Annotated in this window: 36 protein-coding genes and 2 pseudogenes; 21 read left to right on the top strand and 17 right to left on the bottom strand. The window is 72.9% G+C overall.

All coding sequences use genetic code 11. The features are described 5' to 3' along the window. The coding region (locus tag ACFVYK_RS21365) for a serine/threonine-protein kinase (protein WP_389776226.1) at positions 1 to 1053 on the bottom strand (1053 nt) is incomplete at its 3' end. A gap of 114 nt (positions 1054 to 1167) precedes the next feature. Further along, positions 1168 to 2850 carry a protein kinase gene (locus ACFVYK_RS21360; RefSeq protein ID WP_389776224.1) on the bottom strand — a complete coding sequence of 561 codons (1683 nt, stop codon included), beginning with the start codon at positions 2848 to 2850 and terminating at the stop codon, positions 1168 to 1170. Between the two features lie 367 nt (positions 2851 to 3217). Here ACFVYK_RS21360 and ACFVYK_RS21355 point away from each other — a divergent pair, with 367 nt between their 5' ends. From ACFVYK_RS21355 to ACFVYK_RS21325, 7 genes are all read left to right on the top strand, one after another. After that, positions 3218 to 6799 (top strand): FHA domain-containing protein, encoded by a 3582-nt coding sequence (locus ACFVYK_RS21355; protein WP_389776256.1) that lies wholly within the window; start codon positions 3218 to 3220, stop codon positions 6797 to 6799. A 152-nt stretch (positions 6800 to 6951) separates the two neighbouring features. After that, a complete protein-coding gene (locus ACFVYK_RS21350) occupies positions 6952 to 8337 on the top strand; it encodes an ABC transporter substrate-binding protein (protein ID WP_389776222.1) in 1386 nt (461 codons plus the stop codon). A 70-nt stretch (positions 8338 to 8407) separates the two neighbouring features. Next, positions 8408 to 9688 carry a carbohydrate ABC transporter permease gene (locus ACFVYK_RS21345; RefSeq protein WP_389776254.1) on the top strand — a complete coding sequence of 427 codons (1281 nt, stop codon included), beginning with the start codon at positions 8408 to 8410 and terminating at the stop codon, positions 9686 to 9688. A 20-nt stretch (positions 9689 to 9708) separates the two neighbouring features. Then, positions 9709 to 10536 (top strand): carbohydrate ABC transporter permease, encoded by an 828-nt coding sequence (locus ACFVYK_RS21340; protein ID WP_389776252.1) that lies wholly within the window; start codon positions 9709 to 9711, stop codon positions 10534 to 10536. Between the two features lie 161 nt (positions 10537 to 10697). Continuing rightward, complete coding sequence (locus ACFVYK_RS21335; RefSeq protein WP_389776219.1) at positions 10698 to 13055, top strand: CDP-glycerol glycerophosphotransferase family protein; 2358 nt, start codon at positions 10698 to 10700, stop codon at positions 13053 to 13055. Positions 13056 to 13213: 158 nt separating this feature from the next. Continuing rightward, on the top strand, positions 13214 to 15457 hold the full coding sequence (locus tag ACFVYK_RS21330; RefSeq protein ID WP_389776216.1) for a bifunctional glycosyltransferase family 2 protein/CDP-glycerol:glycerophosphate glycerophosphotransferase: 2244 nt from the start codon (positions 13214 to 13216) through the stop codon (positions 15455 to 15457). A 5-nt stretch (positions 15458 to 15462) separates the two neighbouring features. Next, the gene (locus ACFVYK_RS21325) at positions 15463 to 17715 is read left to right on the top strand and encodes a CDP-glycerol glycerophosphotransferase family protein (RefSeq protein WP_389776213.1); all 2253 of its coding nucleotides are present in this window, start codon (positions 15463 to 15465) and stop codon (positions 17713 to 17715) included. A gap of 7 nt (positions 17716 to 17722) precedes the next feature. Here the strand turns inward: ACFVYK_RS21325 and ACFVYK_RS21320 are convergent, their stop codons facing one another. Beyond that, positions 17723 to 19084 carry a hypothetical protein gene (locus tag ACFVYK_RS21320; protein ID WP_389776210.1) on the bottom strand — a complete coding sequence of 454 codons (1362 nt, stop codon included), beginning with the start codon at positions 19082 to 19084 and terminating at the stop codon, positions 17723 to 17725. Between the two features lie 113 nt (positions 19085 to 19197). Here ACFVYK_RS21320 and ACFVYK_RS21315 point away from each other — a divergent pair, with 113 nt between their 5' ends. After that, the gene (locus tag ACFVYK_RS21315; protein WP_389776208.1) at positions 19198 to 19956 is read left to right on the top strand and encodes a hypothetical protein; all 759 of its coding nucleotides are present in this window, start codon (positions 19198 to 19200) and stop codon (positions 19954 to 19956) included. Between the two features lie 170 nt (positions 19957 to 20126). On the opposite strand, the gene ACFVYK_RS21310 is transcribed toward ACFVYK_RS21315, so the two are convergent. Continuing rightward, the gene (locus ACFVYK_RS21310; RefSeq protein WP_389776205.1) at positions 20127 to 20540 is read right to left on the bottom strand and encodes an organic hydroperoxide resistance protein; all 414 of its coding nucleotides are present in this window, start codon (positions 20538 to 20540) and stop codon (positions 20127 to 20129) included. A gap of 119 nt (positions 20541 to 20659) precedes the next feature. Between ACFVYK_RS21310 and ACFVYK_RS21305 the strand changes: the two genes are divergently transcribed. Continuing rightward, positions 20660 to 21157, top strand: a complete 498-nt coding sequence (locus ACFVYK_RS21305; protein ID WP_389776202.1) for a MarR family winged helix-turn-helix transcriptional regulator — start codon at positions 20660 to 20662, stop codon at positions 21155 to 21157. On the opposite strand, the gene ACFVYK_RS21300 is transcribed toward ACFVYK_RS21305, so the two are convergent. Next, positions 21105 to 22712 (bottom strand): hypothetical protein, encoded by a 1608-nt coding sequence (locus ACFVYK_RS21300; protein ID WP_389776200.1) that lies wholly within the window; start codon positions 22710 to 22712, stop codon positions 21105 to 21107. The two genes, ACFVYK_RS21305 and ACFVYK_RS21300, sit on opposite strands and share 53 nt — an antisense overlap. A 103-nt stretch (positions 22713 to 22815) precedes the next feature. Here ACFVYK_RS21300 and ACFVYK_RS21295 point away from each other — a divergent pair, with 103 nt between their 5' ends. Beyond that, positions 22816 to 24069, top strand: coding sequence for a glycosyltransferase 87 family protein (locus tag ACFVYK_RS21295; RefSeq protein ID WP_389776197.1), 1254 nt, complete (start codon positions 22816 to 22818; stop codon positions 24067 to 24069). 308 nt (positions 24070 to 24377) lie between these two features. Here the strand turns inward: ACFVYK_RS21295 and ACFVYK_RS21290 are convergent, their stop codons facing one another. Continuing rightward, on the bottom strand, positions 24378 to 25025 hold the full coding sequence (locus tag ACFVYK_RS21290; RefSeq protein ID WP_389776194.1) for a TetR/AcrR family transcriptional regulator: 648 nt from the start codon (positions 25023 to 25025) through the stop codon (positions 24378 to 24380). 169 nt (positions 25026 to 25194) lie between these two features. Here ACFVYK_RS21290 and ACFVYK_RS21285 point away from each other — a divergent pair, with 169 nt between their 5' ends. Both ACFVYK_RS21285 and ACFVYK_RS21280 read left to right on the top strand, forming a co-directional pair. Beyond that, a complete protein-coding gene (locus ACFVYK_RS21285; RefSeq protein ID WP_389776191.1) occupies positions 25195 to 26112 on the top strand; it encodes an ABC transporter permease in 918 nt (305 codons plus the stop codon). Further along, the gene (locus ACFVYK_RS21280; RefSeq protein WP_389776188.1) at positions 26105 to 26950 is read left to right on the top strand and encodes an ABC transporter ATP-binding protein; all 846 of its coding nucleotides are present in this window, start codon (positions 26105 to 26107) and stop codon (positions 26948 to 26950) included. The genes ACFVYK_RS21285 and ACFVYK_RS21280 overlap by 8 nt, the downstream gene beginning before the upstream one ends. A gap of 106 nt (positions 26951 to 27056) precedes the next feature. Here ACFVYK_RS21280 and ACFVYK_RS21275 read toward each other — a convergent pair whose 3' ends face one another. Then, on the bottom strand, positions 27057 to 32003 hold the full coding sequence (locus tag ACFVYK_RS21275) for an NAD-glutamate dehydrogenase (protein ID WP_389776186.1): 4947 nt from the start codon (positions 32001 to 32003) through the stop codon (positions 27057 to 27059). Positions 32004 to 32649: 646 nt separating this feature from the next. Between ACFVYK_RS21275 and ACFVYK_RS21270 the strand changes: the two genes are divergently transcribed. After that, on the top strand, positions 32650 to 33216 hold the full coding sequence (locus tag ACFVYK_RS21270; RefSeq protein WP_389776183.1) for a DJ-1/PfpI family protein: 567 nt from the start codon (positions 32650 to 32652) through the stop codon (positions 33214 to 33216). Positions 33217 to 33230: 14 nt separating this feature from the next. Here the strand turns inward: ACFVYK_RS21270 and ACFVYK_RS21265 are convergent, their stop codons facing one another. Both ACFVYK_RS21265 and ACFVYK_RS21260 read right to left on the bottom strand, forming a co-directional pair. Continuing rightward, complete coding sequence (locus ACFVYK_RS21265) at positions 33231 to 33902, bottom strand: HAD family hydrolase (protein WP_389776180.1); 672 nt, start codon at positions 33900 to 33902, stop codon at positions 33231 to 33233. A gap of 121 nt (positions 33903 to 34023) precedes the next feature. Continuing rightward, positions 34024 to 34539, bottom strand: coding sequence for a DUF6912 family protein (locus ACFVYK_RS21260; protein ID WP_389776177.1), 516 nt, complete (start codon positions 34537 to 34539; stop codon positions 34024 to 34026). Between the two features lie 334 nt (positions 34540 to 34873). Here ACFVYK_RS21260 and ACFVYK_RS21255 point away from each other — a divergent pair, with 334 nt between their 5' ends. Beyond that, on the top strand, positions 34874 to 35473 hold the full coding sequence (locus tag ACFVYK_RS21255) for an Rv3235 family protein (RefSeq protein ID WP_389776174.1): 600 nt from the start codon (positions 34874 to 34876) through the stop codon (positions 35471 to 35473). A gap of 258 nt (positions 35474 to 35731) precedes the next feature. Here the strand turns inward: ACFVYK_RS21255 and secA are convergent, their stop codons facing one another. Then, positions 35732 to 38575: a preprotein translocase subunit SecA gene (gene secA, locus ACFVYK_RS21250; RefSeq protein ID WP_389776172.1), complete on the bottom strand. Its 2844-nt coding sequence runs from the start codon at positions 38573 to 38575 to the stop codon at positions 35732 to 35734. Positions 38576 to 38856: 281 nt separating this feature from the next. Here secA and ACFVYK_RS21245 point away from each other — a divergent pair, with 281 nt between their 5' ends. Next, the gene (locus ACFVYK_RS21245) at positions 38857 to 39453 is read left to right on the top strand and encodes a GNAT family N-acetyltransferase (protein WP_389776169.1); all 597 of its coding nucleotides are present in this window, start codon (positions 38857 to 38859) and stop codon (positions 39451 to 39453) included. A gap of 51 nt (positions 39454 to 39504) precedes the next feature. Next, entirely contained in the window at positions 39505 to 40677 is a 1173-nt protein-coding gene (locus ACFVYK_RS21240) for a winged helix-turn-helix domain-containing protein (RefSeq protein WP_389776166.1), read from the top strand. A 37-nt stretch (positions 40678 to 40714) separates the two neighbouring features. Here ACFVYK_RS21240 and ACFVYK_RS21235 read toward each other — a convergent pair whose 3' ends face one another. The 7 genes and pseudogenes from ACFVYK_RS21235 to mtnA all read right to left on the bottom strand — a co-directional run bounded on the left by ACFVYK_RS21235 (position 40715) and on the right by mtnA (position 51068). Then, positions 40715 to 41461 carry a response regulator gene (locus ACFVYK_RS21235; protein ID WP_389776163.1) on the bottom strand — a complete coding sequence of 249 codons (747 nt, stop codon included), beginning with the start codon at positions 41459 to 41461 and terminating at the stop codon, positions 40715 to 40717. Between the two features lie 203 nt (positions 41462 to 41664). After that, a complete protein-coding gene (hpf, locus tag ACFVYK_RS21230; protein ID WP_389776160.1) occupies positions 41665 to 42357 on the bottom strand; it encodes a ribosome hibernation-promoting factor, HPF/YfiA family in 693 nt (230 codons plus the stop codon). A gap of 597 nt (positions 42358 to 42954) precedes the next feature. Next, positions 42955 to 43971, bottom strand: a pseudogene (locus ACFVYK_RS21225) (ComF family protein); the annotation flags it as partial. 362 nt (positions 43972 to 44333) lie between these two features. Beyond that, complete coding sequence (locus ACFVYK_RS21220) at positions 44334 to 46181, bottom strand: LpqB family beta-propeller domain-containing protein (RefSeq protein WP_389776249.1); 1848 nt, start codon at positions 46179 to 46181, stop codon at positions 44334 to 44336. After that, complete coding sequence (gene mtrB, locus ACFVYK_RS21215) at positions 46171 to 48339, bottom strand: MtrAB system histidine kinase MtrB (RefSeq protein WP_389776157.1); 2169 nt, start codon at positions 48337 to 48339, stop codon at positions 46171 to 46173. The genes ACFVYK_RS21220 and mtrB overlap by 11 nt, the downstream gene beginning before the upstream one ends. A 1-nt stretch (position 48340) precedes the next feature. Continuing rightward, positions 48341 to 49030 carry a two-component system response regulator MtrA gene (gene mtrA, locus ACFVYK_RS21210; RefSeq protein ID WP_187283109.1) on the bottom strand — a complete coding sequence of 230 codons (690 nt, stop codon included), beginning with the start codon at positions 49028 to 49030 and terminating at the stop codon, positions 48341 to 48343. A gap of 892 nt (positions 49031 to 49922) precedes the next feature. Beyond that, positions 49923 to 51068, bottom strand: a complete 1146-nt coding sequence (gene mtnA, locus ACFVYK_RS21205) for an S-methyl-5-thioribose-1-phosphate isomerase (RefSeq protein ID WP_389776155.1) — start codon at positions 51066 to 51068, stop codon at positions 49923 to 49925. 140 nt (positions 51069 to 51208) lie between these two features. Between mtnA and ACFVYK_RS21200 the strand changes: the two genes are divergently transcribed. The 5 genes and pseudogenes from ACFVYK_RS21200 to ACFVYK_RS21180 form a co-directional block, all read left to right on the top strand. Continuing rightward, positions 51209 to 52606, top strand: coding sequence for a glycerophosphoryl diester phosphodiesterase membrane domain-containing protein (locus ACFVYK_RS21200; protein ID WP_389776153.1), 1398 nt, complete (start codon positions 51209 to 51211; stop codon positions 52604 to 52606). 97 nt (positions 52607 to 52703) lie between these two features. Continuing rightward, entirely contained in the window at positions 52704 to 53450 is a 747-nt protein-coding gene (locus ACFVYK_RS21195; protein WP_389776246.1) for a DUF4129 domain-containing protein, read from the top strand. Then, the gene (locus ACFVYK_RS21190) at positions 53447 to 54643 is read left to right on the top strand and encodes a DUF4350 domain-containing protein (protein WP_389776150.1); all 1197 of its coding nucleotides are present in this window, start codon (positions 53447 to 53449) and stop codon (positions 54641 to 54643) included. The genes ACFVYK_RS21195 and ACFVYK_RS21190 overlap by 4 nt, the downstream gene beginning before the upstream one ends. Then, positions 54643 to 55632 carry an AAA family ATPase gene (locus tag ACFVYK_RS21185; RefSeq protein WP_389776244.1) on the top strand — a complete coding sequence of 330 codons (990 nt, stop codon included), beginning with the start codon at positions 54643 to 54645 and terminating at the stop codon, positions 55630 to 55632. The genes ACFVYK_RS21190 and ACFVYK_RS21185 overlap by 1 nt, the downstream gene beginning before the upstream one ends. Further along, a pseudogene (locus ACFVYK_RS21180) lies at positions 55632 to 56026 on the top strand (DUF58 domain-containing protein); the annotation flags it as partial. The gene ACFVYK_RS21185 and the pseudogene ACFVYK_RS21180, both read left to right, overlap by 1 nt.

The following is a 56026-nucleotide window of genomic DNA, read 5'->3' as shown; positions in this document are numbered from 1 at the left end:
CACCCGGGCCGTCCCGTGCGCGCCGCCGGCCAGCTCGTCCGGCGCGGGCACCCGCATCGAGGTGTGGGTGTCCCGGTTGGAGTCCGGCTTCGCGTTCGGCACCAACGGGACCGAGCCCCGCCGCACCCGGCCGGAGGCCCCTTCGGCGGCGGGCGCGGAGGGCGCCGGCTCGGACGGTTCGCCGTCGTCCGGCTCGGTGTCGGGCTCGTCGACGTCCAGCGGGGGCATTCCGGCCAGCGTGGGCAGCTGCTCCCGCAGCCGCGCCGCCAGCTCGGAGGCCCGCAGCCGGGAGGCCGGGGCCTTGGCCAGGCACTGCACGATCAGCTGCCACAGCTCGTCCGGAATGCCGGGCAGGGGGGCGACGGACTCCGTGACATGGCGGCGCAGCACCGCGCCGGGGTGGCCGCCGCCGAACGGGGTGAAGCCCGCGAGCAGCTCGTACAGGACCGTCGCCAGGGCGTAGATGTCCACCGAGGCGCGGGGCGGCAGGCCCTCCACGATCTCGGGGGCCAGGTAGTCCGGCGTGCCGATGATCTTCGTGGCGCGGGTCCGTTTGGGGGTGTCGATCAGTTTGGCGACGCCGAAGTCGGTCAGCAGAGCGCGGTGCGAGCCGCCGGGCCCGAGCGGTCCCTGCATGTCCAGCAGGATGTTCTCGGGTTTCACGTCGCGGTGCACGATCCCGGCGGCGTGCGCGGCGGCCAGTCCCTCGGCGACGTCCGCGACGATCGCCACGGCGGCCTCCGGGGCCAGGCGCCGGTCCCGTTCGAGGCGGGTGCGCAGGTCCGTGCCCCGGACCAGGTCCATGACCAGCGCCAGGTCGTTGCCGTCGACGACCAGGTCCCGCACGGACACCACGTGGGGGTGCTCCAGGCCGAGCAGCGCCGTGCGCTCGTGCACGAAGCGGCCCACGAGCTCCTCGTCGGAGGCGAGGTCCTCGCGCAGCAGCTTGACGGCGACGGGTCCGTCCGGTCCCTCGCCCAGCCACACCGTGCCGGCGCTGCCCCGTCCCAGGATCTGGTGGGCGGTGTACCGGCTGCCGATCTTCCGTGCCAAGGCTGCTCCTACAGACGCGTGTTGCCCATCAAAGTACGCGTCCTGGGAGCCAACCCTCACCGTGGAGACGGAAATCACCCGCCAGATGTCGACAAGTACACAAACCCGTCGGCGTCAGTTCCCGGTTCCGCCGCCGAGGTCGCCGATCCAGCCGGCGACCTGGTCGTACCAGTGGGTGACCTGACCCCAGAAGGTCCTGCCCGAGCCGATCCAGTCCTGCAGCGGGCTGAGCTCCCAGATGAGCCATCCGGCGACGAACAGGATGACGATCGTGAACAGGCAGCCCTTCAGACAGCCGAGCCCGGGGATCCGCATCGGGTTGGCGCTGCGCTGTCTGGGCTCGCGCGGCTGCCGGGGCTCCGGCGCGGGCCGCTGCCGCGGCTGCTGCTGGGGCGCGGGCGCGTGCCGCTGGGGCTGCTGAGGTTGCTGGGGCTGGGGGGCCGCGTACCGCTGCTGGGGCTGCTGCTGTCCCGGATAGCCGTATCCGGACTGCTGCGGCCGCTGCGGCGGCTGCTGGCGGTACGGCTGCTGCGGCTGCGGCGACTGCTGCTGGGGGCGGGAGACCTGCCGCTGGGGGCGGCGGCGCAGCGGGTCGTCGCCGGGGTCGAGGTACTGCTGCACCTGGGTCGGCTCGTTGCGGTCGCGCGCGGCCCGCATCTGGTTCTGCCACGGGTGCGGCTGCTCGGGCTGCTGCGGCCCGCCCTGTCCGTCCGGCTGGTGCGGCGGCACCGGCGGCAGGACGGCCGTCGGGTCGGCGGAGCCGTGCGGACCGCCCGTGTGCGGCAGGACGGCGGTGGGGTCGGCGGCGCCCGCCGGGCCCGCCGTGTGCGGCAGGACGCTGGTCGCGGCGTTCGGGTCGTAGGCACCGCCCGGCACGGTCGCGGGCGTCGGGTCGGGCGCGAGCAGATGGCCCACTCCGTCGGCGGCGGCGATCTGCATCGAGTTGGCGTGCACCCCGATGCCCTCGGCGACGATGCGCAGCCCGCGCGCGAGGTTCTCGGCGCTCGGCCGGTCGTCGGGGTTCTTGCGCAGGCAGCGCTCGATGACCGTCCAGAGCGGGTCGGGGACCGTGGAGGGACGGCGCGGTTCGGCGCTCAGATGCTGGTGCAGGACTTCCAGGGCCGAGCCGCCTGAGAACGGCGGACGGCCCGTGACCAGCTCGTACAGCAGGATGCCGGCGCCGTAGACGTCCACGGCCGAGGTCTGCGGGCGGCCCTCGGCGGACTCCGGGGCGACGTAGGCGGGCGTGCCGACGAACTCGCTGGTCCGGGTCAGGCCCGGGGAGTCGGCGAGGCGGGCGATGCCGAAGTCGGTGAGCAACGGGTGCATCTGGCCGCCGTCCTGCCGCAGCAGGACGTTGGCCGGCTTCAGGTCGCGGTGCACGACGCCGTCGGCGTGGCTGGCGGCGAGCGCGTCGGCGACCTGGGCGGTGAGCAGCGCCGCGGCGACCGGGGTGAAGGGGCCGTTCTCGCGCAGGTAGCGGTGCAGGTCGGGGCCCTCGACGAGGTCCATGACCAGGGCCAGCAGGTCGCCCTCGACGACCAGGTCGCGGACCCGGACGATGTTGGGGTGGGTCAGGCGCAGCAGCACCGAACGCTCGCGCAGGAAGCGCATCACGACGTCGGGGTCGTTCGCGAGCTCCTCCTTGAGGACCTTGATCGCGACGGTCTCCCCGGGCTGACCCGCGACGGCCGCCTCGGCGCCCGCGGTCTCGCGCTGGCGGGCTCGCCAGACGGTGCCCGTGGCGCCGCGTCCGAGCGGCTCCTCGAGCAGGTACTTGCTGCCTACCGGCCGCACGTCATGTGCTCCCTGCTGCTTGCTCGCCAGACGGGCCGACTCTTCGGTCCCGCTCGTCTGTCCCGCCAGTGTTCCGCACCACTGTAGTGCCGCGATGCGGACACGGGGCGGTCGTCCTCGTTCGGAGGAAAGACGCTTCACCCGGTCTTCTTGGTTGCCGGAGCCGGACGTGACCGATCTCAACTGATCGTCGGCGACGTACTCGTCAGGCACTTTTGCGGGCAGAGCCGACCAATCAAGATCACTTGTCCGCGGGAGAGGGGCGCGTTGTCAGTGACAGGTGCGAGGATGCCTGCAGTACTGGCCGCTGTGCTCGTGTGGGGTGGGGGGGAAGCCCGCGCCCGTGCAGAAGGGACCGCTGACGGCGATGCAGATCCGGCTGACCGTCGTAGACCCGACGGGCGCGCCCGCCGATTCCCGGCACCGCGCCGCGAGCTGCGACGTGCTGGTCACGGCGCCCGCCGGCACGGCCCTGGCGGCGGTGTCGTCCGCGCTGGCCGCGGCGGTCTGCGGGGAGGGCGCCGCGCCGTCCTCGTCCGCGGCGGCGGTCGTGCTCTACGCGGGCGTGGAGCGGCTCGACGCCCAGCGCTGCACGCTGGGCGAGCCCCCGCTGATCGACGGCGCGGTGCTGTCGCTGGGCGCCCCGGCCGACCCCGAGCCGCACCCCGAGGTCGACGACGCTCCGGCCCGCCTGCACGTGGTGGCGGGCCCCGACGCGGGCGGGGTCCATCTGCTGCACGGCGGCCAGGTCCGGGTGGGCCGCTCCGCCGACGCGGACGTGCCCCTGGACGACCCGGACGTCTCCCGTCTGCACTGTGCGGTGACGCTGTCCCCCGAGGGCCGTGTCACGGTGGCCGACCTGGGCTCCACCAACGGCACCACGCTGGACGGCGCCCGGGTGCAGACCCGTCCCGTCCGCCTCGCCCCCGGCGCGCTCCTGCGCGTCGGCGAGTCGGCCCTGCGTCTGGCCCCGCCCGGCGGGCCGGGCCCCCGGGTGGCGACCACTCCGGACGGCGAGGGGCACGTGCGCGTGCCCTGCGGGGGGACGGCGGCGCAGAGCGCGGACGCGGCTCCCGCGCGCGTGAACGGCGCCGGCACGGGCGGCCCGGCCGCGGACCGTCCGCACGACCCGTCCGGCCGTTCCGGCTCCGCCCGTCCGGCGGGTCCGACGGCTCACGCCTACGGGACGGTCGACTGGGCCGGCGCGTCGCCGGAGCGCGGCGAGGGCCGGTCCGCTCCCGGCCGGACGCCCCTCGCGCCGCCCATGGTCCCCGGCCAGGGCGTGGCGCCGCGCGTCGAGACCCGCCGCGGCGGCCCGTTCGCGGCGGGCGACGCGTCGCAGGCGACCCACGGGGGCCGCGCGGGGCTCGGCTCCTTCCCGACCGGCGACGGCGACGTCCGCGGACCGCACGGCGCGCACGACGACAGCGCCGCCCCCGACCACCCGTCCCCCGCCGACGGCCCCTACGCCGACCGGGCCGACAGCGGCGGCCACGGTGACGGTCATGGCAGCGGCGGTCATGGCGGTGACGGTCATGGCAGCGGCGGTCACGGCGGCGACGACGATCTCGGCGGTTCCGCCCGCCGCAAGGGCACCCCGCTGCGCGGCCCCGACGTGCCCCCGGGCGGGCGCAGGCGCGGGGGCCTCTCCGCGTGGGCGCGGCGGCTGGCCGGCGGTCGCGGCGCCGAGGCGGACCCGGCCGGCGCCGGAGCCGACGGGGAGCCGACGGCCGACGGCGAGGCGCGGCCGGCGACGGCCCCGACGTCCGCGCCCGAGACCTGGCCGGACCCGGCGGCGCTGCTGCTGACGGCGCTGGGCCCCGGCCCGCGGCTGTGGGAGCGCGCGCCCGGGCACCCGGAGGCGCTCGCGGTGCGGCTCGGCACGGCCGACCGGCCCGCCCCCGACGGCTCGGGTCTGCTGCCGGCCGTCCCGGTGACGGCGGGGCTGCGCGAGGTCGGGGCGCTCGGTCTGGCCGGACCGCGGCCGCGGCTGTCCGGGCTGGCGCGCGCGGTGCTGGCCCAGCTCGCCGCGCTGCACTCCCCCGAGACCCTGGAAGTCGTTCTGATCAGCACGGACCGCGCGCGGTCCGAGGCGCAGCGCACCGCCGAGTGGTCCTGGCTGGGCTGGCTGCCCCACCTGCGCCCGGCCCACGGCCAGGACTGCCGTCTCCTGCTCGCCTACGACCGAGACCAGGCCACGGCCCGCACGGACGAACTCCTGCGCCGGCTGGAGGACCACCTCTTGGACAGCACGGCCGCCGCCCCGCAGGCGTCCCCGCTGAGCGGCGCCGCCCGCCGCCCCTCCTGGGCCGTGGCGGACGACGCGGCCGACGGCGGCTTCCCCGGCCCGTACACGGTGGTCGTGGTGGACGGCGACCCCGGCGGCGCGGACCTGCGCGAGGCGGTGGCGCGGCTCGCGGTGGCCGGTCCGCGCGCCGGAATCCATGTCGTCTGCCTGGCGGAGACCCCCGCCGCCTCGCCCTCCTCACCCGTGACGGAGACCTACGAGGCGGCCTGCGCGGCGGCGCCCACCTTCCGCGCGTGCGGAGCGGTCGCCCTGCTCAGCGGAGACGTGGCGACGGCGCTGCGGCTGCTGCGGGTCGCGCCGACCGGGGCGCGCACGGAGCGGCCCGGCCCGGTGGGCCCCGGCACGGTCGGCGCGGTGGACGCGGTCTCCCTCGCCTGGGCCGAACGCTTCGCAAGGGCTCTCGCACCGCTGCGCCCGGACGGCGCGGGCGGCGGCGGTGAGCGGCACACGCGGGTCTCCACGCCGCTGCCCCCGTCCGCGCGCCTGCTCGACGAGCTGGGCCTGGCCCGCGCCACGCCCGCCTCCCTGATGGCCCGTTGGGCGGACGCGGCCGACGACGCCGACGCGCTCGGCGGCCGGGCCCGGGCCGTGCTCGGCGCCGGTCCGCGCGGCCCGGTGGGCGTGGACCTGGTGGCCGAGGGCCCCCATCTGCTGATCGAGGGCCCGGCCGGCAGCGGGCGCACGGAACTGCTGCGGGCGGTCGTCGCCTCGCTGGCCGCCGCGGAGCGGCCCGACCGGCTGGGCGTCATCCTGCTGGACGGCCGCGACACCGTCGGCAAGGGCGGCGGCGGGCCCGGGGACGGCCTGCGGGTCTGCACCGACCTGCCGCACGTCACCACCCACCTGACGGCCAACGACCCGGTCCGCATGCGCGAGTTCGCGCAGTCGCTGAGCGCCGAGCTGAAGCGGCGGGCCGAGTTGCTGGGCCGCTCCGACTTCGCGGAGTGGCACACGCACCGCGCGGTCTCCGGCCGCATCGTCCCGCAGCGCCGCCCGAAGCCGCAGCGCGCCCCGAGCACGTCGGCCGCCCCGGTCCCGGGCTCCGGGGGCGGCGCCGCCGATCTGGACGCCCCGCCCAGCTCCACCCTGCGGCTGCGGCCGCAGGGGGCCGCCCGTCAGCAGGCCGAGGCGGCGCCGCCGCTGCCCCGCCTGGTCGTGGTGGTCGACGATCTGGACGCGCTGGTCTCCCCCGCCCTCGGCTCCCCGGGCCGGCCCGCCGCCGGCTCGGTGATGCGCGCGCTGGAGGCGGTGGCCCGCGAGGGCGAGCGGCTCGGCGTGCACCTGGTGGCGGCGGCCGGCTCCGGGGGCCGCACCGCGGAGTCGGAGCCGGTCCGACGCTCCACGGTCCGGATCACGCTGGAGGCGCCGGCTTCCGGACCGGACGAGCCGGCGCCGGGCCGCGGTCGGCTCCGGAGCGCGGACGGCCGGCTCACCCCGTTCCAGGGCGGTCGCGTCACGGGCCGCATACCCCGCACGGCGACGCTCCGGCCCACGGTGCTCCCCCTGGAGTGGGCCCGCATGGGCGATCCGCCGGCCCGCAGACCGGTACGGGAACTGGGCAACGGACCCACGGACCTGGCGCTGCTGGCCAGCGCCCTGGAACGAGCGGCACGCCATCCCAGCCCGTCCGGCGTCCACTGAGCACGGCACGCCACGCCGCCCCGTCGATCACGACGGGGTCACGATCCCGCGCTTGACAGGGTGGGCGCTCTTGCCGACCCCTGGCGCCCGGCGTAGACCAGTGCCACGGGACAGCGCTCAACGTTCGACGAGGAACGAAGAACGGGGCAGTGATGCGCAACACGAGCAGCACCATCCGCACACGCAGGACCGGGAAAGCGGCCGCCACGCTTCTGGCGGGAGCCCTCGCCGCCCTCTCGCTCACCGGCTGCGGCGGCGACGACGACAAGAGCACCGACGGCGGCGGAGCAACCGGAACCAAGGAGTCCGGCAGCACCCTCACCCTCCCCAAGCTGAACGGCACCACGCTCGAAGTGGCCGCCGTGTGGACCGGCACCGAACAGGCGAACTTCAAGAAGGTGCTCGCCGAGTTCGAGAAGCGCACCGGCGCGAAGATCACCTTCGTGCCCGCACAGGACCCGATCATCAACTTCCTGGGTTCGAAGATCGCGGGCGGCTCTCCGCCGGACGTGGCCATGCTGCCGCAGCCCGGCGCCATCAAGCAGGCCGCCGACAAGGGCTGGGCCAAACCGCTGGGCGCCGAGGCGCAGGCGCAGCTCACCAAGAACTACTCCCAGGGCTGGCAGGACATCGGCAAGGTGGGCGGCAAGCAGTACGGCGTCTACTACAAGGCCGCCAACAAGTCGCTGATCTGGTACAACGCCAAGGTCTTCGAGAACGCGGGCGCGTCCGAGCCCAAGACGTGGAAGGACCTGCTGACCACCGCGCAGACGGTCTACGACTCCGGCGTCACCCCCTTCTCGATCGGCGGCGCCGACGGCTGGACGCTCACCGACTGGTTCGAGAACGTCTACCTCTCGCAGGCGGGCCCGGAGAAGTACGACCAGCTCGCCCAGCACAAGATCAAGTGGACGGACCCTTCCGTGAAGGAGGCGCTGACCACCCTCGCCCAGGTCTGGGGCAAGAAGGCCTGGGTCGCGGGCGGTGCGAGCGGCGCGTTGCAGACCGAGTTCCCGGCGTCGGTGACACAGACCTTCACCGGCGGCGACCAGCCGAAGGCGGCCATGGTCTACGAGGGCGACTTCGTGCAGGTCAACATCGCCGACACCAAGGCGAAGGTGGGCACGGACGCCAAGGTGTTCCCGTTCCCGACGGTCGGCGGGACCGCGCCCGTGGTCTCGGGCGGCGACGCGGCGGTCATCCTGAAGGACTCCAAGGGCGCGCAGGCGCTGGCGACCTTCCTGGCCTCGCCGGACGCGGCCCAGATCCAGGCCAAGCTCGGCGGCTACCTGTCGCCCAACAAGAACGTCGACGTCTCCGCGTACCCCAACGAGGTCCAGCGGACGATCGCCAAGGCGCTGGTCGCGGCCGGCGACGACTTCCGCTTCGACATGTCCGACCAGGCCCCGCAGGCCTTCGGCGGCACGCCCGGCAAGGGCGAGTGGAAGGACCTGCAGGACTTCCTGAAGAACCCGTCGGACGTGGCCGGCATCCAGGCGAAACTGGAGTCGGACGCGGCGGCCGCGTACGGGAACTGACCCGGCGATGGCGACGCCCAAGGCGGCGGGGGCTCCCGGGGCCCCCGCCGTTCCTCGCCCGCGCAAGAGCGTGACCGGCACCCGCAGGACGGTGGCGGCGCTGTTCCTGCTGCCCGCCCTGGTGCTGCTCGGCGCGCTCGTGGTCTACCCGATCGGGTACTCGGTCGTGCGCAGTTTCTACGACCAGTCCGGCGACGGTTTCGCCGGAGTCGACAACTACAAGGCCCTCTTCACCGACGACGGCATCCGCACCGCCCTGAAGAACAACGTGATCTGGGTGGTGTTCGCGCCGACGGTGGCGACCGCGCTCGGTCTGATCTTCGCGGTGCTGACCGAACGCGTGCGCTGGGGCACCGCGTTCAAACTGGTCGTCTTCATGCCGATGGCGATCTCGATGCTCGCCGCCGGGATCATCTTCCGGCTGGTCTACGACCAGGACCCGGACAAGGGCGTCGCCAACGCGGTCTGGGTGGGCGTGCACGACACGTTCGCCGAGGCCTCCGCGTTCCCCAAGGCGCACCCGGGCCGGCAATCGCCGCTCCAGGCCGACGACGGCGGCTTCATCACCCGTAGCCCCGTCCGGGCCGGCGTCCCGGTCTCCCTCCCGCTGGTGGGCGTCCCCCCCGACCAGATGCCCGGCGGCGCCGCGCCGGCCGTCACGGCGCGGACGGAACCCGGCAAGGTCACCGGCACCGCCTGGCAGGACTTCACCCGCGGCAAGGGCGTCGGCGCCCTGGGCGCGCCCGACCCGACCGAACGGGGGTACGCCGGGATGCGGATCGAGGCGGTGAAGGACGGCAAGGTGGTGGCCTCGACGAAGGCGGCCGACGACGGCACCTTCACGCTCCCCGCCGCGGCGGACGGCGCTCGACTGAGGCTGCCGGCCGCCAACTTCAAGGAGGCGTACAACGGTCTGGACTGGCTCGGCCCGTCGCTGGTCACGCCGGCGATCATCGGCTCCTACATCTGGATGTGGGCGGGCTTCGCGATGGTGCTGATCGCGGCGGGGCTGGCCGGCGTCCCCCGGGAACTGCTCGAGGCGGCGCGCGTCGACGGCGCCACCGAGTGGCAGGTGTTCCGCAGGGTCACCGTCCCGCTCCTCGCGCCGGTCCTGGCGGTGGTCACCGTCACCTTGATGATCAATGTGCTGAAGGTGTTCGACCTGGTGTTCATCATCGCCCCGGGCTCCTCGCAGGACGACGCCAACGTGCTCGCCCTGGAGCTGTACCGCAAGGGCTTCTCCGAGGACCAGCCGGGCATCGCCAGCGCCATCGCGGTGTTCCTGCTGCTCCTGGTGATCCCGGTGATGTGGTTCAACGTACGCAGGCTGAGGCGGGAGGTGCGGCGGTGACCGGGCGACTCGAGTGGATCATGGAGAAGCTCAACGGCGGGCTGGTCCGCGTCTTCCTGATCGTCGTCGGCCTGTTCTGGCTGGTGCCGACCGTGGGGCTGCTCATCTCCTCCCTGCGCTCCCCGGAGGACATGAGCGCGAGCGGCTGGTGGGAGGTGTTCAGCAAGCCCTCCCGACTCACCTTCGACAGTTACCAGAGGCTCCTGGAGAACGGCGACATCACCGGCTCCCTCGTCAACACGGTGCTGATCACGGTGCCGGCGACGGTGCTGGTCGTCGTCATCGGCTCGCTCGCGGGCTACGCGTTCGCGTGGATGGAGTTCCCCGGCCGGGACTGGTGGTTCCTGGCCGTCGTCGGACTGCTGGTGGTGCCCGTGCAGGTGGCGCTCATCCCGATCGCCGAACTGTTCGGCAAGATAGGCCTGTTCGGGAACATCCTGGGCGTGATCCTGTTCCACGTCGGGTTCGGACTGCCCTTCGCGGTGTTCCTGCTGCGCAACTTCTTCGCGGAGATCCCCCGCGAGTTGCTGGAGGCGGCACGCCTGGACGGGGCCGGCGAACTGCGGCTGTTCGCACGTGTCGTGATGCCGCTCGGCGGGCCGGCCATCGCGTCCCTGGGCATCTTCCAGTTCCTGTGGGTGTGGAACGACATGCTGGTCGCGCTGGTGTTCACCAACGCCGACAGCCAGCCGATCACCGTCGCCCTGCAGACGCAGGTGAGGCAGTTCGGCAACAACATCGACGTGCTGGCTCCCGGCGCGTTCATCTCCATGGTGATCCCGCTGGCCGTGTTCTTCGCGTTCCAGCGGCAGTTCGTGTCCGGCGTGATGGCGGGCGCCGTCAAGTAGCGCGGAACGGACGGGAGAACGCGGGCGGGCCGAGTCATCGGCCCGCCCGCGTCCGTTCACCCGCAATCCCCCGTATGCCGCAGAAACCGTAACCAAGTCACTCCATCGGCCGTTTCCGGGCAAGGCCCTGTCTACCGCCCGCGCCGACCCATGGATGTCCCTTGCCCAGGTTCAGTGTCATCGTCCCCGCGTACAAGGTTCAGGCGTACCTGCACGAGTGCCTCGAATCGGTGCTGTCCCAGTCGTACGCCGATCTCGAACTGATCGCCGTCGACGACAGGTCGCCGGACGCCTGTGGCGAGATCATCGACGAGTTCGCGGCCCGGGACGCGCGGGTGCGGGCCGTGCACCTGCCGCAGAACGTCGGTCTGGGGCCGGCCCGCAACGCCGGCCTGGAGCGGGCCACCGGCGACTACCTGCTGTTCCTCGACTCCGACGACACCCTCACCCCGGACGCGCTGCGCGCGATCGCCGACCGGCTGGCCGAGACGGGCGAGCCGGACGTCCTGGTCTACGACTACGCGAGCACGTACTGGACGGGCGAGACGGTCCGCAACAAGTTCGCCGGGCAGCTCAGCGAGGAGGGCCCGGCCCCCTTCCGGCTCCAGGACCGGCCGGGGCTGCTGAGGGTGCTGATGGTGGCCTGGAACAAGGCCTACCGGCGGGAGTTCGTCCACGACGCGGGCCTGCGGTTCCCTCCCGGCTACTACGAGGACGCGCCGTGGACGTACCCGGCGCTGATGGCGGCGCGGACCCTGGCGACGCTGGACCGGGTCTGCGTGCACTACCGCCAGCGCCGCCGGGGCAACATCCTGTCCACCACGAGCCGGGGACACTTCGACGTCTTCGAGCAGTACGACCGGGTCTTCGCGTTCGTCGAGCAGCGGCCCGAACTCGCGCACTGGCGGCCGGTGTTGTTCCGCCGGATGGTCGACCACCTGTCGACGGTGTTCACCAAGCGCGACCGCCTGCCGCGTGGCTCGCGCGCAGAGTTCCTGCGCAAGGCCCGTGTGCACTACCGCCGTTACCGCACCCCGGGCGCCTCCGTCTCGCTGCGGTGCAGGCTGCGCCACACCCTGGTCCACTTCGGCGTGCACCGCACCTACCGGGCGCTGGAGGCGTCCATGACCCTGCGCCGGCGCGCCCACAAGGCGGCCTCGAAACTCGCCCGCGCCCTGCGGGCGGCCCTGCTGCAGGCCCACTACCGCATCCAGCTGCGGCTGCCGCTGCGCGCCGACCGGGCCGTGTTCGCCGCGTACTGGGGCCGGGGCCACGGCTGCAATCCGGGCGCGCTGGAAGCCGCGTTCCGCGCCCTCGCGCCGCAGGTGCGCACGGCGTGGATCGCCCGTCCCGAGCACCAGGACGCCGTCCCGCCGGGCCCGCGCCGGGTGCGTCCGGGCACCGCCGCCTACTGGACGGCGCTGGCCCGCTCCAAGTACCTGGTGAACAACGTCAACTTCGACCGCCGGCTCGTCAAGCGGCCCGGACAGGTGTTCGTCCAGACCCAGCACGGCACGCCCCTCAAGCACATGGGCCTCGACCTCCAGGACCGTCCGGCGGCCGCCCGCGACATGGACTTCGACGCGCTGCTGCGGGGCGTCGACGCCTGGGACTACGTCCTGTCCGCCAACCGCCACACCACCCTCACCTGGGAGCGCGTCTACCCGGGCGGGTACGAGACCCTGGAGTACGGCTACCCCCGCAACGACGTCTTCCAGCGGGCGACGGCCGAGGACGTGACGCGGCTGCGGGAGTCCCTCGGCATCCCCCGGGACGCGATCGCCCTCCTGTACGCGCCCACCCACCGCGACTACCGCCGCGCCCAGCGCTGCCCTCTCGACCTGGCGCGCGTCCTGCGCCGGCTGGGCCCGCGCTTCGTGATCCTGGCTCGCGCCCACTACTGGCAGGACCCGCTCGTCGACCGCCCGACGCCCGGGGTCATCGACGTCAGCGGCCATCCCAGCGTGGAGTCCCTCTGCCTGGCCTCGGACGCCCTGGTCACCGACTACTCGTCCCTGATGTTCGACTACGCCAACCTGGACCGCCCGATCGTGGTGCACGCCGACGACTGGGAGGCCTACGAGGCGGCCCGCGGCACCTACTTCGACCTGCGGAGCTTCCCGCCGGGCGCGGTCGCGCACAGCGAGGACGAGCTGATCGACATCTTCACCACCGGCCACTGGCGCGGCTCCCGATCGGCCCAGCTGCGCACCGCGTTCCGCGAGCGGTTCTGCCCGCACGACGACGGCCGCGCCGCCGAGCGCGTCGTCCGGCGCGTGGTGCTGGGCGAGCCGGAGCCGCCCGCGGCCATCCCCCTCGCCGAGCGCCGCCCCGCACCGTCGGCGGCGGCAGCGGCAGAAGCAGCAGCAGGGGCTACGGCGTCGGGGGCTTCCGGGGCCGCCCCGGTCGAGCCGGCCACCGAGGCCTGCGCCGGGGAGCGGGCGGCGTCCTCCGGGCGCACGCCGATCGCCGTCGTGCCGCGGCCCGCCGGCCCCCGTTCCGTCGTCGACCGCCGCTGACGGCCGTTCCCCCACGGGAGTTCGCATGCCCACCGGTTCGTCGCGGCCCACCCCGACCCGGCCGTCCACCTGGCGCCCGACCGGACGCCCCGGCCGCGGTCGTACGGCCTGAGCAGCAAGCAGCAGGCACCGCACCGAGAAGACACAGAAAGAGCAGCATGCCCCGCTTCAGCATCATCGTCCCGTCCTACGGGGACGGGGGTCCCCCCGGCCGTGTGGACACGAGAGTGGGGGAGGGCCGGCTGTCCCTGGCGCTGGACTCCGTCCTCGCCCAGTCCTACGGCGACTTCGAGGTGATCCCGGTCGCCGACGCGCCCGACACGGTGGCCGCCGCCGTCGCCGCCCGGCACGCGCGGCGGGACTCCCGGGTCACACCCGCGCGCTCCCGGCCGTCGCAGGGCCTCGCCGGGGCGCGCAACGCCGGGATGCGGGCGGCCACCGGCGACTACCTGCTGTTCCTCGACGGCGACGACACCCTCGCCCCGGGCGCCCTGGCCGCCCTGGACGCCCGCCTCGCCGAGACCGGCGACGTGGACGTCCTGTACGCCGAGCACGAGCGCGTCCCCTGGTGGGAGGGCGAGCCGGCCAACCCGGCGGCGCCGCTGCTGGCGAAGACGCCCGACGACGCCTTCTCCCCCGTCGAGGCCCCGCACGTGACCGGGGTGCAGCTGCCGGTGTGCGGCACGCTCCACCGCAGGTCGTTCCTCATCGAACACGAACTCGTCTTTCCCGAGGGCCACTTCACGGACGTCGGATTCGGCGGTCTGGTCAGCGTGCACGCGGGACGGATCGCGGCGCTGCGGTCGGTCGTCGTACGGCGCAGGCAGCGGCGGCAGGGCGACCCGCTGAACCAGCCCGGCACGCACCACCTGGAGCTGCTGGAGCAGGTCGACCTGGTGCTGTCGCGGGCGGCCGCCGCCGGGCTGTCCGAGGACCGGTCGGGCCCGCTGTTCGAGCAGCTCTTCGCGGCCGTCCTGAAGACCGCCGCGCACCCCGCCCGGCTGGCCGGGCGGCGCCGGGCCTTCTTCCGCCGCGCGGGCAGGCTGTACCGGCGCCACCGCCCGGCCGGGTTCCGCCGGCCGGGCGGGAGCCTCGGCGTGCAGCACCGGCTGCTGGCGGCCGGGGCGTACACGGCGTTCCGGGCGCTGCGCGGCGCCAACCGCAAGGCGACGGCGGCCGTCCGGCGGGTGCCCCGCGCCCGGGCGCTGCGCACCCGCCTGTACTACCGCGGCCAGCTGCTCCGGCCCATCGACCCCGGCCTGGCCGTGTACTGCGCCTACTGGGGCCGCGGCTACGCCTGCAATCCGGCCGCGATCCACGCCAAGGCCGCCGAACTCGCCCCGCACATCCGCTCGGTGTTCCTCGTCGAGGCCGACCAGGCGCAGACCCTGCCGGCGGGCGTCGAGCACGCCGTCATCGGCAGTCGCCGGTACTGGCAGGTGCTGGCCCGCGCCAAGTACCTCGTCAACAACGCCAACTTCGAGGGGGCCGTCGTCAAACGGCGCGGCAGCGTGCACCTGTCGACGCAGCACGGCACCCCGCTGAAGAAGATGGGCATCGAGCAGGCCGACCACCCGGTGGTCGCCGCCGCCACCGGAAGCTTCGACCGGCTGCTGCGCCGGATCGACCGCTGGGACTACAACCTCAGCTCGAACCGGCTGTCCACCGAGGTGTGGCAGCGGTCCTTCCCGTCGTCGTACGAGATGCTCGAGTACGGCTATCCGCGCAACGACGTGTACTACACCGCGTCGGCCGACGACGTGCGCCGCGTCCGCGCGCGGCTCGGCGTGCCCGAGGGCCGTACCGCGCTCCTGTACGCGCCCACCCACCGCGACCACGACACCGGCTCCGACACCCGGCTCGATCTGCACGCGCTGTGCGACGCCCTGGGGGACGACTTCGTCGTGCTGCTGCGCGCCCACTACTTCCACGACGACGACCGCGCCCGTCCGCGCGACGAGCGGATCATCGACGTCACGGGGCATCGCTCGTCGGAGGACGTCTGTCTCGCGGCGGACGCCCTGGTCACGGACTACTCGTCGATCGTCTTCGACTACGCCAACCTCGACCGGCCGGTCGTCGTGTACGCCGACGACTGGGACGTCTACCGCGAGACGCGCGGGGTGACCTTCGACTTCCTGGGCTGCCCGCCCGGCCCGGTGGCCCGCACCCCCGAGGAGCTGGCCGACGTCTTCCGCTCCGGCCGCTGGGCCGGTCCCGAGGCGGACGAGCTGCGCGCCCGGTTCCGCGCCCGGTTCTGCGAGTTCGACGACGGCCGCGCCGCCGAGCGCGTCGTGCGCCGGGTGCTGCTCGGGGAGCCGGCCGAGCGCATCGAGCCGGCCGTCCCGCTCCCCCGGCGTACGCCCGCGCCCGCCGCCGTGCCGACCTCACCGAGGAGCTGACCTTCGTGCCCCGCTTCAGTGTCATCGTCCCTGTCTTCAAGGTGCAGGGGTTCCTGCGCGAATGCCTCGACTCCGTGCTCGGCCAGTCGTTCGACGACATCGAGGTGATCGCCGTCGACGACTGCTCCCCCGACGGCTGCGGAGCGATCCTCGACGAGTACGCGGCGCGCGACGCGCGGCTGAAGGCCGTCCACCTGCCGGAGAACGTCGGCCTGGGCCGTGCCCGCAACGCCGGCCTGCCGCACGCCACCGGCGACTACGTCCTGTTCCTGGACAGCGACGACCGCTACACCCCCGGGCTGCTGCGGGCGGTCGCCGACCGGCTCGACGCGACCCGCGACCCCGACATCCTGGTCTTCGACCATGTGCGCACCCACTGGTGGGGCCGCGCGGGCCGCAGCGACGCGGCGGGCCTCCTCGAACAGGCCGGCGCCGACACGTTCGCCATCCGTGAGCACCCCGAGTACCTGCGCCTCTTCCTGGTCGCCTGGAACAAGGCCTACCGGCGGGACTTCTTCGTCGGGCACGGCTTCGCCTACCGGCCGGGGCTGTACGAGGACGCGCCCGTCACCTACCAGACGATGGTCACGGCCGAGCGGATCGCGTGTCTGGACCGGGTGGGCGTCGAGTACCGGCAGCGCCGGCAGGGCGCGATCACCCGCACCCCCGGACGCAAGCACTTCGACATCTTCGAGCAGTACGAGGGGCTGTTCGCGTTTCTCGCCGAGCGGCCGGACCTCGGCTGGGCGCGGCCGCTGCTGTTCGAGCGGGCGCTGGACCACATGCTGTTCACGGTGGCCCGCCCGGAGCGGGTGCTGCGCGGCGACCGCAAGGAGTTCTACCGCCGTATCAGGGCCTTCCACCGCCGGCATGTGCCGCCGGGCTTCGTGCCGCCGCCGGACAGCCGCCGTGCCGAGATCCGGCTGCTGGCGCTGGCCCCCTACCACCGCGCCCACTTCTGTCTGAACCTGTGGCGGCGCGGCGGCAACGCGGCGCTGCGCAGGACGGGCCGGCTGCGCGAGCTGCTCGCCCGGCAGGTCAAGCGGAGCTGGTACCGCCTCCAGCTGCGCCGGCGCCTGGATCCGGCGCTCGCCGTGTACTCCGCCGGGCACAGCCGCGCCGTGAACGGCGACCCGCTGGCGATCCACGCCCGGGCCGCCGAACTGGCGCCGCACGTGCGGGGCGTGTGGGTCGTCCAGCCCGACGCGGCGGACCTGGTGCCGCCGGGGACGGACTTCGTGACGACGGGCTCCTGGCGCTACTACCGGGTGATGGCCCGCGCCAAGCACTGGATCAACGACTGCAACTGGGCCGGCGACCTGGTGAAGCGCCCCGGCTCGGTGCATGTGCAGACACATCGGGGCACGCCGTTGAAGTACATGGCGCTGGATCTCCTCGACCGTCCGGGTGCCCGGCACGGCACGAACGTGCGCGGCATGCTCCGGCGCAGCGACCGCTGGGACGTCAGTCTGGTCGCCAACCGGCACTCCGAGGAGGTCTGGCAGCGGGCCTACCCCTGTCACTTCGCGTCGCTGCGCAGCGGCAGCCCGCGCAACGACGTCCTGGTGCGGGGCGGAGCCGAGCGCGGGGCCGAGCTGCGCGCGCGGCTCGGCATCGGGGCGTCCGAGACGGTCGTGCTGTACGCGCCGACTCCGCGCGACTACCGCCGGGGCCGTCATGTCTGGCGGGTCGACCTGGAGGCGCTGGCCGGCTCGCTCGGTCCCGGGCACCGGCTGCTGGTGCGTCTGCACCCCAGTCTGGCCCGCCATCACGAACGGGCGCTGGTCCTGCGCGACCTGCACCGCCGCGGCGCGCTGGCCGACGTCACCGACGAGCAGCACGTGGAGGACGTCCTGCTGGCCGCCGATGCCCTGGTCACCGACTACTCGGCGCTGATGTTCGACTATGCCCTCCTGGACCGTCCGATCGTGGTGCACGCCGACGACTGGGCCGCCTACCGTGCGGCCCGGGGGGCCTACTTCGACATCACCGCCGAGCCGCCGGGGCATGTGACCCGCTCGGACGAGGAGCTGGCGAAGGCGTTCGCCTCCGGCGCCTGGCGGGACGCGGAGTCGGCCCGGCTGCGAGCGGCGTTCCGGGAGCGGTTCTGCGAGTTCGACGACGGGCGGGCCGCCGAACGCGTCGTCCGGCACGTCCTGCTGGGCGAGGCCCCGGACCGCCCGGCCGGCGACGGCGAGGCGGTCGTCAGGATCCCGGGGGCCGTGGACCGTTCGGCGCGCCTGCCGGAGTACAGCTGATCGCCGGTCAGCGGGAGGCCGGCGCGGGAACGCGCCGGCCCGCGTGCGGGGACGGGGCCAGGTCCCGCCCCCGCGCGGCGTGCCGGCGCGTCCGGCTCTCGACCAGGAGCGGGATGCCGCAGACGGGCAGCAGCATCGCCATCACCATCAGCCGGGGACCGACGGACAGCTCGGGGTGTCCGGCCTGGTTCGCCAGGCCCGCGACGGCGACGCCGACGAGCAGGCAGGCGAACGGGCGGTGGTGGCGGAAGGCGCCCCAGGCTCCGCAGACGAGCAGCAGGAGCACCAGGGGCTGCACGAGGGCGTCGCGCAGCCATTCCCGCCAGAAGGCGAGGCTGAGCCGCCAGAACTCGGGCCCGGGATCGTCGACCGGGCTCCTCGTGTAGTGGACGGAGAGCAGTTCCTGGAGGCTGGCCTTCGTGCTCGGCAGCCCGTAGGCGAGGACGACGAGCTGGATCGCGGCCGCGAGCGCCGCCGTCGTCACGAGGATGACCCGCTCCGGGCGCACGGCGCTCTCCCCGCGCAGCCGGCGCGCGCACAGGAGCAGTGCGGTCATGACGGCGATCCCGGCGACGGCGAGCAGGGTCTGCGCGTATTTCACGACCGCGGCGCCGGCGAACCCGAGGACGGCGATCGTCGTCCCCGACACGACGCGGCCCCCGAGCACGCGGACGCAGCCGAGGAGGGCGGCGAGCAGCAGGCACAGCAGCAGGCCCTCGCACTGGGGCAGCATGGCCTCCTTGCCCGTCGGCAGCGCGTAGTAGAGGACCTGCCCGGTCAGGGCGAGCGGCACGCAGACCCCCAGCGTGCGCAGGACGAGCACGACCAGGCCGCTGGCCGCGACGGTCGCCACGAGCCCGGCCAGCCACAGGCCGGCGACCGGCCCGAAGCCGCGGACGAAGGGCACGGTGTACAGGGGGTATCCGGGCCTGGCGGCGAAGATCTCGGACATCCGCGGGTCGCTGAACAGCGCCATGTACCCGGTGACGTCGGCGCGCCCGGCGTTGCGCGCGACGCGCTCGCCCATTGTCCGTCGGCACTCCCGTTCCGCGGTCCGGCCGGCGTCGTGCTCGCGGTAGTGGGCGAGGTCCGCGCTGTCCCGCTGCGCCGACCTGACCCGCACGCTGTCGCAGTAGTAGTCCAGCGCCCGCCGGGAGGCCTCCTCCCGGCCGAGCCCCTGCAGCATGTAGCTGTGCGCCAGGTACTGACGGGTGTCCATGGCGGCGCGGCCCTGTGTCTGGACCGACTGCGCGCCGGCGAACAGCAGGGCGAACACGAAGAACCAGAAGAGGAGTACGCGTCGGTCGTTCGGCGGGGACGGCGGTCGACGGAGCCGGTCAGTTCTCCACATGGTCGACTGGCCTATCATGCGTTTCGGCACGATATCGAGCAGTATGAACCGCGTCGTGGTGACGACCGTCGGGATCCACCGTGCGGCCTAGCGGCCGGGAGCGAGGTCTCGGGAGAGGGAATCGGCGAGGAATGCGCCCCACTGTCCGCCCCCTCCGGCATCCGACGCCGTACCGGTGCCTCGGCGCTCTGCTCTGGCTCGCGATGTCGCTCGCGTACTGGCGCGAGCCGCTGAGCCGCGCGGCCGTGGCCGGGCCGTTCGACCTGCTGGTGCTGCTGACCGGGACGGGCCGCTTCACCCGCCTGCTGACGGACCGCCCCTGGGCGCCGGTCCTCGGCCTGTTCGCCGTGGCGTGGCTGTGGGGCGGCCCTCTCGCGGGGCCGCCGACGGGCGGCGCGGCGGTCGGGTCGGCCGGGGGCGGCCCGGCCCCGGCGTCGGCGTTCGCCGTCGGTCTGGTCCTGTGGGCCTGGGCGGCGACGGGCTCGCGCGCGGGAGCGGTGCGCCGCCGGGTGCGCTACGTCGGCCCGAGCGGCCTCGGGAGCCCCTGGGGGTACGCCTGGCTCGGCGCGCTGTACGCCGTGATCGCGCTCGTGGACCCGGTCACGTTCGCCGTGGCGGCGGTCGGGGCGGTGACGCTGGTCGCGGGGTGGGAGCGCGAAGGGCGGGCCGTGGCGGGCCGGTGGGCTCTGACGGTCGTGACGCCGGCGACCGCCGTGTGCTTCCGGCACTCCGTCGGCGTCCTCGCCCCGGCCGGGGATCCCGCCGACACGGATCTGCTGCGCGAGCGGCTGCAGCAGTGGACGCCCGGGCACGTGTGGCTGGTGCTGGTCGGCCTGCCGGCGCTGCTGCTGGCGGCGTGGCGCTCGAAACGGGCGGTGGGGCAGCGGTGACGCGTCCGCCGGGCGGGGCCTGCGGGCGAGGCGATGGCGGACCGCGCGAAGCCGGGGGGAGCCGATCCGCTCCCCCCGGCGATCACCGGTGGACCACTCGCCGTCCGGATGTCCGCGCGACGTCCGCTGGACGCCCGCCCGACGGCTGCGGCCCGGCGACCACCCGATGACTACTCGATGACGAGATCGACCGGGATGTTGCCGCGGGTGGCGTTGGAGTAGGGGCAGACCTGGTGGGCCTGCTCGACGAGCTTGCGGCCGGTCGCCTCGTCCACGGTGTCGGGCAGCTCGACGCGCAGGGTCACCTTCAGCGCGAAGCCCTCACCCTGCTGGCCTATGCCGACCTCGGCGGTCACCGCGGCGTCGCTAACGTCCACCTTCGCCTGGCGGCCGACGAGGCCCAGGGCGCTGCCGAAGCAGGCGGCGTAACCGGCGGCGAACAGCTGCTCGGGGTTGGTGCCCTGTCCGTTGCCGCCCAGCTCCGCGGGCATGGCCAGCGCCAGGTCGATCCTGCCGTCGGAGGAGACGGCGCGTCCCTCGCGGCCGTGGGTGGCGGTGGCGACAGCGGTGTAGAGCGCGTCCATGGAAGAACCATCCCTCTCAAGTCGTTGCGGCGGTCCGGTCCGACCGCCTCACGGAGACAAGTAGAGCACACAATTAAATTGGGCACAACCAAATGGCGCGTCAGGGTTACTCTGGAGACATGACCGCCCCGCTGCCCTCCGTCACCCAGGAGAACGCCACCGAGAACTGGCTCCGCCTGGACCGCCAGATCTGCTTCTCCCTGCACGCCGCCTCGCGCGCCTTCAACGGCGTCTACCGCGTGATCCTCAAGGATCTCGGGCTGACCTATCCGCAGTACCTGGTGATGCTGGTCCTCTGGGAGCAGGGCCCGCTGCCCGTGAAGCGACTGGGCGAGCATCTGCGACTGGACTCCGGCACCCTCTCCCCGCTGCTCAAGCGGCTGGAGGCAGCCGGCCTGGTGCGCCGCGAGCGCAGCGCCCGCGACGAGCGCTCGGTGGAGGTCCGGCCGACCGAGGCTGGCGCGGACCTGCGCGAGCGGGCCCTGGAGGTGCCGCGCAGGATCGTCGCCGCCACCGGCTTCGAACTCGCCGAGATCGGGGCGCTGCGCGAGCGCCTGGACGAGCTCACCGCAGCGCTGGACGCGGCGACCGCCCAGGAGGAGCCAGGGAGGCCGTAGGCGGGCGGCGGACGTAGAGACGCAGGGTCACCCCGTCGCGCTCCCCCTGCCAGCGGGGGACGAACCGTTCCTCCACGGCGACGAGCTTGAGGCGCTCGGTCGGCTCACCGGGAAACCAGCGCGAGCGCAGCGCGTACGGCTCGGCCAGGACCCACAGCCGGTTCACCGAGGCGAGTCTGCGCTGCAGCTCCCGCGGGCCGACCTCGCGCCCGTACAGGGTGCCGGACTCGGGGCCGGGCGACTTCAGCGCCAGATCACGCACCCCCCGGAACCCCTTCGGGTACGCGAGCGCCGACCGCCGCCCGAGGGACGGCAGGAAGAGCACCGGGTCGCCGGGGCGGACCTCCCGCGTGGCCAGGGCGGAGACGGCGGCCAGGTCGTCGGGCCGGTGCGCCGGCGTGCGGTACTCGCGGTGCAGGGGGAGCAGATGGAGGAAGACCAGGGCGACGGCCAGGACGCCGGCCGCGGTGACCGCCCGGGGGCGCGGCCGACGGTTCGCGAGCCCGGCCAGCCGGTCGGCGCCGGCCGCGACCAGCAGCGGCGCCCCCGCCAGGGCGTAGAGCACATAACGGTCGTGGTAGAGCGGCTTGGCCTGGGAGAGCAGCATCAGGAAGGCCGGCGGCACGATCATCAGCGGGGCCGCGAAGGCCGCCGCGCGCCCCGCCGTCAGCCCCACCGCCATCAGCGCCAGACAACCCCAGAACACCGCTCCCCGCGGGCCCGCGGCGAAGTTGCGCAGCAGCCTTTCCGCGCTCTCCCAGTCCGGCACGGGCAGCCACCCCACCTGCTGGGACTGTGCGCGTGAGACGAGCACCAGCGGCAGCAGGACGACGACCGCCGCCCCGGCCGCCCGCGCCCAGGACCACCAGACCCGCCGGGGCGCCCGCAGCAGCGCGAGCGTGAGCGCGTGCGCGCACAGCACGAACACCGCGAGCTCGTGCAGCAGACAGGTCACGGCGACGACGCCCCCGTAGGCCCACCACGTCCGCCCCGGCCGCCGTCCCGAGCGCGGCGCCCGCCCCGACGGCCCCGGCCGCGCCGCCGGACCGGCGCCCCCGCCCGGGTCCACGCGCAGCCCCTCGCCCTCGTCCAGCGCCCGCGCCAGCAGCAGCGTCGCGCCCGCCGCGCCCGCCGCGACCAGCGCGTACGAGCGGCCCTCCTGCGCGTAGTGGCCGGCCAGCGGGGTCACCGCGTACAGCAGGCCCGCCCACAGGCCGACCCGGGGGCGGACCAGCCGCGCCCCGAGGGCCGCGACCAGAGCGGCGGCGACGGCGGCCCCGCAGACCGAGGGCAGGCGCAGGACGACCTCGCCCGGGTGGACGGCGAGGACCACGTGCATGACGAGGTAGTACAGGCCGTGCACCGCGTCCACCCCGTGCAGCAGCCGCCAGATCTGCGGGACCGTCCGCCGTGCGACCTGGAAGGTGACGGCCTCGTCGCGCCATATGCCGCCGCGGTCGAGGCCCCACAGCCCGACGGCGGCCATCACGGCCGCGGGGACGGCGACGGTCAGGACTTCGGTACGAGCCGGCTTCTGCGAGCGTCCACTCACCACGAGGCCGATTCTGCTGCGTGCACCCACCCATCACGGCGATTGACGGCACATTAGGTATGTAATGGAGCAAAAGAGACATTCATCATGCTTACCATCCGCGGTGATGGACATCACGAAGCGCCTTCGCCTTCCGGCCCTCGCCCTCGCCTGGCTCGCCGGCCGCGCCCTGACGGTGTGGCTGCTCGCGCACAGCGCCTCACCGCTGCTGGGGGGCGGACGGGTCGCCCGCGAGGTGTGGGGGCTCTACCACCGCTGGTACGGCGTCCTCGTCCACGGCGCCCTTCCGGCGCACGACCCGCTGTGGCAGTACCCGCCGGGCGCCGGACCGGTCCTGCTGTCGCCCGCGCTGCTGCCGGGCCTGACGTACTTCCAGGCGTTCGTCGCCCTCACCCTCGTCGCCGACGCCCTGACCGCCCTCGCGCTGGCCCGGGCGGGCGCCCGCCCCGGCCGCTCCCTCCTCGGGGCCGCCCTGTGGACGGGCGGACTGCCGCTGCTGCTGCACGTCCCCCTCGTGCGCTACGACGTGCAGGTCACCGCGCTCGCCGTCATCTCCCTGCTGTCGCTGTCGCGCTCCCCGCGCGCGGGCGGGGCGTTCGCCGCACTGGGGGCGCTGGTGAAGGTGTGGCCGGCGCTGGTGCTGCTCGGAACGCCGAGAGGACGGCCGAGCGGATCGGCGTGGCGGTCGGCGGCGGTCACGGGAGCCTCCTCGCTGGCCCTGCTGGCCCTGGCGTTCCGCGATCCGCTCTCCTTCCTCTTCCAGCAGAGCGCGCGGGGCGTGCAGATCGAGTCCCTGGGCGGCACGGCGCTCTCGCTGGCCGCGCACGCCGACTGGCCGGGCACGGTCCGCTACCGGTACGGCGCGATGGAGTTCGTCGGCCCCTACGTCTCCTCCGTCGCCCACGCCTCGCTGGCGCTCACCGCCGTGGCCTTCGGCCTTCTGGTGCTGTGGCGGGTGCGGGCCCGCCGGTGGACCGGGGCCACGCCGTACGACGCCGCCCTGAGCGCCGTCCTGCTGTTCACCGTCACCAGCAGGGTGATCAGCCCGCAGTACATGATCTGGCTGCTGGGCCTGGCCGCCGTCTGCCTGACCTCACGGCGCACCACCCAGCGCCCGGTGGCCGTGCTGCTGCTGGCGGCGACCGCGGTCACCACGGTGATCTACCCCATGCACTACTGGGAGGTCATCAGCTGCTCCTGGACCGGCACGACGCTGATGGTCGTGCGCAACGGTCTGCTGACCGCGGCGGCCGGGCTGTCCTACCTGCGGCTGTGGCGCTCGGGGACGGCCGCCGTCGAGGCCGGGGCGACCAGTTGTCCACAGGCTCGGCACGAAAGCCGGGCTCCTGCTTCACTGTGAGGCGGCCGCACACCACACATCCACCACCTCCGTCCGGCACGGGCTGCGCGGCTCCAGCGGGGTCGTCGTCGCCGGGCAGGTCCTGGAGGAGTCCGAGCACGCCCGGCGGCGCGGCGCCCACGTCACTCGCACGAGGCGTCACGGACCGGCTGACCACGGGAGGGTCGCGGATGACCTGGCTGATCACGGGCGGCGCGGGCTGCATCGGGGCGCACCCGCCGCGTCCCGCCGGTGCTCCAGGAACGCCGCGAGCACCTCGGGTCCGGAGCAGGCGACGGCCGCCACCTCATGTCCCGCCCGTCGTGCGTCTACAGCGCCTTGATCGCCTCGGTGGTCGCCCGAGCCAGCGCGCCCAGATACCCCTTGGGCAGTTTCGGGCTGCGGATCACCACCGAACGCCAGTAAAGCGGACCGGAGATCAGGTCGAGCGCCAGCTCCTCGTTCAGCCCAGCCCGGATCTCGCCACGTTGCTCGGCCGCCGCCACGATCTTCAGGGCGACCCCCTCCTGACCCTCCTTCAGCGCCTTCTGCAACGCGTCGGCGATCTCGGGGTTGCGGGCCGCCTCGGCCTGGAGGTCGGGGATGATCTGGGAGGCCACCGGGTGGCGCAGCGCCCGTGAGGACACCTCGTACAGCATGCGCAGGTCGCCCTCCAGACTGCCCGTCTCCGGGGCCGGCAGGCCCTGCACGGCGATGACCGAGACGATGTCGAGGACCAGATGCAGCTTGGAGCGCCAGCGCCGGTACACCGCGGTCTTGCCCACACCGGCGCGGCGGGCGATGCCCTCGATGGACATCCGCGCGTAGCCGACGGTCGCGAGCTCCTCGAACACGGCGGCCCTGATGGCTTCCGTCACATCCTCGCGGAGCACGGCCGCGCCCGCGGGTGCCCGGCGGCGCGGGCGCGCCTGGGGCCCATCGGCGTTCGTCGCGTTCGTCGTCATGCCGACCAGCATAGGGCGTTGCGACGATACGGTTGCGTTCCGACGTATGATCGGCCTACCCTCACGTTGCGACGATACGGTCCCGTTCCGACGTAAGAAAACGTGAAGAAACGCGTAAGGAAACGTCGTGCGACGGCGTGCCGGACGCCCGCGCCCCCTCCCCCGAGTGAAAGCAGCGGATGTGAGTCAGGTCCTCCACACACCGCCCCGTACCGAGGCCGCACCCCACGACGACCTCGCGGCCCTCGCGGCCCGGCACGGCCTCACGGTCAGCGGCGCCCGCCCCTCCCTGCCGGAGTACATCCGCCAGCTCTGGGCGCGCCGCCACTTCATCACCGCGTTCGCCACCGCCAAGCTCACCACGACCTACAGTCAGGCGAAGCTGGGCCAGCTCTGGCAGGTGATGACCCCGCTGCTGAACGCGGCGGTCTACTACTTCATCTTCGGTGTGCTGCTGAACACCAAGAGAGGTGTGGCCGACTTCATCCCGTTCCTGGTCACCGGCGTCTTCGTGTGGACGTTCACCCAGACCTCGATCATGACGGGCACCCGCGCCATCTCCAGCAACATCGGCCTGGTCCGCGCCCTGCACTTCCCGCGCGCCGCGCTGCCGATCTCGTTCTGTCTGCAGCAACTGCAGCAGCTGCTGTTCTCGATGGCCGCCCTGGTGGTCATCCTGCTCGCCGTCGGCGTCCCGCCGGCCCTGTCCTGGTTCCTCGTGATCCCGGCCCTGACGCTCCAGTTCGTCTTCAACGCCGGCGTCTCCATGATCATGGCCCGGCTGGGCGCCAAGACCCCGGACATCGCACAGCTCATGCCGTTCGTCCTGCGCACCTGGATGTACATGTCCGGGGTGATGTGGAGCCTCGACAACCTGATCAAGCAGCACCACGGCATGCCGCCCTGGGTCGGCGACCTGCTGCGGGCCAACCCCGCCGCCGTGTACATCGACCTGATGCGCTTCGCCCTGATCGACACCTTCCACGCGAGCCAACTGCCGCCCCACGTGTGGCTGGTCGCGACCGGCTGGGCGCTGGTCGCCGGCGTCGGCGGGTTCATCTACTTCTGGAAGGCTGAGGAGACGTACGGCCGTGGCTGACATCACCGACACCGCATCCCGCACCGCTCCCGTCGTCGCCGGCGAGCGCGCCCCCACCGTCATCGCCGACAGCGTCGACATCGTCTACCGCGTCAACGGCACCGTCGGCGGCCGGGGCAGCGCGACGGCCGCCCTCAACCGCATCGTCCGCCGCAAGCAGGCCGAGAAGGCGGCGGGCGTCCGCACCGTGCACGCCGTCAAGAACGTCTCCTTCATCGCCTACAAGGGCGAGGCGATCGGTCTGATCGGCACCAACGGCTCCGGCAAGTCGACCCTGCTCAAGGCCATCGCCGGGCTGCTCCCGGTGGAGCGCGGCAGGATCTACACCGACGGCCAGCCCTCCCTCCTCGGCGTCAACGCGGCCCTGATGAGCGACCTGACCGGCGAGCGCAACGTCTACCTCGGCGGCCTGGCCATGGGCATGACGCGCGAGCAGATCAAGGAGCGCTACCAGGAGATCGTCGACTTCTCGGGCATCAACGAGAAGGGCGACTTCATCTCCCTGCCGATGCGCACCTACTCCTCCGGCATGGGCTCGCGGCTGCGGTTCTCCATCGCCGCCGCCAAGGACCACGACGTCCTGCTCATCGACGAGGCCCTGGCCACCGGCGACGCCAAGTTCCGCAACCGCTCCGCGGAACGCATCCGTCAGATGCGCGAGCACGCCGGCACCGTCTTCCTGGTCAGCCACAGCAACAGCTCGATCCTGGAGACCTGCGAGCGCGCCCTGTGGCTGGAGCGCGGCGAGCTGCGCATGGACGGACCCGCGCAGGACGTCATCAAGGCCTACGAGGCCTTCACCTCGGACCCCAAGGCCAAGAAACCCGCGGCCAAGTAGCCGCGTCCGGGCACGCGCACCGAGACGCGGCACGCGAGAGACGACACGCACCACGTGAGGGGCCCCCGAGTCGATCGACTCGGGGGCCCCTGGCGTCCGCCGCGGACTACGAGTGCGTCCGCAGCAGCGTGCGCATGGTCCGCATGGCCACCGACAGGTTGGCCAGGTCGAACGTCTCCGACGTCTGGATCTCCTCCAGCGTGGTCCGCGCCCGGCCCAGGATCGCCGCGTTCTTCTCCTCCCACGCCTTGAAGCGCTGCTCGGGCGTCGAGGTCCCGTTGCCGGCCGCCAGCACGTCGGCCGTCAGCGCCGCGTGCGCCGCGTACAGGTCCTCGCGGATGGACGCGCGGGCCATGGACTGCCAGCGGTCGGCGCGCGGCAGCTCGATGATGCGGTCCATCAGCTGGGTGATGCGCAGCCGGTCGGCGAGGTCGTAGTAGACCTCGGCGACGTCCAGCGGGTCCCTGCCCATGCGGTCGGCCACCGAGACGATGTCCAGCGCCGGGAACGCAGAGGAGAACCCGGCCACCCGGGTGGCCACCTCGTCCGGGACGCCCGCGGCGGTCAGCTCGTCGTAGATGCGCTGCCACCACTCCAGGTCCGCGCCCCGCAACAGCTTCGTCAGCTGCGACCACACCAGCTCGACGCGCTCGGCGAAGAAGGCGACCGTCTCGGCCAGCTGCAGCGGCTGCGGCCGGTTGTTCAGCAGCCAGCGCGTCCCGCGCTCGACGAGCCGCCGCGAATGGAGCCGGATCCGGGTCTGCACATCGGCCTCGACCTTGTTGTCGAGGGCCTCCACCGCGTCCCACACCGGCGCCGCGCGGAAGATCGCCCGGGCCGCGGTCTGCGCCCGCACGATCTCCTCCAGCGAGGCGCCCGTCTCCTCGCGCAGCCGGTGCAGATACGTCGTGCCGCCCGTGTTGACCGTGTCGTTGACCAGGACGGTCGTGGTGATCTCACGGCGCAGCGGGTGACTGTCGATGCCCTCGGGGAACCGCTCGCGCAGCGCCGTCGGGAAGTACGCGTGCAGCAGACCGCGCAGGTAGTCGTCGTCGGGCAGCGACGTGTGCAGCAACTCGTCCGACACCGTGATCTTCGTGTACGCCAGCAGGACGGCCGTCTCCGGGCTGGTCAGGCCCTGGCCGGCGCCCAGCCGCTCACGGATCTGCCGGTCGGTGGGCAGGAACTCCAGGGCGCGGTCCAGGTGCCCCTCGCGGACCAGGTGGCGCATGAAGCGCTGCTGGGCGTGGAGCATGTCCTTGGACTGGGCGAGGGCGTTGGCGATCGCCGTGTTCTGCGCGTAGTTGTTGCGCAGGACGAGCACGCCGACCTCGTCGGTCATCTCCGCGAGCAGCTTGTTGCGCTGCTTGACGGTCATGTCGCCCTCGGTCACCAGACCGTTGAGCAGGATCTTGATGTTCACCTCGTGGTCGGAGGTGTCCACGCCCGCGCTGTTGTCGATGGCGTCGGTGTTGATCCTGCCGCCGGTCCGGGCGAACTCGATCCGGCCGAGCTGGGTCAGGCCCAGGTTGCCGCCCTCGCCGACGACCTTGACGCGCAGATCGGCGCCGTCCACCCGGATGGGGTCGTTGGCCTTGTCGCCGACGTCCGCGTTCGACTCCGTGGAGGACTTCACGTACGTGCCGATGCCGCCGTTCCACAGCAGGTCCACCGGCGCCCGCAGGATCGCCTTCATCAGGTCGGCCGGGGTCAGCTTGGTGACGCCGGCCTCGATGCCGAGGGCCGCGCGGATGTGCGCGTTGACGGGGATCGCCTTGGCGGTGCGGGGGAACACCCCGCCGCCGGCCGACAGCAGCGCCGTGTCGTAGTCGGCCCAGCTGGAGCGGGGCAGTTCGAACAGGCGGCGGCGCTCGGCGTAGGAGGTCGCCGCGTCCGGCTCGGGGTCGATGAAGATGTGCCGGTGGTCGAAGGCGGCGACCAGCCGGATGTGCTCGCTGAGCAGCATGCCGTTGCCGAACACGTCACCGGACATGTCGCCGATGCCGACGACCGTGAAGTCCTCGCTCTGCGTGTCCACGCCCAGCTCCCGGAAGTGCCGCTTCACGGACTCCCAGGCGCCGCGGGCGGTGATGCCCATGCCCTTGTGGTCGTAGCCGGCCGAGCCACCGGAGGCGAAGGCGTCCCCGAGCCAGAAGTCGTAGGACTGGGCGACCTCGTTGGCGATGTCGGAGAACGTCGCGGTGCCCTTGTCGGCTGCGACCACCAGGTAGGTGTCGTCCTCGTCGTGCCGCACCACGTCGGCCGGCGGCACGACCTCTCCGCCGACCATGTTGTCGGTGATGTCGAGCAGCGCCGAGATGAACGTCTTGTAGCTGGAGATGCCCTCGGCGAGCCACGCGTCACGGTCCACCGCCGGATCGGGCAGCTGCTTGGCGACGAACCCGCCCTTGGCGCCCACCGGCACGATGACGGTGTTCTTCACCATCTGCGCCTTGACCAGGCCGAGCACCTCGGTGCGGAAGTCCTCCCGCCGGTCGGACCAGCGCAGACCGCCTCGCGCGACCTTCCCGAACCGCAGGTGCACGCCTTCCACCTGCGGCGAGTACACCCAGATCTCGAACGCGGGCCGGGGCGCCGGCAGGTCCGGGATGGCCTGCGGGTCGAACTTCATCGACACGTAGTCGTGCGGCTCGCCGTCCGCGCGCTTCTGGAAGAAGTTCGTGCGCAGGGTCGCCTTGATGACCGTCAGGAAGGAGCGCAGGATCCGGTCCTCGTCGAGCGAGGCCACCTGGTCGAGCGCGGCTTCGAGCTCCTCCAGCAGGGCGTCGACGATCTCGTGCCCGGCCCGCTGCCGGTCGGGCGACATCCGCGCCTCGAACAACGACACGAGCAGCCGCGTGGTGTGGACGTTCGTCCGGAGGGTGTCCTCCATGTAGTCCTGGCTGAAGGTGGATCCGGCCTGCCGCAGGTACTTGGCGTACGCGCGCAGCACCGTCGCCTGCCGCCAGTCCAGCCCGGCGCCCAGCACCAGCGCGTTGAACCCGTCGTTCTCCGCCTTGCCGGTCCAGGTCGCGGAGAACGCCTCCTGGAACCGTTCGCGCCCGTCGTCGGCGAGGAAGTCGCCGCCGGGACCGGCCAGCGCCTTGGGGATGCGCAGACCGAAGTCGTAGATCCAGGAATGCGTGCGGTCCGGGCAGCGCAGTTCGTAGGGCCGCTCGTCGATCACCTCGACGCCGAGCCGGTTGAGCACCGGCAGCACGGCCGACAGCGAGATCGCGTCGCCCTTGCGGTAGATCTTGAAGCGGCGCTCGTCGGGGGCGGCGCCCACCGGCTCGTACAGACTGAGCGAGAAGCTCTGCTCCTCGGTCAGCCGCTCCAGGTGCACCAGGTCGGCGACCGCGGCGCGCGGAGTGTGGTCGGCCTTGTAGCCCTCGGGGAAGGCGTTGCCGTAGCGCCGCGACAGCTCAGCCGCCCGCTCCTCGCCGAGTTCGGCGTTGAGCGCCTCGGAGAACGCGTCGGCCCAGGACCGCGCCGCCTCCACCAGCCGCGCCTCGATGCGCTCCTTGTCGGCGTCGGACAGCTCCGGCAGCTCGGTGCCCTGCGGGACGCGGACCACGAAGTGCAGCCGGGACAGGATCGACTCGGTGTTCCACGCGGTGAAGTCGACGCTCGTCCCGCCGAGCTCCTCCTTGAGGATGTCGATGATCCGCAGCCGCACCCCGGTGGTGTAGCGGTCGCGGGGCAGGTAGACGAGCGCGGAGTAGTAGCGCCCGTACTCGTCCTGCCGCAGGTAGAGCCGCAGCCGCCGCCGCTCCTGCAGGTACAGCACGCTGGTGACGATGGAGCGCAGTTCGTCCACCGGAGTCTGGAAGAGCTCGTCGCGCGGATAGGTCTCCATGATCTGGAGCAGGTCGCGCCCGTCGTGGCTGTTGGGCGAGAACCCGGCGCCCTTCAGCACGGCCTGGACCTTGCGCCGCACCACCGGCACGCGCGACACGGACTCGGTGTAGGCGGCGGAGGAGAAGAGCCCCAGGAACCGCCGTTCCCCGACGACGTTCCCGTCCCTGTCGAACTTCTTCACGCCGACGTAGTCGAGGTAGGAGGGCCGGTGCACGGTGGACCGGCTGTTCGCCTTGGTCAGCACCAGCAGCTTGTGCTCACGCGCCTTGGCGCGGGCGTCGGCCGGAAGCCGCCCGAAGGACGGGCTGACGGGGTGGGCGTCGCCGTCGGCGTGGTGCGGGTCGGAACGCAGGATGCCGAGGCCGGTGCCCGGGACGGCGGCGAGGGAGTCGTCCCCGCGCAGCTGGTACTCCCGGTAGCCGAGGAAGGTGAAGTGGTCGGCGGCCAGCCAGCGCAGCAGCTCACGGGCCTCGTCGACGTCGGGCCGCTCCAGATCGCCGGGGACGGGCTCCGCCGGGAGTCCGTCGGCGACCCGCAGGGCCGTGTCGCGCATCTTCTCCCAGTCCTCGACGGCCTCCCGGACGTCGGACAGGACGCGCAGCAGGTCGGCGGTGATCTGCTTGAGGTCGGCCCGGTCGGTCTCCCGGTCGATCTCGACGTGGATCCAGGACTCGACGTGCCCGTCGTGCGGCAGGTCCGCGGCGACCGGCGGGACGCTGAGCACCTCGACGAGCTTGCCCGCCACATCGCGCCGTACGACGACCTGCGGGTGGATGACGACGTGGATGCCCCGGCCCTGCCGGGTCAGCTCGTTGGTGACCGAGTCGACGAGGAACGGCATGTCGTCGGTGACCACCTCGACGACGGAGTGGCTGCACGTCCACCCGTTCTCCTCGACGGTGGGCGTGTGGACCCGCACGTTGGCGGTGCCCTGCGGGCGGCTCTCGGCCAGCCGGTAGTGCGACAGCGCGGCTCCGAAGACGTCGACCGGGTCGCGGTCGCTCAGGTCCTCCGGGGCGGTGTGCAGGTAGTAGCGATGGAGGAACGCGAGGAGGGCGGCGTGGTCCGGGGTCCCCGGAGTGCCCTCGCCCGTCGTCCCAGTCGGTAGATGCCCCCCGACCGGGCTGTTCTCAGCGACCCGCGCCGCCCTCTCGAGCAGCTCGGCCTTGGCTTCGTCCAGCTTGGTCTGCATTGTCCTCTGACTCCTGTCGCGCGCCGTTGCGTGACGTAGAAGGAAGTACGGGCTCTTCCCCTGCGACTCGACGCCACGGCCCGGGATCTCCGGACTGCTCCGACGCTATGCCGCAAGGTGAGACGAGCGGGGGGTTATCAGCCATTCTCGACACCACTCCGGGGTGTGACGCTGCTCTCCGCGTCGCCTGCGTCCGGGGGATGCGCGCCGCCTCGGGGTCCCTTGCGACCCCGTCCCGCCCGCGCCGATCAGCGACCGCCGCCCGGTAGCGGAGACAGTCCGCACACACCGGGCGCAGGGCAGGGGCTACAGCGCCCCCGCGAGATATCGCGCTGATCACGCCACCAGGCTATCGCTCCGCACCGGGCCCTCGTCATGAGCCGTATGTGTACAAAAGAGGGGTCGGAACTTTGACGTTCTGCACAGCTCGCGACGGCGCCCGGACGGCTAAGGAGACGACCGGGCGGCGGCCGGCACCGCCCATGCGGAAGGCGGGGCGAGGCATCGGGTGGCCGGAAAAGTCGACGCCGGCCCCGCCGCGCGGGACGCTGGGAACGCCTCTGCCGGCCTGCCCGCCCGCCGGAGGCAGGTCGCCCCATCCAGCACGGCGCCCCATGAGGCGCCCGCCCGAGAGGAGCCGTCCACCATGACCGCGAAGATCCTCATCGTCACCGGCGACGCGGCGGAATCCCTGGAGGTCCTCTACCCCTACCAGCGCCTGCGCGAGGAGGGCTACGAGGTCCACATCGCCGCCCCCACCCGCAAGACGCTCCGGTTCGTCGTCCACGACTTCGAACCCGGCTTCGACACCTACACCGAGAAACCCGGTTACACCTGGCCCGCCGACCTCGCCTTCTCGGAGGTCGACCCCGGCGCGTACGCCGCCGTCGTGATCCCCGGCGGCCGGGCCCCGGAGTACCTGCGCAACGACCCCGAACTCCGCAAGATCCTCAAGTCGTTCTTCGACGCCGAGAAGCCCGTCGCCCAGATCTGCCACGGCCCGCTGCTCACCGCGGCCGCCGACGCCCTGCGCGGCCGACGCGTCACCGCCTATCCGGCGCTGGAGCTCGACATGCAGGCCGCCGGCGCCACCTTCCAGGACGCCGAGGCGGTGGTCGACGGCACGCTGGTCTCCTCCCGTGCCTGGCCCGACCATCCGGCGTGGATGCGCGAGTTCCTGACGGTGCTGCGGGCCAAGGCCCCGACGACCTGAGCCGCCCGACGGGCCTACGCGGCCGCGGCCAGACGCCCCGCGACCTCCACGGCCTCGCCCAGGGTGTCCACCACCGGCACCCCGACCCCCTCCAGGCTGGCCCGGCTGTGCGAGCCGCCGGTGTACAGCACGGCCCGCGCCCCGACGTGCGACGCGGCCACCGCGTCGTCGGCGGCGTCCCCGATCACGACGGTGCGCGCCGGCTCGACGCCGGTCAGCTCCCGCAGGTGCCGCACCATGTGCTCGGCCTTGCTGCCCCCGGAGGGCCCGGTCCGCCCGTCCACCCGGACGAAGTGCGGCTCGATCCCGAACCCGCGCACCAGCGGGACGAGTTCCTCATGCCCGTACATGCTCAGCAGGGACTGACTGTGCCCCGCCGACCGCCACCCGGCGAGCAGCTCCACCGCGCCCTCGGTCAGCCCGCACCGCACCCGGTGCTCGGCGTAGTACCGGTGGAAGACCCCGTCCATGACCGACCACTCGGCTTCGGTGGGCAGCCTGCCCAACAGCCGCTCGTAGAACTTCGGCACCGGCACGCAGTACAGCGCCCGGTACTGCTCCAGCGTGATCGGTTCCAGTCCCAGCTCGACGAACGCCGCGTTCGTCGCGCCGACGATCGCGTCGTTGTCGTGGAACAGCGTCCCGTTCCAGTCCCAGACGATGTGCGCCGCTTCCTGCTTCCCCATACCTGCAAACGTACCCGCCGCCACCGACAGTCAAGTGACCGACCGCGCAGCGCCCGGGCGCACGCCCTCGCGCACAGCCGCCGCCCGCAGCCGCCCGGCGCGTACCGCAATCGCCTCGCGCTCAGCCGCCCGAGCCCACCAGGTTCGGGATCTCCTGCGGGGCGAACCACAGCAGCTCGTGGTCCTCGGCCCCGTCCACGACGAACTGCGCGTCGTCGTCCCCGCCGTCCGCCGCCGCGAGCGCCTCCGCCGCCGCGGTGACGTCCGCCTGCGCGTCGCCGGCGTCGACGTGCACCGCGGCCGCCTTGGCCAGCCGCACGGCGCCCGTCACCCGCACCTCGCCCAGCGCCGCCGGGTCGAGCCCGCGGTCGGGGTCGACGGCCGCCGCACGGTCGGGGACGTCCACGGCGACCACGACGCGCCGCCGCGGGACGCCCGCGTCCGCCGCCAGGAGCCGCAGGGAGGCGAGCGCGGCCCTGCTGAGCGCCGCGTACTCCAGCTCCTCGATGTCGTCGGAGACGTACCACTCGCGCAGCGCCGGCGTGACGGCGTACGCGACGAGCGGCTCCGACCCCAGCTCACCCGTCTTGTGCGCCTCGGCGAGAGCGGGGAGGGTCAGGGGGACGTAGACGCGCATGACTGGCCGCTCATTTCGTGGTCGCCGGCTCGGACTCGGTGCTCCCGGCAGGACGGGTTCCGCGCCTCCCGAAGAGCCTTCAGGATACGTGCGGGCGTCCCCTTTCGGGCCCCCGCCCACCCCCGGGCGGGCGTCAACCCGAAGCCCCGGAACTCACCCGGGCCGCCCCCGTGCCGCCGGGCCTCGGACGCCTCTCACCAACCCTGATGAGTGAACTTCACGGGCCCCCGACACGGGCGCACCGTCTGCTTGCCGTCACCGACCGCCACCCCGTACAAGATCCACAACGGCAAGTTACCGCCCGGTACAACCGGGCCCACCGAACGGGGACCCCATGAACAAGGTCATGACGAGGACGCAGCACCACCCCGGCGTCCGCCCGCCCGGCACCCGCCCCGCAGGCGCCCGCCCGCCCGGCCGTCGTGACACCCGCCGCCCCGCCGGCGCACCACCGCGCACCCCCGGCGCCGGCGCCCCTCCCACGGCCCCCGGCGGCGGACGCCCGCCCGGCCCGTCCGGCGCCGGCGCCTCCACCCGCCCCGCCGACGGCCGCCCCGCGACCGCCCAGGCCCCCGGCCGACCGCTCTCCCAGCCCCGCCCCACCGACCTCTTCGCCGACCGGCTCCTCGCCGTCCTCAGCGGCCGGCGCCCCGTCCACTTCATGCTGCGGCACACCCTCGGCGCGGCCTACGACGACCTGGCACGCCTCGCCGAACGCGGCCCCCTGCGCACCGCCCGCGGCGCCCAGCCCGTCGTCCGTGACATCGGCTACTACGTCCCCCGCCCCGGCGCCATCGAGGCGTTCGCCCGCATCGGCGCCGGCGACCGACTGCGCGCGATGGCCTTCCGCCTGGAGCTCGGCCGGGACCGCCGCTGGCGCTGCACCGCCGTCGAACTCGACGGCCCCCGCCGACCCCCCACCCAGGACGACTGATCCCCCGAACGGCATCCAGGACGACAGGACCGCCCGGACCGACGAGCACGTCCCCGGCGAGCGGCGCCGGCCGGGACGCGGTCGGGACGCGGTCGGGACCCGGCAGAGGCGCGGCCCGGAGCCCGCCCGGACGCCGGACGACGACCGGGCGGGCGCACGCCGAAGGGCCGGGCCACCTCCAGGTGACCCGGCCCCTCAAACCGCTGCGCGACGCCTCACACGCCGCCCGACGACAACGCCTCGGGCGAGCACGCCACGCTACTTCTTACGACGCCGCCCGGCCTTCGCCTGCTTGCGACGCTCCGCGCGCGTGAGACCGTCGGCCTCGGAACGCACCGGCTCCTCGTCGTCGTCGAAGTCGCCCTCGATCGTGCCGCCCTCGCCGTCCACCGTCGGCGCCGAGAAGTGCAGCTGACGACGCTGCGGAGCGTCCAGCCCCTTCGCACGGATCTCCGGACGCGAGCCCGCCTGCGCCGGCACCACGTCCTGCTTCTCCATGTCGACCGGCTCGGCGTCCGCGACCGGGACCTCCTCGACCTGCTGCTCGACCTGGACCTCCAGGTTGAACAGGTAGCCGACCGACTCCTCCTTGATGCCGTCCATCATCGCGGAGAACATGTCGAAGCCCTCGCGCTGGTACTCAACCAGCGGGTCCTTCTGCGCCATCGCGCGCAGACCGATGCCCTCCTGGAGGTAGTCCATCTCATAGAGGTGCTCGCGCCACTTGCGGTCCAGCACCGACAGCACGACCCGGCGCTCCAGCTCCCGCATGATCTCGGAACCGAGCTGCGACTCCCGCGACTCGTACTGCTCGCGGATGTCGTCCTTGATGGACTCGGAGATGAACTCGGCCGTCAGCCCCGCCCGGTCGCCGGCCGCCTCCTCCAACTCCTCCACCGTGACCTTCACCGGGTAGAGCTGCTTGAAAGCACCCCACAGCCGGTCCAGGTCCCAGTCCTCCGGGAAACCCTCGGCGGTCTCCGCGCCCACGTACGCGTCGATCGTGTCGTCCATGAAGTGGTGGATCTGCTCCTGCAGGTCCTCGCCCTCCAGGACGCGACGGCGCTCGCCGTAGATGACCTCACGCTGCCGGTTGAGGACCTCGTCGTACTTCAGGACGTTCTTACGCGTCTCGAAGTTCTGCTGCTCCACCTGCGACTGCGCGGACGCGATCGCACGCGTGACCATCTTGTTCTCGATCGGCACGTCGTCCGGCACGTTCGCCATCGACATCACGCGCTCGACCATCTGCGCCTTGAACAGCCGCATCAGGTCGTCGCCCAGCGACAGATAGAAGCGCGACTCGCCCGGGTCGCCCTGACGGCCGGAACGACCGCGCAACTGGTTGTCGATACGGCGGGACTCGTGCCGCTCGGTGCCGAGGACGTACAGACCCCCGAGTTCCTTGACCTCTTCGAACTCGGCCTTGACCGCCCGCTCGGCCTTCTCCAGAGCGGCGGGCAGAGCCTGCGCCCACTCCTCGATGTGCTCCTCCGGGTCCAGACCCCGCTGACGCAGCTCCGCCTCGGCCAGGTCCTCCGGGTTGCCGCCGAGCTTGATGTCCGTACCACGGCCGGCCATGTTGGTGGCGACGGTCACCGCGCCCCTGCGGCCCGCCTGGGCGACGATCGACGCCTCACGCTCGTGGTGCTTGGCGTTCAGCACCTCGTGCTGGATGCCCCGCTTGGACAGCTGCTGCGACAGGTACTCCGACTTCTCGACCGACGTGGTGCCGACGAGGATCGGCTGGCCCTTCTCGTGCTTCTCGGCGATGTCGTCGACGACCGCCTCGAACTTCGCGACCTCGGTGCGGTAGATCAGGTCCGACTGGTCCTTGCGGACCATCGGCCGGTTCGTCGGGATCGGCACCACGCCGAGCTTGTAGATCTGGTGGAACTCGGCGGCCTCGGTCATCGCCGTACCCGTCATGCCGCACAGGCCGGGCTGTTCCTTGCCGTCGTGGTCATGGCGCTTGTAGAGGCGGAAGAAGTTCTGGAGGGTGATCGTGGCGAGCGTCTGGTTCTCGTCCTTGATGTCCACCCCCTCCTTCGCCTCGATGGCCTGGTGCATGCCCTCGTTGTAACGGCGACCGGCGAGGATACGACCGGTGTGCTCGTCGACGATCATGACCTCGCCGTCCATGACGACGTAGTCCTTGTCCTTCTTGAAGAGCTCCTTCGCCTTGATGGCGTTGTTCAGGTAGCCCACCAGAGGCGTGTTCACCGACTCGTAGAGGTTGTCGATGCCCAGCCAGTCCTCGACCTTGCTGACACCCGACTCGTGAATGGCGACCGTGCGCTTCTTCTCGTCGACCTCGTAGTCGCCGGTCTCCTCGATGCCCTTGAGCGGGTTGCCGGCCTCGCCCTTCTTCAGGCGCGTCACCAGCTTCGCGAAGTCGCCGTACCACTTCGTGGCCTGGTCCGCCGGACCCGAGATGATCAGCGGCGTACGCGCCTCGTCGACCAGGATGGAGTCCACCTCGTCGACGATGGCGAAGTTGTGGCCCCGCTGCACCAGCTCGTCCTGCGCCCACGCCATGTTGTCGCGCAGGTAGTCGAAGCCGAACTCGTTGTTCGTGCCGTACGTGATGTCGCACGCGTACTGCTCACGCCGCTGGGCCGGCGTCATGTTCGCCAGGATGCAGCCGACTTCCAGCCCCAGGAACTTGTGAACGCGGCCCATCATCTCCGAGTCGCGCTCGGCCAGGTAATCGTTGACCGTGATCAGGTGAACGCCCTTGCCGGACAGCGCGTTCAGATACGCGGGCAACGTGCCGACGAGCGTCTTGCCCTCGCCGGTCTTCATCTCCGCCACATAGCCGAGGTGCAGCGCGGCGCCACCCATGATCTGCACGTCGTAGTGACGCTGACCGAGGACGCGCTTGGCGGCCTCGCGCACGGTGGCGAACGCCTCGGGCAGCAGATCGTCCAAGGTCTCGCCATCGGCGTACCGCTGCTTGTACTCCTCGGTAAGGGCCCGCAGCTCGGCGTCGGAGAGGTCGACGAAGTCCTCTTCGATGGAGTTGACCTGGTCCGCGATGCGGTGCAGCTTGCGCAGGATCTTGCCTTCGCCTGCACGCATGATCTTCGAGAGGACGGACACGGGGCTTGGTCTCCTTGCCGGTCGGGCCTGGGACGGTCGGTTGCCATGCGACTTACTGAGCAACGGCCATCGTATGCGAGGACCCCGCCGCCCCGGGAGGCCTGCCGCGACGAGGACCGCACACTGCTGCGCACCTGCTCCAAAAATCTCCTTCGCCGTGGACAACGGCCGGGCGCCGCCGATGGTGCCGCCCGCGCCAGACGAATCGCGCGAATTGTGATCACCCGCTCACCCACCGCGAAACATTGGCGTCCGCACCGGCCACCGCGCAGAATCGGCCGATGGAGCCCGAGCCCCTCACCCTGACCGGCGCCCGCGTGGTCCTGCGCCCCCTCGACCCGCGGGACACCGACGCCGTGCACACCGCGGCCCAGGACCCCGACGTCCAGCGCTGGACCACCATCCCCTCTCCCTACCTGCGCGAGCACGCCCGCAGCTTCATCGAACTGCTCGCCCCCGAGGGCTGGGCCACCGGCTCGATGTACACCTTCGGCGTCTTCCTCCCCGAAGGACCCCTCACCGGCGTCCTCAGCCTCACCATGCGCGGCCTCGGCACGGCCGAGATCGGCTTCTGGGCCACCAAGGAACACCGCGGCCACGGCTACACCACCGAGGCCACCCTCACCGCCTCCCGCTGGGCCTTCACCGAGCTCGGCGTCGACCGCGTCGAATGGCGGGCCGAAGTCGGCAACGACGCCTCCCGCGCCGTCGCGCAGAACGCCGGCTTCACCCTGGAAGGCACCCTGCGCTCCGCCCTCAACAACAAGGGCGTACGACGGGACTGCTGGCTGGCCGCCCTGCTCCCGTCCGACCTGGGACTGCCCTCCACCGCCCCCTACCTCCCCCCGCCCCGGCCCGCCGCGCCGCCCGCGAACTGACTCCCCCCGGCCCGCCCCGCACTGTCAGACCCACCCCCTATCGTGCGAACCATGACCACCCCGCGCCCCGCCACCGAGCTCTCCGCAGACGAAGCCCGCCGCACCGCCCTCCGCGCACAGGGCTTCCTCGGCACGCCCGACCGCAAGGCCGGCGTGCGCGGCGTCCTCCGCCACCTCGGCGCGGTCCAACTCGACACCATCTCGGTCCTGGCCCGCTCCCACGAGCTGATCCCCTACGCCCGCCTGGGAGCCGTCGACCGCAAGAGCGTCGAGAACGCCTACTGGCAGGACGCCCACGCCTTCGAGTACTGGTCGCACGCCGCCTGCATCCTCCCCATCGAGGAATGGCCCCACTTCGCCTTCCGCCGCCGCGCCTACCGCAGCCGCCCACACTGGAACCACCCCCTCCCGGACGGCACGTACGACCAGGTCCTCAAGCAGCTCCGCACCGAAGGCCCCCTCACCGCCACCGACTTGGGCGGAGCGAAGAAGACCGGCGAGTGGTGGGACTGGTCAGGCGCCAAGGTCGCCGTGGAACGCGCCCTGATGTACGGCGAGGTCGTCTGCGTCGAGCGCCGCGGCTGGAAGCGCGTGTACGACCTCGCCGAACGCGCCGTCCCCGCCGACCTCCTGCACGACGAGCTCGACGACGCCGAGTGCCTGCGCCGCCTCGTCCGCCTGGCCGGTCAGTCCCTCGGCGTCGGCACACGCGCGGACATCGCCGACTACCACCGGCTCAAGGGCGAACAGGTCGACGCCGTGATCGCCGACTCGGGCCTGGTCCCGGTCACCGTCGAGGGCTGGGGCAAGCCCGCCTGGGCCGACCCGGCGGCCCTGGACACGCCACCGCGCGGCCGCCACCGCACCACGCTGCTGTCCCCCTTCGACTCCCTCGTCTGGGAACGCGCCCGCACCGAGCGGATCTTCGGCTTCACCCACCGTCTGGAGGCCTACGTCCCCAAACCCAAGCGGGTGTACGGCTACTTCGCGATGCCCGTCCTCGCCGGCGGCCGGCTCGTCGGCCGCGTGGACCCGGCACGCGAGGGACACACCCTGGTCGCCAAGCAGGTCACCCTGGACGGCCCCAAGGCGGTCCCGGCGGTGGCACAGGCCCTGCTCGAAGCAGCGACCTGGGTGAACTGCACCGACGTGCGCGTGGAACGCGTGGACGCCCCGGAGCTGCGCGAGCCCCTCACCACAGAGCTCACCCGCGCACTGGCCTGACCCGCGCCCGGATCAGCGGATCAGCGCACCTGGGCGATCAGCGGATCTCGAGGATCTTCTCCCGCATCGCGTACACCACCGCCTCCATCCTGGAGTGCAGCTGCAGTTTCTCCAGGATGTTGCGGACATGGTTCTTCACCGTGTTCTCGGAGATGAACAACTCCTTGGCGATGTCCCGGTTGTTCATCCCCGTCGCCACCAGCTTGAGGACCTCCAGCTCCCGGTCCGTCAGCCGCGGCGCGGGAACGAGCCGGCGCTCGTCGGTCCGCTGGATCATCGACTTGAACTCGGTGAGCAGCTTCGACGCCATGGACGGGCTGATCTGCGACTGACCGTCGGCGACCGCGCGGATCGCGGTGGCGACCTCGTCCGTGGAGATCTCCTTCAGGAGATAACCGGTCGCGCCCGCCTTGATCGCCTCGTAGAGGTCCGCCTCCTCGTCACTGATCGTCAACATGATGATCTTCGCGCTGGGAGCCACCTCCTTGATGGAGGTGCACGCCTCGATGCCGCCGCGTTTGGGCATCCGGACGTCCATCAGCACGATGTCGGGCAGCAGGTCGGCCGCCTTGTCCACGGCCTCCGCGCCGTCGCCGGCCTCACCGACGACCTGGATGTCCTCCTCGGCCGCGAGCACGATCTCCAGTCCGCGGCGGAACAGGGCGTGGTCGTCCACGACAAGGACTCTGATCGGTTCCTTGCGTGGGGTGCCCCCGTCCGGGCCCATGCCGACGACGCCGTCGTCGGCCTCGTCGTCCCGCATCGGTCCGAAGGTGTCCGCCATCGTTCCTCCCCCTGAAGGCTGTGGCCGTGGTCCTGAGCCATCGCCAACGCAAGGCAGCGACCCACCGGTTGAGCCGCCCTGCCATGATTCCATGCCCGGACGACAACGCGGCGACAGAGCGAGCCCCCAGGGGTCGCGCACGGGTGCCCCTGGGGGCGCACACGCGCTCCAGGGGCACACCGCCGAACTGTCACCGGGGCGGATCAGCCGCCCAGCGTGCCGCCCGCCTCGGGCGCGTGCGCCTGGGTCACCATCGGGTCGGTGTCGAGGTAGATCACGCCGTAGTCGTAGGCGTGGCGCCGGTAGACGACGCTGGGCTGCTTCGTCTCGGAGTCGACGAACAGGTAGAAGTCGTGTCCGACCAGCTCCATCTCGTAGAGGGCCTGGTCGAGCGTCATCGGAGCGGCTACGTGGGTCTTCTCGCGCACCACGAGGGGGCCGTCGCCCTGCACCTCGAGGGAGCCGATCTTCTTCGTCGGCACACTGTTCGGCTCACTGGCGGGCACCGGCTGCCCGTCCCCGTTGAGCGTCGCCACCCCCGGGACGTGGTCGGGAACCTCAGCCGCGGACAGCCTGCGGGCGCCACGGCGCGTGTAACGCTTGTCGTGCTGCTTGCGCAGCTGGGCGTCCAGCTTCTCCGCCGCCAGGTCGAGTGCCGCGTACGCGTCGCTGGCCGACGCCTCCGCCCGGATCACAGGGCCGCGGGAGCGGAGCGTGATCTCCACTCGGTCGCACCGGTCGGCTTGTCGGGGGTTGGGCTCCTTGGACACCTCGACGTCGAGGCTGATCACCTTGCCGTCGAGCTTCTGGATCTTCTCCAGGTTCAGCTTCTCGGCCACGTGCTTGCGGAACCGCTCGGGCACCTCGGTCTTGCGGCCCTTGACGACGATGTCCACGCAGAACTCCGTTCCCGGATCACCCCGCCTCCGCGGCGGAGCGTCTCCCTTTTGCACCAGGCTCCGGTGAGTACCGGAACCTCCGACTTGGTGACTTCCACCTCCTCCTCCCCCATGGGCGAGATCTACACCCCAGGTACCGCAGGAGATTGCGAAAACCCGCAGCACGGCATTCGGATTCGAGAGGTGTGGCCTGCGGCTTTCCCTCACAACCGAACATATCTCGCCCGGACGGATGTCGTCACCCTCTACTGCGGCGTACCTCCGTTCAGGTGAATTGACTCTCTCATTACCTGCAACGACGCAAGTTCTCCATCAGTTCCGGTTTATTTCGAATGAGCTCGGCGCCGCGGCGACCACGGCCGCGCACACCACCTCACCCACCGCACCGCCCGAACCGGACGGCCGCGACGACCCCGACGGGGCGCCGCCCCTGACTCCTGCCCTCGCTCCGGACGACCTCACCTCTCTGCCTTCCCGAGTCACACCCCCGTACACGGCCCCGACGCCACCCCCACACAACTCGCCCTCCTCCTCCCCGACGTCCCCCACGGCCCCCGTACCCGCACCGCGACCGCCCATCCGCCCCGCCTGCGCGCTGTCCATCCGCCGCGCCTGCGCCGCGCCGTCCACCGGCCCCGACCGACCCGGTCGCCCCGGTCGCCCCACAGGCGCCGCACGCTCCCCCACCGACTGCCCCCGACCGGCCCACCCCGCAGGGCTCGTTGAAGCCGCACCGCCTTGATCCCCGCCTTCCCCGCCCGTCGCCGTCTCCGCCGCCGCCCGCGCCGCGCGTGCCGTCTCCGCCGCCGCCCGCACCGCGCGGGCCGTCTCCGTCGCCGCCCGCACCGCGCGGGCCGCCTCCGCCAGGGAGGCGCCCGTCGTCACGAGGTCGTCGACCAGCACCACCGGCGCGCCGCACAGCACCCGCACGCCCCCGGGCACGACGGCCAGCGCCCCCACCAGGTTGTCTTGCCGCTCCCGGGCGTCGAGCCCCGCCTGGTCGGCCACCGGCCGCCGCTGCCGCAGCACCGCGGCCACCCGCGCCGGCACCCCGGCCCGCCGCAGCTCCCCGGCCGCGGCGAGCGCGATACGCCGGGCCGGATCATGACCACGAGCCCGGACGACGGCACGCGCCGAGGGAACGGGGACCAGCAGGACGCCCCCGGGGCTTGCCAAGCCTCCAGGGCTTGCAAGGCCCCCAGGGCTCCCGCGACTTGCCAGGCCTCCGGGGTCGCCAGGGTTTCCGGGGCTTCCGGGGCTTCCGCCGGGTGGGGGCCCCTCCCCCTCCCCCACCCCCTCCACCCCCGCCTCCCGCAGCCCCGCCCGCACGGCTCCCGCGAGCGCCGCCCCCAGGGGGCGCGCGAGCGCCAGCGCGCCGCGTTCCTTGTGGGCCAGGAGCACCGCCCGTACCTCGTCCGCGTAGAGGGCCGCCGCGTGCACGGCGGGCAGCCCGGGCGGTTCGAGCACGGGCCGCACCCGGAACGGCACGGCCCCGCCCAGCGCCGTACGGCACTGTGGGCAGAGCACCGTACGTGCTCTTCCGCAGCCTCCGCACTCGGCGGGCAGCACCAGGCCGGTGAGTTCCTGCCACCACCTGCGAACGCCTTCCACGGGGATGACTGTGCCAGTGGGCGGGGTGGCTCACCAGCCCTGTGGAAAACCGCCTCGGAGGCCCTGGGGAAAACTTTCACGAACGCGCTGGAAGCCGTCGGGAAGGCGGTCTCGGCCGATCGGGCCGACAATGGAGTAACGCGGAAAACCAGAAAGCGCAAAAGGACAGGACGGCCCCACGGCGCACTCCCGGAACGGGAGCGGGCTGCGTGGGAGAGCGGTGGGGCCCGCCTGCGAGCCTCACCTCAAGCCCGCGCAACCCGGGCCACCCCCGCCACCGTCCCCGCGTCCCCCCGTCCCCGCGTTCCCCGTGCCCCCGTGCGCCTCGCAAAGGGCACATCCGTGACCGGCCGGGACAGTTGTCACCCCGGGTAGAACGCGACCGAGGCGATCTCCTTCAGGGTCCGCCATCCGCTTCCGCCGGGCAGCCAGAGCAGTCCCTCCTTGGAGGTCGCGAACAGCGGGATGTCGCTGTCCTCGGAAGCGGCGATGCTCGTGACCTCGGCGAGGCCCGGAAGAGTTCCCGCCTCGGGGAACGAGCCGTCGCAACTCACGTACTGCACCTGCTCCACACCGCCGGCCTCGCGCCCCACCACCACGAGCCGGCTGTCCCCGGCCCACGACATGGCCGTGACCTTCTCCAACTCCGGTGTCGCGGAACGCAGTTCCTGGACCGACATGGCCGGTCGCGTCCCGTCGCCGACGCCTCGTTCGATCCGCCCGATCAACAGGGTCTGCTTGCCGCCCTTGTCCACGACGAGCGCGATGCGCACCCCGTCCGCCGCCACCCGCACGGCGTTGATCCGGCCGTCGAGGCCCGGAGTGAGCACCCGCAGGGGCTCCCCGCCGCCCTTCTCCAGCAGGAGCAGCCGCGGCCCGGCGGGGTCGCGGTCGGCGACCCACAGGTTGCCGTGGGCGTCCCAGCTGGGGGTGGTGAGGCGGTCGGTCTCCGTCTTGCCCTTGCTCTCCAGGACGGGGTCGCCGACGGAGCTGCCGGAGAGGGTGGAGGTGACGTAGAGCGTCTTGCCGTCGAGGGCGACTCCGGCCGCGCTGTGCTCGTCGTGCGCCACGGCCACCGAGCGCAGTGCCTTGGCGCCGTCGCCGAACGGTCCGGGCACGGGGTCGGCCTTGGTGTCGCCGCTGCCGCTGGCCATCCGTGCGAGGCGGTGCTGGCCGTCGATGAAGTAGAGGTAGCCGGGGCTGTTCTGGGAGCCGCGGGAGGCGACGGTGGCGGCGCGTTCCTCGCTGAGGGAGCACAGCTGGGTTCGGCCCGCGCGCAGGGCGACCTCGTCGAGGGTGGGGTTCAGGCTCTTGAGGGAGAACAGGAGCTGGGCCGCCATCTCGTCGCACTTGCCCTGGCCGATGTGGGCGGCCTTGTCGTTCAGCGGCACGGTGAGCTTGTTCTGGTCGTCGGGCGTCAGCGAGGTGACTCCCTGGGGCAGGGCGGCGCCGGTGGGGAAGCTGGATCGGACGACGGGACGCAGCCAGCTGGTGGGTCCGGTGAGCACGGAGCGCACCATCTGGGTCATGGGATCGACCCGCTCGCGCACGTAGACGGGGTCGGCGACCGCCGTGGGCCGGCCCGCGGCGTCCGCCTTGGTGTTGGACGCGAAGTAGTACTTGTTGACGGAGACGTAGTTGCGCTGGAAGTCGGACTTGCCCATGACGACGCCGGTGGGCAGCGCGTCGATGCGCCACTGGCGGGTCTTCTTGTCGCGGGTGAGGTGGACCGGCTGGTCGTAGCCGCCGGAGGCGGGCGCGTAGGACTGCTGGGCGTCCACGGTGGCGACCCGGGTGCCGGTCAGGACGAACGAGAAGTCGTCGCCTCCCTCCCTGCTGCTGGCGGGGTCGGCCTCGGTGGCCGGGCCGTCCGCGAGGACCGTGGTGGACCGTTCGGGCTCCCATCTGCGGGCCGCCCGGTCGGTCAGGTACTGGCGGGCCGTGGAGTAGCCGGGGTCGTCGCTGGTGAGGGCCTCCAGGAAGCCCTGGACGATCTCGGCGGGCGGTGCGTCGTCCCGGGGCGGCATCGCGAAGACCCGTACCTGGGTGTCCTGGCGCGGGGTGGATTCGACGTCGCGCAGATCCCCGTTGTCGGGCATGGAGGCGCATCCCGTCAGCAGTAGGGCTCCGCAGGCGGCGTACGCCACCACGCGCCCCACTGCGCGCCCCGGCGTGCGCCGAGCCCCCCTCTCGCGCCCCTCAGCGCCCACGACGTGCCTCCCCTTGCTCATCCGCGCCCTCCGCCCCGGCGGGCGGCCGGGCGGGTGTCCCCCTCGACGCCGTGTGTGCGGCGTCGTCCGCCTGCCCCGGAGCGCCCGGGGCGCCGACGGTGTCCGTCCCGTCCGGGCTCCGGCCGTCTCCCGTCGTCCCGGGGGCGGGCGGTTCGTCCTGTTGGCGGGCGCCGCCGGAGCCCTGCGCGGGCCGGGACACCACGCGTGCGCCGTTGCCGGGCAGCGCCGTCGGGTCGGCCGTGGGGGTCGCCGTGCCCACGCGGGGCGTGAGCGGGGTCCGGGCGGCCGCGAGCTGTTCGGTGGCGGGCTGCACGGGGACCGTCGCGCTCTTCTGGCCGCCGCCGCGGGGCAGACCGGCGTCGTCGAGTTCTCCCCGGTTGCGGCGGGAGTCCTTGGGTTCCAGCGGTATCGGCGAGCCGCGCAGTGGTTCGTCGGCCGTCCGGGGCAGGGTCAGCCGGAACTGCGAGCCGCCGCCGGGCTCGCCCCAGGCCTGCAGCCATCCGCCGTGCAGCCGGGCGTCCTCCAGGGCGATGGACAGACCCAGGCCGGTGCCGCCGGTGGTCCGCGCGCGGGCCGGGTCGGCGCGCCAGAACCGGCTGAAGACGCGGGTGGCCTCGCCGGGCTTGAGCCCGACGCCGTAGTCGCGTACGGCGATCGCGACGGCTCCGCCCGCGGCGGCGAGTTTGACGATGACGTCCTTGCCCTCGCCGTGCTCGACGGCGTTGACGACCAGGTTGCGCAGCACGCGCTCCACGCGCCGGGCGTCGGCCTCGGCGACGACGGGCTGCTGGTCGCCGATGACGCGGACGGTCGTCCCCTTGCGCTCGGCGAGCGGCGCGGCCCCGCTGACGACGCGCCGTACGACCTCCCGCAGGTCGATCGGCTCGGCCTCCAGGGCTGCGGCGCCGGCGTCGAAGCGGCTGATCTCCAGGAGGTCGGCGAGCAGCGTCTCGAAGCGGTCGAGCTGGTCGGCGAGCAGCTCCGCGGACCGCGCGGTCACGGGGTCGAAGTCGACGCGGGCGTCGTGGATGACGTCCGCGGCCATACGGACGGTGGTCAGCGGGGTGCGCAGCTCGTGGGAGACGTCGGACACGAACCTGCGCTGCATGCGTGACAGGTCCTCCAGTTGCTGGATCTTCAGCTGGAGGTTCTGCGCCATCTTGTTGAAGGCTTCGCCGAGGCGGGCGATGTCGTCCTCACCGGTGACCTTCATGCGTTCCTGCAGTCGTCCGGCGGAGAGCCGTTCGGCGATCCCGGCGGCCATCCGCACGGGCGTGACGACCTGCCGCACGACGAGCCAGGCGATGGCTCCGAGGAGTACGACGACGAAGAGGCCGGCGGTGGCGAGGGTGCCCTTGACCAGGCTGAGCGACTTCTCCTCCTGGGTGAGCGGGAAGAGGTAGTACAGCTCGTAGGCCTCGCCGTTGGGGTCGTTGACCTGCTTGCCGATGACCAGCGCGGGCTGGGACTCCTTGTCGCTGAGGTAGATGATGCGGGAGTAGCTCTGCACGGCGCCGGTGCCGCGGTTGACGCGCTCGCGCAGATTCTCCGGGACGCTCTTGTTGGGGTCGACGAAGCCGGAGGCCCGCGGTCCGCGGCCGCCGCCGCTGTCGTCGACGGGGGGCAGGGTGACCACGTCGAAGGCGCCCTGTCCGCCGCTGGACAGCGACAGGACGAGCTCGCTCATCCACTCGGTGACGCTCGGCGAACCGCGGCCGCCCGCCGGGGTGCCGTCGGCTGCGCCGGTGCCGACTGCCTCGTCGGCCTTCTGCTTGGCCACCGCGAAACCGCCCGTCGCCTGGCTCTGGGACGCCCTGACCTTGGCGTCCAGCAGCCCGTTGCGCACCTGTCCGATGACGACGAAGCCCAGCAGCAGGACGACGCCGAGCGACATCAGCAGTGTCGTGGCGACGACCTTGAGCTGGATGTTGCGCCGCCACAGCCGCATGACGGGCAGCAGCGGCCGGCGCACCCAGCGCAGCAGCAGTCGCAGGACGGGGCTGTTGTGCACCCCGCCCCGCAGGGGGCCGCCTGCGAGGAGGCGGGCGAAGCGTGATCCCGGCGTGTCACGGCCGACAGGCCGCTCCGGACGGGCCCCGGACCGGCCGGGGGCCGAAGCGGCGCTGTCCCCGGTCATGTCAGCTGGGCCCCGCCTTGTATCCGACGCCACGGACGGTCACCACGATCTCCGGTCGCTCCGGGTCCTTCTCGACCTTGGAGCGCAGTCGCTGCACGTGCACGTTGACCAGGCGGGTGTCGGCGGCGTGCCGGTAGCCCCACACCTGCTCCAGGAGCACCTCGCGGGTGAACACCTGCCAGGGCTTGCGTGCGAGCGCGACCAGCAGGTCGAACTCCAGCGGGGTCAGCGCGATCGACTGTCCGTCCCGCTTCACGGAGTGACCGGCCACGTCGATGACGAGGTCGCCTATGGCGAGCTGTTCGGGCGCCGGCTCCTCCGACCTCCGCAGCCGGGCCCGGATGCGGGCGACCAGCTCCTTCGGCTTGAACGGCTTCACGATGTAGTCGTCGGCGCCGGACTCCAGCCCGACGACCACGTCGACGGTGTCGCTCTTTGCCGTGAGCATCACGATCGGCACTCCGGACTCCGCCCTGATCAGGCGGCACACCTCGATGCCGTCCCGTCCGGGCAGCATCAGGTCCAGCAGCACCAGATCGGGCTTCGCCTCACGGAAAGCAGCCAGCGCCTTGTCGCCGTCGGCTACGAAAGACGGCTCAAAACCTTCACCACGCAACACGATGCCGAGCATCTCGGCCAGTGCGGTGTCGTCGTCGACGACAAGGACTCGTCCCTTCATAAACGACATCATCCCATTCTCGTAACAGTGACAGAGGCGCTGGTGAGCAGGGTCACTGGCCCGTGACGATAGTCGTACGCGACCGTCACTGTCTGCCCCGGCCCTCCGACGTCGATGTCGGGGACGGATGTCGGCGACGATCAGCCGCGCCTTCCGGCCTCTCCCAGACGTCGTTGCACAGCCGATCCAGTCTGTCGCGGCAGGGCGCGCGGCACGAGCGGGACGCCGTCGATCGAGGCGGGGGCGTCTCGCGGAGCGGCGACCAGCACCGGGGACGACCGGCCTGCGTCTGGCCCTCGGAGCGACCATCCGCGTGGCCCGTCCGAGACCGGACGCCTTCCGACCGACTCCCGGCCCTCGACTCTCGAGTCCCGATCCCCGCGGCGGCGCTGCCGCCCGGCAGCCGGCCCATCAGTCACCGGGACCGGCGCTCCCGGCGGATGCCGTCGGCTACGGCATCCGCCGGGGTCCGATCCTCGGCCTCATGGGCGTCCTCGCCGGCCAGGGCAGCCAGCTCGCCCCCGCCGCCCCGGCCGTGCTCGCGTCCACGTTCGTCACCCCGCTGATCGGCGACTCGGTGCAGGCACCGCCGCTGTCCCCGCCCCACGACGGTCCCTGCCCCACAACGGTCCCGGGCGCACTCACCGTCGGACTCGGCACCGTCTACGAGAACGCTGTCCCGCGCCGACCCGAGCCACCCGAGCCACCCGCGCCACCCGCGCCGTCGCGCCGTCGCGCCGTCGCGCCAGAGCCTCACCGGATCCGCCGGGTCACGGGCTGCCGACGTGACGGCAGTCCAGCCACCCACGCCCGCCTGCGGCACAACGCCCCCATGGCACGGCGCACAGGGTGGTGGTGGGCTCCGGATTCCGCCGTCACACCGGCCGTTCCGATTTTCCGGCCGTCAGAGCCGCTCCGCGCCCTTGGGGGCCCTCTCGTACAGCTCGGCGAGCGCTTCCGCCGTCACGGGCGAGATCACTCCCTCCTCCGTGACGATCGCCGTCACCAGCTCCGGCGGCGTCACGTCGAACGCCGGGTTGTACGCCTGGGTTCCCAGGGGCGCCACCGGAACGCCACCACCCGCTCCGGTCATCGGCGCCTGGGGCGCGCCGACCTCCGTCACCTCGTACCCGGGACGCTGCTCGACCTCGATCGACGCCCCGTCAGGCGTCTGCTGATCCATCGTCGTCAAGGGCGCCACGACGATGAACGGCACGTGGTGGTAGCGCGCGAGCACCGCGAGCGGATAGGTGCCCACCTTGTTCGCCACCGACCCGTCGGCCGCGATGCGATCCGCTCCCACCAGCACGGCGTCCACCTCACCCGCCGCGAACAGCGAACCCGCCGCGTTGTCCGTCAGCAGCGTGTACCCCATGCCGTTGCGCGCCGCTTCGTACGCCGTCAGACGCGCTCCCTGCAGCAGCGGGCGGGTCTCGTCCACCCACAGCCGACGGAGCCGTCCGACCCGGTGCGCCGCGAGCGCCACCGCGAACGCGGTGCCTTCCCCACCCGAGACCAGGGCTCCGGTGTTGCAGTGGGTGAGGACGCGGTGTCCGCCTCCCGGCAGCAGCTCGTCGAGCAGCGCCAGCCCATGCTCGGCCATCCGGGCGCTCGCCTCGGCGTCCTCGCGATGGAGCTGCCGTGCGGCCGCAAGCGCTGCTCGGGCGCCCTGCGCGGGATCACCGCCGTCGGCGACCTCCGCCCGGTAGGCGGCCCGGGCCCGGCGCACGCCGACCGACAGGTTCACCGCGGTCGGCCGGGCCCCCTCCAGCGCGTCGGCGGCATCGTCCACGTCGAAGCCCCGCACGGCGGCGAGCGCGACGCCGTAGGCCCCCGCGATGCCGAGCAGCGGAGCCCCGCGCACGGCCAACGACCGGATCGCCTCCACCAGCGCGGACGCGTCGGTGCACACCAGCTCGACTTCCTCGGCCGGCAGTCTCGTCTGGTCGAGGAGAACCACCACGGGACCCTCTGGAGGCTCCTCCCAACGGATCGCGGGAATCTCGCTCGGCCGCTTGTCCTCGCCGGATTGCGCGTACTGATCAGCCATGTGATCAGTCTGCCCCCGATCCGGCGGACAATTGAAGGTGTGCACCGGATACCGCGGCCGGTCCACCGATCGGCCCCCCATGGCACGATGGCTCCCAACCTGCCGCCGCGACCGCGGACGGGCACCGTGAAGGAGCGACGATGAAAGACACTCCGGGCTGGGCCTCGCCCGGATCCGCCCCCTCCGACGGACAGGAGCCCGGCCCGTCCCGTGCCGCCGAGCCCGCCGACCGCCCCGACGGCGCCCAGCCCGCGGACCAGCCGGACGCCGAGTCGCAGAACCCCAGGCCGAAGTGGTCCAAGGAACAGCCGCCACCCGGTCAGTGGTCCGCGCCCGCAGGCCCCCGGCGTGCCGACCCGGCCCCGCCGCCCCCACCGCCTCCGCCGCCCGGCGCGGGCTGGGGCGGCTACCCGCCCGCCGGACCGGGCGGCGGTCACCCCGGCGGCCCCGCGGGCCCCGGCCCGCAGGGCGGTCACGGCGGCTACGGCGGCCCGCACGGTTACGGTCCCCCCGCCGGATGGGGAGGAGGCTGGGGCGGCCCGCCGCCGGCGGCCAAGCCCGGCGTCATCCCGCTGCGCCCCCTGGGCGTGGGCGAGATCCTCGACGGCGCCGTCGCCACCATGCGCACCTACTGGCGCACGGTTCTCGGCATCTCGCTGACCGTAGCGGTCATCACCGAGGTCGCCGTCGTCCTGCTGCAGGGCCTGATCCTGAACGGCTCCACCGACACCACCGCCCTCGGCGACCCCAGCGCCACCGTCGACGAGCAGCTCGACGCCATGGGCGACGCCCTGCGCGCCTCCGGGCCCATCCTCCTCATCACCCTGCTGGGCACCATCACCGCGACCGCCCTGCTGACGGCGGTCACCAGCCGGGCCGTGCTCGGCAAACCGGTCACCCTCAAGGAGGCCTGGCGCGACGCCCGCCCCCAGGTGCCCCGACTGTTCGGGCTGATCTTCCTGCTGGTGCTCATCGCCGCCGCAGCCGCCGCCGTGTGCCTGCTGCCGGGCATCCTGGTGAGCGCCGCCGGCGACGACGACGCGGGGGCCCCGCTGCAGGCCTTCGGGATTCTCGCCTCGCTCGTCCTCGTGCTGTGGCTGCTGGTCCGCTTCTCCCTCGCCTCGCCCTCGCTGATGCTGGAGAAGCAGGGCATCAAGAAGGCGCTCGGCCGCTCCGCGAAGCTCACCCGCGGCTCGTGGTGGCGCGTCTTCGGCATCCAGTCGCTCGCCCTGCTCATCGCGAACATCGTCTCGATGATCGTCGTCGTGCCGTTCGCCCTCCTCGGCGCCGCGCTGAGCGACGGGGGCGTCAGCGGCATGGTCGACGCGGGCGCCCAGTACGGGTGGACGTACCTGATCGTCAGCGGCATCGGCTCGATCATCGGCTCCATGATCACTTTCCCGATCGCGGCCGGCGTCATCGTGCTCCTCTACATCGACCAGCGCATCCGCCGCGAGGCCCTCGACCTCGACCTGGCCCGCGCCGCAGGCCTCCAGGGCTACGGATCCCCCGCTCCCGGCACCACCACGGGGAGCTGATGCGGTGAGCCTGACGGGGGGAGCACCGACCGTGCCGCGCCCGGGCAGCCTGCCCCCGCAGACGCTGCCCGGCATCGTCGACACCGCCTCGGCAGCCCTGTCCCGCGGCGCCGACACGGCTGTGACCGCCCTGCTACGGGCGGGCGACGGCGTGCTACCGACGCGGGCCCGTTCGGGCGACGAACCCCCCGTCACCGTCCCCCGCGGCCCCGCCCGGGAAGCGGCCCACCGCGAACTCTCCAAGGACCTGTACCACCAGAACGACCCGGGCCTCCTCCAGCGCGTCCTCGACGCCCTCTGGGACTGGATCGGGGACCTCTTCGGCACCGCCTCGGCCGCCGCCCCCGGCGGCACACTCGGCCTGCTCGTCATCGCCATGGCCGTCGTGGCCGTCGTCGCCGCCCTGTGGTGGCGCCTGGGCGCCCCCGGCCGCCGGCCCCCTTCCGCCGCCACCCTGTTCGACGACCGTCCCCGCAGTGCCGCCCGACACCGTGCGGCCGCCGAGGCGCACGCCGCCCAGGGCCACTGGAACCAGGCCCTGCAGGAACGGATGCGCGCTGTCGTCCGCTCGCTGGAGGAACGAGCCCTCCTCGACACCCGCCCCGGCCGCACGGCCGACGAGGCCGCAGCCGAAGCCGGCCGCGCCCTGCCCGCCCACAACGACCGACTGCGCACCGCCGCCCGCGACTTCGACGATGTGACGTACGGCGGCCGCCGGGCCACCGAGCAGACGTACCGGCGCATCGCCGAACTCGACCTCGACGTGGAACGCACCCGACCCCGGCTGACCGCGAGCAGCCCGCACGCCGCGGCCCACCCCGCCCGCCGCGGAGCCGCCGAATGACGACCGGGGCCACCCTCCCGACCACCTCGGCGTCCCCCACCGCGCACCAGCTGTGGACCCGCGCGCGCGGACTCACCCTCGCCTTCGTCCTGCTCCTCGCGGCGGCCGTCATCCTCGCCGTGCTCCGGTCCGACGCCCGCCACGGCGCCCTCGACCCGCGCTCCGCCGACCCCCACGGCAGCCGCGCCGTCACCGAACTCCTCGCCGACCACGGGGTGTCCACCCGCGTGGTCACCTCCCTGGCCGACGCCCGCGCCGCAGCCCGCCCCGACACCACGCTCCTGGTCGCCGCCCCCGACCTCCTGACGGAGGCTCAACAAAGGGAACTGCACTCGTCGATCGGCGGCTCCGGCGGCCGCGCCCTCCTCGTCGCCCCCGGCAGCCCCTCCGTGGACACCCTCGCCCCCGGCGTGAGCGCCGACCCGGCGAACAGCCGCGGCTCCGCACTCTCCCCCGACTGCGCACTGCCCGCCGCCCGCAGCGCCGGCACCGCGGAAACCGGCGGCACCCGCTACACCACCCGACGCCTCGACGCCGACGCGTGCTACCCCAGCGAGCGCCTGGCCACCCTGCTGCGCATCCCGGACGCCTCCGGCGACGGCGACACCGTCGTCCTCGGCGCGCCCGACATCCTCTACAACGAACGCCTCGACAAGCAGGGCAACGCCTCGCTCGCCCTGCAACTCCTCGGCTCCCGCGCCCATCTCGTCTGGTACCTCCCCTCGCTCTCCGACACCTCCACCACCACACCGGACGACGAGCAGGACTTCCTCGACCTGATCCCGTCCGGCTGGCTCTGGGGCACGCTGCAGCTCTTCATCGCGGCAGCCCTCGCCGCCCTCTGGCGAGCACGCCGACTCGGCCCGCTCGTGCCCGAAGATCTCCCCGTGGCGATCCGCGCCTCCGAAACCGTCGAAGGCCGCGCCCGCCTCTACCGCAAGGCAGCCGCCCGCGACCGCGCGGCCGCCGCTCTTCGCTCCACCACCCGCACCCGACTCGCCCCCCTCCTAGGCGTCCCCGTCACCCAGGCGCACGCGCCCGAGGCACTCCTGCCCGCCCTGTCCGCCCACCTCCACGGCGACGGACGGTCCCTGCACTCCCTCCTCTTCGGCCCGCCACCCGGCGACGAAGCGGCCCTCATCGCACTCGTCGACCAACTCGACGCCCTGGAAAGAGAGGTACGCCGTCCATGATGGACCCGACCACTGACAACGCCGGGAACACCGGGGACCCGGGCCGCGCCCGGGCCTCCCTGGAAGCCCTGCGCGCCGAGATCTCCAAGGCCGTGGTCGGCCAGGACCCCGCCGTGACAGGCCTCGTCGTCGCCCTCCTGTGCCGCGGACACGTCCTCCTCGAAGGAGTCCCCGGAGTGGCCAAGACACTGCTCGTGCGCACCCTCGCCTCCGCACTGGAACTCGACACCAAGCGCGTCCAGTTCACCCCCGACCTCATGCCGAGCGACATCACCGGCTCCCTGGTCTACGACGCCCGCACCGCCGAGTTCTCCTTCCAGCCCGGCCCGGTCTTCACCAACCTCCTCCTCGCCGACGAGATCAACCGCACCCCGCCCAAGACGCAGTCGTCCCTCCTCGAAGCCATGGAAGAACGCCAGGTCACCGTCGACGGCACCCCCCGCCCCCTCCCCGACCCGTTCCTGGTCGCCGCGACCCAGAACCCCGTCGAGTACGAGGGGACCTACCCCCTCCCCGAAGCCCAGCTGGACCGCTTCCTCCTCAAACTCACCATCCCGCTCCCCTCCCGCCAGGAGGAGATCGACGTCCTCACCCGCCACGCCGAGGGCTTCAACCCCCGCGACCTGCACGCCGCCGGCGTACGCCCCGTCGCGGGCCCCGCAGACCTCGAAGCAGCCCGCGCAGCAGTCGCCAAAACCACCATCTCCCCCGAGATCACGGCCTACGTGGTCGACATCTGCCGCGCCACCCGCACATCACCGTCACTCACCCTGGGCGTCTCCCCTCGCGGCGCGACCGCCCTCCTGGCCACCGCACGCGCCTGGGCATGGCTCACCGGCCGCGACTACGTCATCCCCGACGACGTGAAGGCCCTCGCCCTCCCCACCCTCCGCCACCGCGTACAACTCCGCCCGGAGGCCGAGATGGAAGGCGTCACCGCCGACTCGGTCATCGGCGCCGTCCTCGCCCACGTCCCCGTGCCCCGCTGATGGCCCTCACCGGACGCACCGCGCTGCTCGCGGCCCTCGGCTCACTGCCCGTCGGCATCTGGGACCCCAGCTGGACGGGCATCCTCGCCGTCAACGCACCTCTGGCCGTGGCCTGCGCCTGCGACTTCGCCCTGGCAGCCCCCGTCCGCCGACTCGGTCTGACCCGCTCCGGCGACACCACCGCCCGCCTCGGCGACCCGGCGGACATCACCCTCACCGTCACCAACCCCTCCCGCCGCCCCCTGCGCGCCCGGCTCCGGGACGCCTGGCCGCCCAGCAGCTGGCAACCGGGAACGGAAACCGAGGCGTCCCGCCACCGCCTGACGGTCCCCCCCGGCGAACGCCGCCGCATCACCACGCGCCTCCGCCCCACCCGCCGAGGCGACCACCGAAC

The organism is Streptomyces sp. NPDC058291 (genome assembly GCF_042880855.1).
GTDB lineage: Bacteria > Actinomycetota > Actinomycetes > Streptomycetales > Streptomycetaceae > Streptomyces.
This window is presented reverse-complemented; position numbering and strand designations above follow the sequence as displayed.

What these genes read in the sequence shown, in the direction of transcription:
- ACFVYK_RS21255 (WP_389776174.1), top strand. Translation starts at nt 34,874, where the DNA reads ATGAACAAGGTCATGACGAGGACGCAGCACCACCCCGGCGTCCGCCCG.
- ACFVYK_RS21185 (WP_389776244.1), top strand. Translation starts at nt 54,643, where the DNA reads ATGGACCCGACCACTGACAACGCCGGGAACACCGGGGACCCGGGCCGC.
- ACFVYK_RS21340 (WP_389776252.1), top strand. Translation starts at nt 9,709, where the DNA reads ATGGAGAAGCTCAACGGCGGGCTGGTCCGCGTCTTCCTGATCGTCGTC.
- ACFVYK_RS21305 (WP_389776202.1), top strand. Translation starts at nt 20,660, where the DNA reads ATGACCGCCCCGCTGCCCTCCGTCACCCAGGAGAACGCCACCGAGAAC.
- ACFVYK_RS21265 (WP_389776180.1), bottom strand. Translation starts at nt 33,902, where the DNA reads ATGGGGAAGCAGGAAGCGGCGCACATCGTCTGGGACTGGAACGGGACG.
- mtrB (WP_389776157.1), bottom strand. Translation starts at nt 48,339, where the DNA reads ATGACCGGGGACAGCGCCGCTTCGGCCCCCGGCCGGTCCGGGGCCCGT.
- ACFVYK_RS21330 (WP_389776216.1), top strand. Translation starts at nt 13,214, where the DNA reads ATGCCCCGCTTCAGCATCATCGTCCCGTCCTACGGGGACGGGGGTCCC.
- ACFVYK_RS21190 (WP_389776150.1), top strand. Translation starts at nt 53,447, where the DNA reads ATGACGACCGGGGCCACCCTCCCGACCACCTCGGCGTCCCCCACCGCG.
- ACFVYK_RS21240 (WP_389776166.1), top strand. Translation starts at nt 39,505, where the DNA reads ATGACCACCCCGCGCCCCGCCACCGAGCTCTCCGCAGACGAAGCCCGC.
- ACFVYK_RS21320 (WP_389776210.1), bottom strand. Translation starts at nt 19,084, where the DNA reads ATGATAGGCCAGTCGACCATGTGGAGAACTGACCGGCTCCGTCGACCG.
- ACFVYK_RS21315 (WP_389776208.1), top strand. Translation starts at nt 19,198, where the DNA reads ATGCGCCCCACTGTCCGCCCCCTCCGGCATCCGACGCCGTACCGGTGC.
- ACFVYK_RS21310 (WP_389776205.1), bottom strand. Translation starts at nt 20,540, where the DNA reads ATGGACGCGCTCTACACCGCTGTCGCCACCGCCACCCACGGCCGCGAG.
- ACFVYK_RS21200 (WP_389776153.1), top strand. Translation starts at nt 51,209, where the DNA reads ATGAAAGACACTCCGGGCTGGGCCTCGCCCGGATCCGCCCCCTCCGAC.
- ACFVYK_RS21245 (WP_389776169.1), top strand. Translation starts at nt 38,857, where the DNA reads ATGGAGCCCGAGCCCCTCACCCTGACCGGCGCCCGCGTGGTCCTGCGC.
- ACFVYK_RS21295 (WP_389776197.1), top strand. Translation starts at nt 22,816, where the DNA reads ATGGACATCACGAAGCGCCTTCGCCTTCCGGCCCTCGCCCTCGCCTGG.
- ACFVYK_RS21350 (WP_389776222.1), top strand. Translation starts at nt 6,952, where the DNA reads ATGCGCAACACGAGCAGCACCATCCGCACACGCAGGACCGGGAAAGCG.
- ACFVYK_RS21235 (WP_389776163.1), bottom strand. Translation starts at nt 41,461, where the DNA reads ATGGCGGACACCTTCGGACCGATGCGGGACGACGAGGCCGACGACGGC.
- mtrA (WP_187283109.1), bottom strand. Translation starts at nt 49,030, where the DNA reads ATGATGTCGTTTATGAAGGGACGAGTCCTTGTCGTCGACGACGACACC.
- ACFVYK_RS21260 (WP_389776177.1), bottom strand. Translation starts at nt 34,539, where the DNA reads ATGCGCGTCTACGTCCCCCTGACCCTCCCCGCTCTCGCCGAGGCGCAC.
- ACFVYK_RS21290 (WP_389776194.1), bottom strand. Translation starts at nt 25,025, where the DNA reads ATGCTGGTCGGCATGACGACGAACGCGACGAACGCCGATGGGCCCCAG.
- mtnA (WP_389776155.1), bottom strand. Translation starts at nt 51,068, where the DNA reads ATGGCTGATCAGTACGCGCAATCCGGCGAGGACAAGCGGCCGAGCGAG.
- ACFVYK_RS21275 (WP_389776186.1), bottom strand. Translation starts at nt 32,003, where the DNA reads ATGCAGACCAAGCTGGACGAAGCCAAGGCCGAGCTGCTCGAGAGGGCG.
- ACFVYK_RS21270 (WP_389776183.1), top strand. Translation starts at nt 32,650, where the DNA reads ATGACCGCGAAGATCCTCATCGTCACCGGCGACGCGGCGGAATCCCTG.
- ACFVYK_RS21355 (WP_389776256.1), top strand. Translation starts at nt 3,218, where the DNA reads ATGCAGATCCGGCTGACCGTCGTAGACCCGACGGGCGCGCCCGCCGAT.